The organism is Loktanella sp. F6476L, assembly GCF_023015725.1.
Classification (GTDB): domain Bacteria; phylum Pseudomonadota; class Alphaproteobacteria; order Rhodobacterales; family Rhodobacteraceae; genus Yoonia.
The window spans coordinates 221,223-275,313 of sequence record NZ_JALKAR010000005.1 but is presented as its reverse complement, the minus strand read 5'-3'; the positions used below and the strand labels follow the sequence as shown (position 1 = coordinate 275,313).

Genomic DNA, 54,091 nt, shown 5'->3' with positions numbered 1-54,091 from the left:
ACTCGTCTTCCTGGGTGGGTCATTCTATTCGACGTCGATGCTGCCGCCAGTTTGGCAGACCATCACGCTGTTTAACCCGGTGCACTACTTGATTTCCGGTTTCCGCTGGTCGTTCTTTGGTGTGGCTGACGTGCCGGTTGGCATCAGTTTGATCGCGATTGCGGTTTTTACCGGGGCCTGTGTCGCCGCAATCTGGTGGATATTCCGCACAGGTTGGCGCATTCGGCAGTGACGCCCTTGCTGGACGGGCAGCCGCGGCCTATTTGAGGGGGATGAAACGCTTTATCCCCTTTATGAAGTCTGAACCCGTCGTGTCAGTTGTCCGCCTGCAAGGCGCGATCACCAATGGCGGGCGCGGTCTGGATGACGTCAGCCTCGCGCCTGTGTTGGAAAAGGCCTTCACCAGAGGCAAACCAAAAGCGGTCGCCTTGCAGATCAATTGCCCGGGCGGATCGCCTGCGCAATCGTCGTTGATCGCCGCACGTATTCGCAGGCTGGCTGACGAAAACGATTTGCCCGTCGTGGCCTTCGTCGAAGATGTGGCCGCCTCTGGTGGGTATTGGCTTGCCTGTGCGGCGGATGAAATCTTTGTCGATGAAAGTTCGATGACCGGATCTATCGGTGTTATCACTGCCGGGTTCGGATTGGATAAAGCCATCAGCAATTACGGGATCGAACGTCGGGTGCATACGGCTGGGAAATCCAAATCGATGCTGGACCCGTTCAAGCCTGAAAAAGAAGAAGATATCACGCGGTTGAAAGGCTGGCTGGAAGAATTGCATGGCATTTTCATCAGCTACGTTAAATCGCGGCGCGGCGACAAACTGTCCGACAATCCTGATCTGTTCACCGGTGAAGTCTACTTTGGCCGGAACGCGATCAAAGAAGGGCTGGTTGATGGACTTGGCCATCTGGTACCTGTGATGAAGGACCGTTTTGGCGAAAAAGTCCGGTTCCGCAAATACGGCGAAAAGAAATCGCTGTTGTCACGGTTTGGCATGTCGATGATGCAAGACGCCGTTTACTTGGCAGAGGATCGCGCAGCTTTTGCGCGATTTGGCCTCTGAGTGATTTTTAAGATTATTCTCCTCTTTCTTGCTTTCATGGCTGTGTTAGCCATGTTCGGAAAATGGCGGTTTCCGGGGCAGGAACAACTCGCAGCGGCAAAATGTAAAAGCTGCGGGCGTTACAGAATTGGTAAAGGCCGTTGTGCCTGTAAGAAAAGGTAGAACGGAATGGATTGGGTGTATGTCGTCGTAGGGCTGGTTATCCTACTCTTGGCGGGCGATAGCCTTGTCAAAGGTGCGGTCAACATGTCGCTACGTTTGGGCGTCCCTGCCTTGATCGTGTCGTTGACGATTGTTGCTTTCGGTACCTCTGCACCAGAGCTTTTGATCTCTATTCAGGCGATTTGGGACGGCGTGCCCGGCTTGGCGCTTGGCAACGTTGTCGGATCAAACACGGCCAACGTTTTGTTGGTGCTTGGTATTCCGGCGCTTTTGGCTGTCATGCACACCAGCGAATGCGACACGCGCAACAGCTACCTTCAGATGATCGCGGCGTCGGTTTTGTTCATCGTGCTTTGTGCGATGGGTCCTTTGACTTGGGTGTCTGGTATCATACTGCTGGCCGCACTGGCAGCGATGCTGACGTACGCCGCAATGTCCGCAAACAAGCACCGCAAACAATCCTCCGAAAGCGCAGCTGAAGAGGATGAGGAAGAGTTAGAAGGCGCTGACCCGAACCTTGGTTGGGGCAAAATCGTTGGTTTTCTGGTGTTAGGCCTCGTTGGTCTGCCGCTCGGCGCATCGCTTCTTGTTGATGGATCGGTGAACATCGCGCGTCAGTTCGGCATTTCCGAAACCGTCATTGGTCTGACATTGATCGCGATTGGGACGTCATTGCCCGAACTGGCTACGACTGTGATGGCTGCATTGCGCCGTCAGGCAGACGTGGCTTTGGGCAACGTTATCGGATCAAACATGTTCAACTTGCTTGGGATCATGGGCGTCGCGTCACTTGTCGGTACGATCCCTGTTGATCCGCAGTTCCTGTCGTTTGACTTGTGGGTCATGCTGGGCGCGTCGTTGCTGTTGATCCCGTTTGTCTTCATGAAAGTGGATATCAACCGCACGTGGGGCGTGATGTTGTCGGCTGCCTATGTGGCGTATCTGCTGTTTGTTCTCGCCTGATGCCGGGGGCGCTTGTCACAGGCGCTGGTGCCCGACTGGGCCGCGCGATGGCGCTGTATTTGGCGGGGCGTGGGTATGACGTCGCGGTACATTACGCGTCGTCTGAAAAAGGTGCGAACGCGGTCGTGGATGAGATTAAGGCCCTTGGTCAGAACGCGGTCGCCATCCAAGCGGATCTACTGGATGAAAACGCGACGCAGGGCCTGATCGGTCGTGCTGTCGATGCTATCGGCCCGCTGTCTGTTTTGATTAACAACGCGTCTATCTTCGAACATGATGACCTGAAAACGGGGACTCGTGACAGTTGGGATCGCCACATTGAAACGAACCTGCGTGCGCCATTCGTGTTGACCCAAGGATTTGCAGATCAAGCGCCGAAACCAGAGCTCGATGCGCGCGACGAACCTGTCGCACAGGCGCTGATCATCAATATGTTGGACCAACGCATTCACAAACTGACACCTGAATTCGCGTCATATACCATCGCGAAAATGGGGCTTTGGGCGTTGACCCAAACATCGGCACAGGGGCTTGCCCCTAAGGTACGCGTGAACGGGATCGGACCTGGTCCAACGTTGCAGGGCGCGAACCAATCGCAGGCGCAGTTTGATCGACAACGGGCTGCGACGGTTCTGCAGCGTGGCGCAAATCCCGATGACATTACAGCGGCTTTAGGTTACTTTCTGGATGCCAAAGCTGTGACTGGGCAGATGCTTAGCGTCGATGGCGGCCAGCATTTGGCGTGGGAGACGCCCGACGTGACGGGAGTTGAGTAACTGGATCGGCCCCAAAATTGAGACTTAACCCGCAAAGTTGTGCACTACGCGTTTGTTCCGTTCACCAATGTAAATATTTTATGAATAAAATCAATAATTTGCCAACAGGTAAATAAAATATTCATAGATAACAAGACGTTAAGAATGTGCTCAAAAATTAGGCAGATACATGAACACCCCTAAAAACAACGAAAAATCCGGTGTGTTAACGTTTTGCCCACTGAGTTATCCACAAGACTCGTGGATGCCTTTGCCCTTGTTCCCTTCGCGGCTGTATGCAGAGCAGCCCAGAATCACGGACCTGTGACCGATGAGTGATGAGATCGATAATCAGAACGACGCCGAGGTCGCAGAAACCGTGACCGGTTACGACCGTATCCACGGATATCTTAAGACGATCGACAGTTCTCCGGGTGTTTACCGTATGTTGGATGCGGACAGTCGGGTGCTTTACGTGGGCAAGGCGCGCAATCTGCGGAACCGTGTCAGTAATTATTCACGCCCGTCCGCCCAGCATTCGGCGCGGATCACCCGTATGATCCGTGAAACCGCGTCGATGATGTTCTTAACGACGCGCACGGAAACCGAAGCGCTTCTGCTTGAACAGAACCTGATCAAGCAGCTTAAGCCACGGTACAATGTGCTGTTGCGTGACGATAAATCGTTCCCGAATATCCTCGTGTCCAAGAACCACGCTTTCCCACAGCTTAAGAAGCACCGTGGCGCGAAGAAGGAAGAAGGCAACTACTACGGCCCCTTCGCTAGTGCTGGCGCCGTGAACCGGACGCTGAACCAGTTGCAACGCGTGTTCCTGATCCGCAATTGCACCGACAGCGACTTTGAAACGCGCACGCGGCCCTGTTTGCAGTATCAGATCAAACGCTGTTCGGGTCCCTGTTGCGGTCTGATTTCCGAAAATGACTATGCACAGACTGTGGCGGATGCGGAAAAGTTTCTGTCTGGCCGTACAAAGGGCATCCAAGAAGCGCTCGCCGCGCAGATGAACAAAGCCTCTGAAGAAATGGAATTCGAACGGGCCGCTGCGTTGCGCGACCGGATCAAGGCGTTGACGCAAGTGCAGACCGCGCAAGGCATCAATCCGCAAAACACCGAAGAGGCGGATGTGATCGCGCTTCATGTGGATGGCGGGCAGGCCTGTGTACAGGTGTTCTTTATCCGCGCGAACCAGAACTGGGGGAACCACGACTACTACCCCCGGATCAGCGGTGACGAAGATCTTGCAGAAGTGATGGAAGCCTTTGTTGGCCAGTTCTATGCAAACCGCGAACCGCCCAAGGTTCTGCTGTTATCGCATGGTTTGGACAACGACGACCTGATGGCGCAGGCCTTGGGGGATAAGGCGGGGCGCAAGGTCGAAATCATCGTGCCACAACGCGGCGAGAAGGCTGAACTCGTGTCCAGTGCACTGCGCAATGCGCGCGAAAGTCTGGCGCGCAAAATGGCAGAGACGGCGACGCAGAGCAAATTGCTTAAGGGGCTGGCCGAGGCGTTCGCACTCGACGCGCCGCCCAAGCGGATCGAGGTTTACGATAACTCGCACATCCAAGGGGCCCATGCCGTCGGTGCGATGGTGGTGGCCGGACCTGAAGGGTTCGAGAAAAGCAATTATCGCAAGTTCAACATTCGCGGGGATGATCTGACACCGGGCGATGACTTTGGCATGATGAAAGAAGTCATGACACGGCGGTTCGGTCGTTTGCTGAAAGAAGACCCCGAACGCAAAAGCGGTGCTTGGCCTGACCTGCTGCTGATCGACGGCGGTGCCGGACAGGTGTCGTCGGTCCGCGAAATCATGGATCAGATGGGGGTCAGCGATATCGCGATGGTCGGTGTGGCCAAAGGCGAAGAACGTGATGCCGGTAAAGAGGTGTTTCACCGGACGGGCAAACCCGTGATGGCGCTGCGCCACAATGATCCGGTGCTGTATTTCATCCAGCGGATGCGGGATGAGGTCCACCGTTTCGCCATCGGAACCCACCGCGCGAAACGCGCCAAAGCGATGTCAGCGAACCCCTTGGATGATGTGCCGGGCGTCGGCGCGGCTCGCAAACGAGCGTTGTTGGCGCATTTCGGGTCAGCCAAGGCCGTGGCGCGCGCGAACCTTGCTGATCTAAAAGCCGTGGAAGGCGTGTCCGGCAACATGGCGCAGACCATCTACGACTATTTCCACGAGAACGGCTGAAAGATATGATGCCTTCGGCGGAGATATTTCTGGCCGAAAGAGAGGCAGCGTTGCGTATGGCAACTTTGCCGTGGTTTGGGTAAGTAAGTGACATGCAGTGGAACATCCCAAATATCCTGACGCTTTTGCGTCTTCTTGCAGCCCCCGGTGTGGTGCTGATGTTTCTTTATTTCTCGCGCCCATACGCGGATTGGTTTGCACTGATCCTGTTTGTCGTGGCGGCCGTGACCGACTTTGTTGACGGTTATCTGGCCCGTGCGTGGAAGCAGGAAAGCAAATTTGGTGCGATGCTGGACCCGATTGCAGACAAGGCCATGGTGGTGATCGCATTGGTCGTCATCACTGGATTTTCCGGTATGAACCCTTGGATTTTGCTGCCTGCAACGATCATCATTTTCCGCGAAGTGTTTGTGTCCGGTTTGCGCGAATTTTTGGGCGATACGGCTGGTACGCTAAAGGTGACGAACCTCGCCAAATGGAAGACGACAGCTCAAATGGTCGCTATCGCATTTCTGTTCGCGAAAGGTGCGTTCGAACACTTCATCATCGAACAGACGATCGGGATGGATCAGGCGACGGTTGATGGCATTCTGGATGGCACGATTGAAGACGTTGTTGGGCTCGGCTGGAAAAACTTTGGATGGGATTTCAGCTGGTATGGCGGGATCATCCTGTTGTGGATCGCCGCGGTTTTGACGTTCATCACTGGGCTTGATTACCTCCGAAAAGCGATGCCTTACCTAAAAGGGGCCAAGTAATGGATGTCATGTATTTCGCTTGGGTCCGAGAACGGATCGGATTGCCAAAAGAAAAGATCGAAACGCAGGCCGTGACCGTGTCTGATCTGGTGGCTGAACTGGTTGCTCGTGAAGAACGGTATGCTGCAGCCTTTGCCGACGTCAGCGCATTGCGCGTGGCGTTGGATCAAGAATTATCCGATTTTGACGCGCCATTGGCCGGTGTCCGCGAGGTCGCATTCTTTCCGCCGATGACAGGTGGTTAAGGTGATTGTTCGGGTGCAAGACGCTGTGTTTGACGCGGGCGCCGAACTGAACGCCTTTGCGACCGCACGGCCAGAGGTCGGCGCGATTGTGACGTTTACGGGTCTTGTCCGCGATGTTGCGGGCGGTCTTCAGGGGATGGAAATCGAACATTACCCCGGCATGACGGCGAAAGCGATTGAGGCGATTGCAGTAGAGGCGCAGAACCGTTGGTCCTTGGCCGATGTGCTTGTCATTCATCGCTATGGTGTTTTGCAAGCGACGGACCCGATCATGATGGTCGCTACTGCGTCAAAGCACCGTGCAGACGCCTTTGCTGCCGCTGATTTCTTGATGGATTACCTGAAATCCCGTGCTCCGTTCTGGAAAAAAGAAACGACAGGCGACGGCGCGTCTTGGGTCGCCGCCAAGGACGAAGACGAGGCGGCGCTGGATCGCTGGTCCTAGGCCCCGTGGCGGTGGCAGGTCACGATGTGATCGTTCACCAAACCACAGGCTTCCATAAAGGCGTAGACAATTGTCGGGCCGCAGAATTTGAATCCCGCTTTCTTCAAGTCCTTTGAAATTTGCACAGACAACGGTGTTTGGGTCGGTACATCCGCTTGGGTCGCGAAACTGTTGATCAGTGGCGTGCCGCCGACATAATCCCATAGGAACCGGTCAAAGCCTTGTTCCGCTTCGATCCTTTGCCATGCCTGTGCGTTCGTGATCGTGGCCGCGATCTTGCCCCGATGTCTGATGATACCTGCATTTCCCAACAAACGCGTGACATCGTCGTCACCCCATTCAGCGATGATATTGGGATCGAATCCTGCGAACGCTTCGCGGAAATTGTCTCGCTTCTTAAGAATTGTGATCCATGACAGCCCAGCCTGGAACCCGTCTAAGACCAGTTTTTCCCATAACGCGCGGCTGTCGTATTCCGGAACGCCCCATTCGGTATCGTGGTAGGCTTGATAAATCGGGTCATCGCCGGGCCAGCCACATCTTTCTACCATGGTCGATCGTCCTGTCTTAACTGCATATTAGCTGATTTCTGGGCAGAATGACGCATCCCTGATGAGATGCCAACATGCTCGCACCTTCTAATGCTTCTGACGATGACCGTCCTCTTGATCCGTTTCAGGCTGCTATGGCCAGTAGGGATAGCGATGTTCTGACGCTTGTCAGTGATGCGCTGGCGGCCGGACGAACGCGGATGGCGTATCAACCGATCATGCTGGCAGGGCAAAAGCCCGGTATCGCGTTCTACGAAGGTTTGGTGCGGGTTTTGGACGAAGCCGGACGGGTCATCCCTGCCGCGCATTTCATGTCGGTCATCGGGGAAAATGATTTGGGACGCGAAGTGGATTGCACGACATTGCAGCATGCCTTTGCACTGCTTCGCCAGCGGCCGGATTTACGTATTTCGATCAATGTGTCTGCGCGGTCGTTGGCGGACGGCAAATGGCGCGACATTCTGCGCGACGGTTTGGATACCGATCAGAACGTAGGTGATCGGCTGATCTTCGAAATATCCGAAACGTCCGCGATGGAACTGCACGAAATCATGATTCGCTTCATGGTTGAGATGCAGCCAAAAGGCGTTGCTTTTGCCTTGGACGGCTTCGGCGCGGGTATGACAGCGTTCCGGCACCTGAAAGAATTCTTTTTTGATCTGGTCAAAATCGACAAGAGCTTCGTGCGCGGCATCCACGAAGATCCTGACAATCAGGTCCTGACCGAAGCCTTGATCATGGTTGCCCATCAATTCGAAATGTTCGTTGTGGCAGATGGGGTTGAGACCGCAAAAGAAGCAGAATTTATGACCCAGCTTGGCGCAGATTGTTTGCAGGGATACCACTATGGAGTCCCGAAATTCGACATCTAAGACACGACATGCAAATGCTGCAATGCAGCAATGCAGCTGCAGAAACTTATTGCCCTAACGTAAACTAAGCCTTAAAGAAGCCCCAATTCGCAGGTTGGGGCCTGTACTTATATGCACGTTGTGCTCCAGTCTGATCACAGAATAAATCTGAGAGGACTCACTATGACCAACGTCGTTATCGCTTCTGCTGCCCGTACTGCCGTCGGCAGCTTTGGAGGCGCTTTTGCAAATACTCCTGCCCATGATCTTGGTGCTGCCATTCTTGAGGCCGTCGTTGAACGTGCTGGAATTGACAAAGCTGAAGTATCCGAAACGATCCTCGGTCAAGTTCTGACTGCCGCCCAAGGGCAGAACCCTGCGCGTCAGGCGCACATCAATGCGGGCCTGCCAAAAGAAGCATCTGCTTGGGGCATTAACCAAGTATGTGGTTCCGGTTTGCGCGCCGTCGCACTTGGTGCGCAGCACATCCAGTTGGGCGACGCGTCTATCGTTGCCGCTGGTGGTCAAGAAAACATGACGCTGTCACCGCATGCCGCACACCTGCGCGCCGGTCACAAAATGGGCGATCTGAAATACATCGACACAATGATCCGCGACGGTCTGTGGGATGCGTTCAACGGTTACCACATGGGCCAAACTGCTGAAAACGTTGCTGATCAATGGCAAATTTCCCGCGACATGCAGGACGAATTTGCGGTCGCGTCACAGAACAAAGCCGAAGCTGCGCAGAAAGCTGGCAAATTCGCAGACGAAATCGCCGCCTTCACCGTGAAAACACGCAAGGGCGACATCATCGTCGACCAAGACGAATACATCCGTCACGGCGCAAACCTTGAAGCGATGGCAAAGATGCGTCCTGCTTTTGCGAAAGAAGGCTCCGTCACTGCTGCAAACGCGTCCGGTCTGAACGACGGCGCGGCGGCCACATTGCTGATGTCCGTTGATGACGCCGCCAAACGTGGGATCACGCCGCTGGGCCGTATCGCTTCTTATGCGACGGCTGGTCTCGATCCGTCCATCATGGGTGTCGGTCCGGTTATGGCATCCCGCAAAGCGCTGGAAAAAGCCGGTTGGTCCGTTGGTGATCTTGATCTTGTTGAAGCAAACGAAGCTTTCGCGGCTCAGGCCTGTGCTGTGAACAAAGACATGGGTTGGGATCCGGCAATCGTGAACGTCAACGGCGGTGCAATTGCGATTGGTCACCCAATCGGTGCGTCAGGTTGCCGCGTACTAAACACCCTGTTGTTCGAAATGCAGCGCCGCGACGCCAAAAAAGGCCTTGCGACACTGTGCATCGGTGGCGGCATGGGCGTCGCGCTGTGTGTCGAGCGCGACTAAAAAATCGAGGGGTGGCGTAAAGTTACCCCTCATCCGTCGCGTAACAATATTGCGCAGAAATTCATATCTGTATAATTTGGTTACAACATTAATCTCTTGGAGGAGAATCCTATGTCCCGTGTTGCACTTGTTACCGGCGGTTCCCGCGGTATTGGCGCTGCCATTTCTACAGCACTCAAAGACGCAGGTTACACCGTTGCCGCGACTTATGCTGGTAACGACGAAAAAGCCGCAGCATTCACAGCTGAAACAGGCATCAAGACTTACAAGTGGGACGTTGGGTCTTATGAAGCTTGTGCCGAAGGTATCGCAAAGGTTGAAGTCGAAGTTGGTCCAATCGAAGTATTGGTGAACAACGCTGGCATCACCCGCGACGCGCCGTTCCACAAAATGTCACCGACCCAGTGGAAAGAAGTCATGGACACGAACCTGTCCGGCGTCTTCAACATGACCCACCCGATCTGGCCAGGTATGCGCGAACGCAAATTCGGCCGTATTGTTACCATTTCTTCAATCAACGGCCAAAAAGGTCAGTTTGCTCAGGTGAACTATGCGGCTGCGAAAGCGGGCGATATCGGCTTTACAAAGGCGCTCGCACAAGAAGGCGCACGCGCTGGCATCACCGTGAACGTCGTGGCACCGGGTTACATCAACACCGAAATGATGAGCACGATCCCGGAAAAAGTCATGGATTCAATCGTTGGAGCGATCCCAGTGGGGCGCTTGGGCGAAGCTGCAGAAATCGCACGCGCTGTTGTGTTCCTTGCATCCGACGATGCGGGCTTCATCACAGGGTCCACAATTTCCGCAAACGGCGGTCAGTACATGTCGTAAGGACGCGGTCCTTACCTGAAATACAAGAAGGGCCGGTCGCAATGACCGGCCCTTTTTTGTGATCCGATCGACTGGGAGGAAGATCGTGGATCATATTGCAACGCGTGGGAGGAACGCGTTGGTAATGTCTTAGGCCGCCTGTGGTGCAACGCCTGCTGCAGTGTTTGGCTTACGTGTGAACATCGCGACAAAGAAGGCGCGGATCGCTGCGTTCCGCTCTGCGTGGGCGCGTTCGATGATTTTGCGTGTCGCTTCGTTTGTTGTGATCGCGTGCATTTCGTTTACTCCTGATGAAACAAGTTCATTTGATCTGTGTCTATTATGGGGCCCAGCAATAAAACTGACAAACGAGTCTTTTCATAGCTTCAGTTAAGATATACTAATGTGAAATGCCTGATCGTTTACCCCCTTTGACAGCCTTCCGTGCGTTTGACGCTGCGGCACGCCACATGTCGTTCGCGAAAGCAGCGGACGAATTGAATGTGACGCCTGCTGCTTTATCTTTTCAAATCAAATCGTTAGAAGAACATCTTGGCCATGCGCTGTTCCGGCGACTGAACCGCGCTGTCGAATTGACTGAATCTGGAAAGATTTTGGCGCCCGGTGCAGCAGATGGTTTTGAAACTTTGACAAAGGCGTGGTCTGCTACAAAACGCTTACATGATAACAGAACCTTAACTGTAACGGCTGGCCCCAGCTTTACGTCCAAGTGGTTGGCGCCGCGCCTGTTTCAGTTTGTGCAAAACAATCCAGATATCGACCTACGCTTTTCTGCCAGCCTCAAGATGATGGATTTCACGCGGGACGAGGTCGATGTCGCAATCCGGTTTAGCCAGCATGATGACGAAGGGTTCTATAGCGAACCTATTATCGAAGAATGGCTGTGCCCAATGGTGGCGCCTGCCTTGGCGGACAAGATCAAAACAGCGTCCGATATCTTGGATTTGCCGTTGCTGCACCAAGACGACATCACGTTTCTACATCCACCGGCTGATTGGGACACATGGTTTCAGGCCGCCGGGCTAAAGCCGCCGACGACCGCAGGCACGCATTTCAGCCAAAGTGACCATGCCGTGAATGCAGCATTGTCAGGGGCAGGCGTTGTTTTGGGGCGAATTTCGGTATCGGAAAAACATTTGACCGACGGCAGGCTGGTCATGCCGCTTGATCTCGCGATTTCTGGTCACGCAAGTTATCGGATTGTCTGCGCAAAAGGAGCAGAGAATCGCCCGCAGGTTGCACGGCTCATGTCATGGATCAGGGAAGAAGTTGCGGCAATTGATGCTTTGACAAAAACACGGACATTCGCCTGACTTCTGTTTGCCAAGATGGGTCGGCGCAACCCGCGCCAACCCGAAGTCGTCAAGATTAACTGGCGCTTAGGCGCGTAATCTCTTCTTTGAGGTGGAGTTTTTGTTTCTTGAGACGCGCGATCTCAAGGTCGTCGGTCCCAGCGCTGCGCTGCATGACCTCGACATTGTCCGAGAGGTGTTGGTGCTTCTTTTTGAGTTCCTGCAGGTGTGAACTTAAGCTCATTATTATCCTCCAATATGTGTGAACACGACCACTGCACCACAGATTTGACCACCTGTCACGCCGCAGAGCAGCAAAACGCGATCTAAGCAACGTGCCGCCAAAAGGTTGCTGAAGCGTTAATCAGTGCGGGTCACGAATGGGGAAAGAAGCGCCATCGCGCAAAACCGCCTTCACTTGCGGTGTGTAGCTTTCAGCATCGCCCTTTTTTATAAGGTCCCCGTGCATAATCAGTGGGGCAGACATATGAAATGGTGCGCGGCCGCTGTGGATCGCTTGCAGCAAAAATAGGCCCGGCGCAGCGCGCGAATGGGCGGCAATTGGACGCACAATAACCGACCCTAACCTTCCGGTTAAGGCTGCCAATACCTCTGGTAGGCGGGTGATATGCTGGATGATGGTTAGTGTACCCTTCGGTGCAAGGCGACGTACACCAATATCAAGCCAATCAGACAGCGGCGTATCCCCCGCCAGCGCCACATCACGGCCAGCGTTCTGCGATGCGTGTCCTTGGGCCCGATCATAATAGGGGGGGTTCATCATCACATGATTGAACTGCTGTTGGCGCAAGTTCGCGGGCAGATTCCGTAAATCAGCGCAAACAACCTGCATCGCAGCACCAGCCGTCGCCGCGTTCTGCTTAGCAAGGTCAGCATATTCGGGTTGCAGTTCGACGCCGGTCATCTGCAATCCGGTCACGCGTGCATCAAGACATAGTGATGCCACCCCAACCCCGCAGCCAATTTCCAGAACCGTTTCACCCGTTTTTGCAGGCACACTTGCCGCCATCAGGACGGCATCAATACCGGATCGAAATCCCTTCTTTGGTTGTAAGGCGTGGACCTTACCCCCCAGAAATGTATCATTTGTCGTGTTTTCGGTCACTGGCCCAAATCGATCTCTGCGTCGCGCATGATCGCCTGTGCCATAAACAAATCACGGTCTGCGACCATCAGACGGCGCGGCATTATGCCTATGCTACCTTCCATGACGCTCATGTTTACGTCGAACTGGAATGCGGTTATATCCTCGCTATCCAGAAGGGCCGTAGCGAGGGCGATGACTGTAGGGTCGTTGGTGCGCAAAAGTTCTTTCATAGTCCTGACGTAAGATGCGAGAGTATCTTTGTCCATAAACCGCCGGATACCGTGATGAGCCTTGATATCGCCGCCACCAAACCACACGAACGCTTGGCAGCGGCGCTGTCGGATGATCTGACTGCGGTCAACGATATGATCCGTGCGCGGATGGCGTCTGAACATGCCCCGCGAATCCCCGAAGTGACAGCACATTTGGTAGAGGCAGGCGGTAAACGTCTGCGCCCGATGCTGACGTTGGCGGCGGCGCGGATGTGCGGCTACGATGGTCCGTTTCATGTGCATTTGGCTGCGACGGTCGAATTTATTCATACCGCGACGTTGCTGCATGATGACGTTGTCGACGAAAGCAACCAACGGCGCGGGCGTCCAACGGCAAACCTGCTGTGGGATAACACGTCGTCTGTTTTGGTCGGCGACTATCTATTCGCGCGATCGTTCCAGTTGATGGTCGAAACCGGATCAATGCGGGTCCTTGATATCCTTGCCAATGCTTCTGCGACGATTGCGGAAGGTGAAGTTTTGCAGCTGACTGCCGCTGCTGATCTGGCAACCACCGAAGAGATTTATTTCAAAGTCGTGCGCGGCAAAACCGCTGCGTTGTTCTCTGCCGCGATGGAAGTCGGCGGCGTGATCGCTGATCAGGATGATGCGACTGTGAAGGCGTTGTTCGATTACGGCGACACATTGGGCATCGCGTTCCAGATTGTTGATGACCTGCTGGACTACGGCGGAACAACTGCGACTGGTAAAAACGTCGGCGATGATTTCCGTGAACGCAAATTGACCCTTCCCGTTATTCGCGCGATTGCAGCGGCTGACGATGTGGAACGGGACTTTTGGACGCGAACCATAGGCAAAGGCCGTCAAGAAGACGGTGATCTTGAACACGCGATTGCGTTACTGGCGAAACACGGCACGATGGAAACAACGCGTCAAACAGCGCTGGATTATGTGGCGCAGGCGAAAAACGTTTTGGCCCTGCTGCCGGATACGGATATCCGCGAAATGTTGATTGATCTGGCTGATTACGTCGTGGCGCGTATCACATAAGCCCTTTAGGCGCTTAGGATCTGCGCGGGTGTCACCCACCACCCCATTTCAGCGACTTGGATAATGCGTGCGGCGTGCCGTGCATCGGCCATGTTCTTGGTAATGCCAAAACACGTAGCGCCCGATCCGGACATGCCAGCAAATGCGACCTGCGGAATTTTGTTCAGGCGATCAAGGGCTGATTGGATGACAGGTGCTGCCTTGATGGCGGCAGGCTGCAGGTCATTGCGTTGGCGGGCAAGCCAATCGGTGAATGTGTCAAAATCCATCTTATCAGGAATATCTGCCATCGAAGGATTTTGTTTGCTGGCCAGACCGTCAAACACTGCTTTGGTCGGTACAGCAATCTTCGGGTTGATCAGAACCATCGCACAGCTAGGCAAATGTGGGGCAGGGGTCAGGTCCTGCCCGATGCCCTGCATACGGATGGGTTTAGGTGCTGCGAGGCAGACGGGCACGTCTGCGCCCAACATAACGATTTCGGGTGCAGACATAGGTAGCGGTTCGACGTCCCACATATCCGCGAGCAACTTTAGCGTCGCAGCCGCGTCAGATGACCCGCCGCCAAGACCCGCCTCGTTCGGTAGGTGTTTTTCGACCGTGATGGCGGCCCCTTTGATCACGCCGCGCATCCGCCGCAATGTTTCAGCGGCCCGCAGGATCAGGTTTGTCCCGTCAGTGGGCACGCCTGCCGAAAAGGGTCCGGTGACGGTCAATGTCAGTCCATCCGCAGGTGTCGCCGTGATCAGATCGCCCGCGTCCGTGAAGACAACAAGACTATCAAGCAGGTGATAGCCGTCAGCCCGTTGCCCGGTCACATGAAGTGTCAGGTTCACCTTGGCAGGAGCGACCGTTTTCTTAATTGCCATCAGCTACTCTAATAGGGTCTGCGCCTTCTTCGATCAGAACGGCATCAAGGCCAATTTCAATTTTCCGTCTGATCCGCGCTGCATCTTCGCTCGTGTCATCCGAAAACGATAGGGCGCGGTGCCATTGAAACTGTGCTTCGGTGGCGCGACCAACGGCCCAATAGGCATCGCCCAAATGATCGTTGATCACCGGATCCACAGCTTCGAGCGCGGCTGCATTTTCAAGATGGCCAACGGCGTCTTCGTATTGGCCCGTTTGGAAGAGCACCCAACCTAGACTGTCCACAATCGCCCCGTTTTGCGGTTGAACGGCAACGGCACGTTCAATCATATCGAGGGCTTCGTCCAATTTTTCACCCCGTTCAACCAGCGAATAGCCAAGATAGTTCAAGACCTGTGGCTGGTCAGGGCGGAATTGCAGCGCAGACCGGAAATCGGATTCTGCCTGTTCCCATTGGTCAAGTTGATGATGGGTGATTGCACGTGTGTAGTAAACGAACCACCGTGCCGGATCATTGGCGTCAAACAGATCAAGCGCCATACTATATGCATCGTTCGCGTCCTGCGTCTGTTCGGATTGGCGCAGGGTATCGCCCAAGCTTACATAAATACCCGGCATGTCAGGGTAAGAGCGCGACATCGCGCGCAGCACTTCGATAGCACCTTCATAATTGCCATTCTTGCGCAGGGCTTCGGCACGTCCGATTTCTGCAACGGCATAGGCCGGATCATCGCGCGATACACGTGTATAGGCTTCGTTCGCGAGACCATATAAATTAAGGTCTTCCAGCAGATCGGCAACCAACAGCAACACTTCGGTGTTGTCAGGCGTCAGAAATTCGGCGGCACGCGCGTAGATAAGCGTGTAGTTCTCGGGGACATCGGCACGCAGGGCTTCGGCGACGGCCAGATAGACTTCGCTCATGCCTTCGGTCGGATTGGTCACGACGTCATATGGGGTGGGGGACCCATCAGCGATCCGGCTGCGTAGATCGGTCAATCCGGGGTCCAGATTGTCACCAAACACTGTATCAATTACAGCAAGCGCATCATCGCGGCGGTCAAGCTGGCTTAGAATTTGAGCGTGTGCCATCGCACTGCGGCGGTTGTGGCGCAGCCCGCTGTCGGTTGTTGTCAGATCAAAGATGCGCACAGCCGCGTCGAAATTCCCGACAGAGGCCAGAGCCAACGCTTTGTGATACGCACCGAAGGACTGCAATCCAGTGGATTCGCCCAGTTCGTCGAAGCTTTGCAGCGCTTCATCGACCTCACCCAGCGCCATATGCGCCCATCCTTGGGACAGGCCGTCCACCACGGGACCGACGGTGCGATTCATTTCAAGGGCTGTGAATAAATCGGCCCAATTGCCTGATTGCACGGATTGGACAGCGGTGACGATGTTGGAATGCTGACGATTGATCCCTAACGCGATCATCCCGTCCGCAATGGCAATTGCATCCTGAAACTTGCCGCGCGACATATTTGCGGTCAAAGCGTTTTCCAGCAAAACAGCGTTGTTTGGATCAGCGACAAGGGCCTGCGCATAAAAGCGGGCACTGTATTCAAAATCGGAAAATTGGGCGGCTTGTCGTGCTGCGAGATACGCACCAGCATTCGGAACTTCGGCCAAGGCTGGCGTGATCATAGTGCTGGTAAAGAGTGCAGCAATCAAAGTGCTGCGCAGTTTTTGTTTTAACAAGCTTATCGCCCCTGTTTTGCTGCCCAACTCAAAGCCTAGGGGACGAATCGGATCGACGCAAATGATTGATCCAAAATGGGCGGATCGTTGCGAATATGAAAAGGGCCCCGCAATTGCGAGGCCCTTTGATCGTGTCGTGCTGATCGTTACATGTTCGGGTAATTTGGCCCGTCGCCACCTTGCGGCGTGGTCCATGTGATGTTCTGGCTGGGGTCCTTGATGTCGCAGGTTTTGCAATGAACGCAGTTCTGGAAATTGATCTGGAACTTGGTCTCGGCACCTTCGCCGACGAATTCGTAAACACCCGCTGGGCAATACCGCGCTGATGGACCTGCAAAGTCACGCAGGTTTGTGTCTACCGGAATGCTGGCGTCTTCCAGTTTCAGGTGCGCAGGCTGGCTTTCCTCGTGATTGGTAAAGCTGAATGCGACGTTCGTCAGGCGATCAAACGACAGCTTGCCGTCCGGCTTTGGATAATCAATCGGCTTGTGGCGCAGCGCTTTTTCAGTGGCTTCCGCATCGGATTTGCCGTGCTTCAGCGTACCAAGCAATGAGAAACCGAATGTGTTCGTCCACATATCGAATCCACCCACGGCCAATGACGCAAGCAAACCATGCTTGGACCACATTGGTTTCACGTTGCGGACCTTTTTCAGGTCTTGACCGATCGGGCCTTCGCGCACTTCTGTGTCGTAGCTGTCCAGCGTGTCGCCGGATTGACCCGCACCGATGGCCGCAAACGCGGCTTCAGCGGCATGGATGCCCGACAGCATAGCGTTATGGTTCCCCTTGATGCGCGGTACGTTGACCATGCCCGCAGAACAACCCAACAGCATACCACCCGGGAATGCCGTCTTCGGCATCGACTGATATCCGCCTTCGGTAATGGCACGTGCGCCGTATGCAACGCGTTTGCCGCCTTCCAAAAGGTCCGCGATCATCGGGTGATGTTTGAAGCGCTGGAATTCCATGTAAGGGAACAGGTGCGGGTTCTTGTAGTTCAGGTGAACCACGAAACCCACGTACACTTGGTTATTCTCAAGGTGGTATATGAAAGAACCGCCGCCCGCTTCACTGCCCAAAGGCCAGCCCATCGTGTGGGTCACGGTGCCTTCTTTGTGCTTGGCCGGATCGATTTCCCAGATTTCTTTCATGCCAAGGCCGTACTTCTGTACGTCCGATTCAGCGGCAAGGTTGTATTTCGCGATCACTTGCTTGGACAACGATCCGCGGACACCTTCGGACAGGAACACGTATTTGCCGTGCAGCTCCATGCCCGGTTCGTAGTTCGGGCCGTGGGATCCGTCTGCTTCGATCCCGAATTCACCAGCGACGACGCCTTTGACTTCGCCGTTTTCGCCAAACACTAGTTCGGAACAGGCCATGCCTGGGAAAATCTCGACGCCCAGTTCTTCGGCTTGTTCTGCCATCCAGCGGCAGACGTTGCCCATCGATACGATGTAGTTGCCGTGGTTGTTCATCAACGGTGGCATCGCCATGTTTGGCACGCGGATTTTGCCCGCTTCGCCCAGCATGTAGAAGTTATCTTCTTTCACAGGGACATTGATCGGTGCGCCTTTGGCTTTCCAATCAGGGATCAGCTTGTCGATACCTGATGTGTCCAGAACGGCGCCGGACAGGATGTGCGCCCCAACTTCGGACCCTTTTTCCAACACGACGACGTTGATGTCAGCATCTAGCTGCTTCAGCCGAATTGCCGCAGACAGGCCCGCAGGACCGGCCCCGACGATAACGACGTCATATTCCATTGCTTCGCGTTCAGTATCGGCCATGTCGCACCTTTTTGTCCTTTGGGGGCGTACCCCCGCAATATTGTTGCGAACCGAGTTAACGCATCCGCAAAAACAGGGCAATCAAGACGCGACGGTAAAACGACCGACTGCGGCGATATCGCACAAAAAAGCGCCCCGTGCACCGAACGGGGCGCGCAATGTCTCGCCATGTCGGCAAATTAACCAGCCATCAGAACCTGCAAACCGGTGAAATCATCACCGTCGGATAAGATATTGATGTAGACGGTGACATTGCCGCGCATGATCCATTCGGCCACATCAGGGGCGATACCGCCGGCCGCACGGATCATCGCAGGAATATTCGCGCGGGCATCAGCGCTGCCGAACAAGGGATCGTTGCTGTCTTCACCATCGGCTAGGCCAAAACGATGATAGTTGGCACGGTCCTGCCGGATGACGGATGCCGCATCACCCAAACGGGCACCGGATGAATTTGTCAGATCATCAGCGCTAATATGGGCGGCATAGGTCGCAGCGACGAAATCTTGGGCAACCACAGGGGACGCAAAAAGGCTGACGGCAAGGGCGATGTATTTCATGAATCTCTCTAAGCTATCAAAATGTAAGCCGAACTTTATACGGGACATGCAGGTTCGAAAGTCAGGAATTCCACCAGTGAAGCAGGAATGTTTCGCCGATGGATGACGCTTGTACTTGACTTTGCTCTCCCCAAATAGGCTATGAACGTCCGATGTAGAATTTTGGCCAAAAGGGTCGCTGTTATGGAAAAAATCCCGCTCACACGTGCTGGCTTTGACAAGCTGGATGCTGAACTGAAGCACCTTAAGACAGTCGAACGTCCGACGATTATTCGGGCTATTGCAGAGGCGCGCGAGCATGGCGATTTGTCAGAGAACGCAGAATACCATTCGGCGAAGGAAAAGCAGTCCTTTATCGAAGGGCGCGTAAAGGAATTGGAAGGCGTTATTTCATTGGCTGACATCATTGATGTGGCCAAAATGAAGGGTGCCGTCAAATTTGGCGCGACTGTCACCATGGCAGACGAAGATACGGACGAAGAAAAGACCTATCAGATCGTTGGCGAATATGAGGCCAACATCGAAGAAGGTCGGTTGAACATGAAATCGCCAATCGCGCGTGCATTGATCGGTAAAGAAGTCGGCGATAGCGCCGAAGTGCGCACGCCCGGCGGTGTCAAAAGCTACGAAATTGTTGAAATCGCTTACAAATAGACCCGTTTGGGTTTGGTGAGACGAACATGGCGAAACGCCCTCAAATGACCACAGCGGCATTCACGCCGAGCCGTGCAGAAGTTATCGCGCTGATTCTTTCGGTGGGATGGATGCTGGCTGTGAGCATCTTTTTCTTGGTTGTGCCAAGCGAACCTGCGGAAACGGGCTTTGACAGCCTGCGGTTTGTGCTGACGTTGATCGCGCTGTTCCTGCCTGTGGCGATGATCTGGGTGGCGGCTGTGGCTGCGCGGTCTGCGAAAATTATGCGGGACGAGGCGCGAATGTTGCACAGCGCCATCGATGATCTGCGCGAAAACGTCATGACCGAAAAGCAGGGCAATCCGTTGACGTCAAAGGCGTCCGTCGAACGCAAACTGAACCAGATCGCTCAAGCGACAAAAAAGCCGGATGTGCCATTGGCTACTTTCACCAGTTCACGTGAAAGCGGCAGCAAGTTGGAAATCACGTCTGCGAAAACGATCCAGCCGGAACAGCCTGCATTGGGTCTAGAGGTCCAGCCAGAGGATAACACCCCGCCGCTGCCCCGCGTTGATCTGATCCGCGCGTTGAATTTCCCTGATACCGAAGGCGACGCTATTGGCTTTGCTGCCCTGCGCAAGGCGCTGAAGGATCGGTCGGCGCGGCAACTCGTGCAAGCCAGCCAAGACGTGCTGACGCTGTTGTCACAAGACGGCATCTACATGGATGATCTGGCACCTGATCGGTCACGTCCCGAACTGTGGCGGCGGTTTGCCCAAGGTGAACGGGGCCGTGCCATCGGTGCGCTGGGTGGTGTGCGGGATCGCACGTCGCTGGCGCTGACCACAGCGCGGATGCGCGAAGATCCGATTTTCCGTGACGCCTGCCATCATTTTCTGCGCCATTTCGACAAGATGCTCGTGTCATTCGAAGTTGTGGCAACAGACGCCGAACTGGTTGAAATGTCCGACACCCGCACAGCCCGCGCATTCATGTTACTCGGTCGGGTGACGGGGGCGTTCGATTGATCGCAGTCTTCTTACAGACTTTGCCGTTCTTCGGGCTTATCGCCCTAGGTTATGCTGCTGTAAGGACAGGATTTTTCAGCTCGGATGCAATCGGTCACCTGACCAAATTCGTGTTCTATTTCGCGCTGCCCGCGATGCTTTTGCTCTTCGCCGGATCGCTTGACCTCGCTGATGTGCTCGACTGGAACTTCGTCGCCGCCTACTTCGTCGGGTCGTTTGCAATATACGCTTTGGCGACGCTGGTGTCGGTCATCCGCGGCCTGAAAATCGCAGAAGCAGCGATTGAGGCGCAGTGCGCGATTATCGGGAATGTCGGATTTTTGGGCATCCCGATGCTGGCTTTGCTTTTGGGCGAAGGCGCAATCGGCCCGATCATGATGATCTTGGCCGTTGATCTGGTGTTCTTTGGATCATTGGTCGTGATCCTGATCACAGGGTCGCGTGACGGGCGGTTACGTTTGGGCACGCTGAAAACCGTGGCGGTCGGTGTCGCGAAAAACCCGATGGTTGTATCGATTGCGCTGGGACTTGTGATGTCGCGCCTCGAAATACGCCTGCCAGAACCCGCGATCAGTTTTTTGACGCTTCTTGGGGCCGCAGCAACACCGGGCGCATTGTTTGCCATCGGCGGGTCATTGGCTGGCAAATCAGCAGAACGGATGAGCGTCGCGGGCTGGCTGACTTTTTGCAAACTCGTCCTGCATCCAGTCGCCGTTGGCATCGCCGCTTTGTTCGTGTTCCATGTTGATCCAATTGCGGCGGGCATGATGATCGCAACAGCAGCACTGCCCGTTGCTGGCAACGTCTATATCATCGCGCAGCACTACGCAGTTGCCCCCGCGCGGGTGTCCGCCGCGATCCTTGTCTCAACGGTGCTCAGCATACTTACGATCCCGTTCGTCATCGGATGGGTGACAAGTCTTTAACGCTCAGATAGCCCTTAGCAAAACGAAAGGGTTGCGCGATGAAAACGATCTCTGAGAACAAGTGTTTTGGCGGGGCGCAAGGCGTCTATTCCCACGAATCGACGGCAACGGGTACGGACATGACCTTTGGTCTGTTTTTGCCTGCAGAGGCTTCGGACGGTCCAGTGCCAGTTCTGTGGTATTTGTCCGGTCTGACCTGCACCCACGCCAATGCGATGGAAAAGGCAGGTGCGCAGTCTTGGGCGGCGGAACACGGTATTGCGTTGATCTTCCCTGACACATCGCCACGCGGTGAGTGCGTGCCAGATGACGAAGCCTATGATCTGGGTCAAGGTGCCGGTTTCTACATCGACGCGACGCAGGCCCCTTGGGACAAACATTTCAAAATGTGGACTTACATCGCAGATGAACTGCCTGCGTTGGTTGGTGTAAACTTCCCGTTGGATATGGGGTCGCAGGCGATCACCGGCCATTCCATGGGTGGGCACGGTGCCCTGACGCTTGCTATGGCCCTACCGGGTCGGTTCCGGTCTGTGTCTGCGTTCGCCCCGATCTGTAACCCCACAAACAGCGATTGGGGTCGCAAACAATTCGGCGCCTATTGGGGGGACGAATCCAATTGGGGGCCGCACGATGCAACCCTGTTGATGCAAAGCGAAGGGTTCGACGGACCTGTTCTGATCGACACAGGCACCGACGACCAATTCGGCGATTTGCTGGGAACGGCAGCTTTGGCAGGCGCAATGGCTGAAAAACGCCAAGAGGGCCATTTGCGGATGCAAAAAGGCTACGACCATTCCTACTACTTCGTGTCCACCTTCATGGAAGATCACATCATCTTCCACGCAGAGGCACTATATAAATGATCTACGTCGATGCGGACGCATGCCCTGTCAAAGCCGAAGTTGAACGTGTCGGCACGCGTCACAAACTGAAAATGTTTGTTGTGTCGAATGGTGGCATTCGACCTTCAGCGAATCCGTTTGTCGAGAATGTCGTCGTGCCTGATGGGCCAGACGTCGCCGATATGTGGATCGCGGATCGTGCGACCAAAGGCGACGTGGTTATCACTGGCGATATCCCCTTGGCGGCAAAATGCGTGGAAAACGGTGCGCTGGTGCTCAAACATAATGGTGAACCGCTAACGACCGCCAACATTGGCAACGTGCTTGCGACCCGCGACCTGATGGCAGACATGCGCGCCGCTGATCCGTTCCGGCAAGGCGGCGGCAAACCGTTTTCAAAAGCGGATCGGGCGCGTTTTCTGGATGCGCTTGAACGCATGGTACGGGCAGCGGCCAAATTATGATGCGGCTATCATCGGGGCAGCTTGGGTCTGTTTGCGCATTCTTCGCGGTTTTCTTTTTCGTAACCAACGACACGACGATCAAATTCTTGTCGGGCGACTACGCGCTGCATCAGGTTGTGCTGATCCGGTCGCTGTTGGCGCTGGTTTTGACGATGTGCGCCATCGCGCCATTCAAAGGCGGTTTTGCGATTTTCAAAACAAAGCGGTTGCCGCAGCATTTTCTACGCGGCGGCTTCACGGTTATGGCGAATATGACGTTCTTTCTGGGATTGGCCGCGATGCCCTTGGCGGACGCAACCGCAATCTTCTTCATCAGCCCGATCCTGATCACGTTGTTTTCAATCATCTTTCTGGGCGAAAGCGTCGGTCCGTGGCGCTGGGCGGCGATCCTGATCGGGTTCGTGGGTGTCCTGATCATGATCAAGCCCGGCACCGGATCGTTCCAATACGCGTCGTTCTACCCCTTGGTTGCGGCCCTTTGTTACGCAAGTCTCAACACGATGACACGGCAGATGGGGTCCACCGAAAGTGCGGCGACCCTGTCGGTCTACATCCAAGTGACGTTCATCATCGTCACGCTTTTGATCGGCTTGGCGATCGGTGACGGAAGATACGGGGATCAAACCGACCCGGCGCTGAAATTCTTGCTGCGGGAATGGACGTGGCCCAACCTGTCCGATCTCAAATATTTCCTGATCGTCGGGATTGGCGTCGCCGGTGGCGGTTTCCTGATCAGTCAGGCGTATCGCGTGGCAGAGGCGGCATTCGTGGCACCATTCGAATACGTGGCCATGCCGCTCGCGGTTTTATACGGCATCTTCATCTTTGATGAATGGCCTGAACCTATGGCCTATCTCGGGATGACCTTCATCGTCGGCGCTGGGATCATTACGATCTGGCGCGAGGCGGTCAATCGCAAGGCCGCGCAACGTCCGCGGACACGTCGTTGAGCTAGACGAACGCGGCGATCTGGCTAATGTGTGGTTAACCCAAAGGAATGCCAAATGCCTACAATTAACGCCGTCATCTTCGACATTGGAAACGTCCTAATCGAATGGCAACCAGAACGCTTCTTTGACAGCGTGATCGGTGCCGAACGGCGACGGGCGATGTTCGCCGCGATTGATCTGCACGGCATCAACGACAAGGTGGATCGGGGCGAAAATTTCCGCGATACCATCGTGGCCGCAGCCCAAGCCAACCCCGATTGGCACGACGAAGTCATGATGTGGCACGACCGCTGGATCGAAATGGCGGCCCCTCCGATTGACCGTTCTGTGCGGGTCTTACGGGCATTGCGCGCTGCTGATGTTCCCGTGTTCGCGCTGTCGAATTTTGGCATCCAGACATTTGACATCGCAAAGCCGGTCTATCCGTTCCTGACCGAATTCGACCGCAGCTATATTTCGGGCCACATGGGCGTGATCAAACCCGACGCGGATATTTATCAACAGGTTGAAGACGACTGCGAGCTTGATCCAACGACGCTTTTGTTCACGGATGACCGGATCGACAATATCACAGCTGCACGGGCGCGCGGCTGGCAGACACATGTGTTCACGGGCGCAGATGGCTGGGCGGACCGACTGGTGTCTGACGGATTATTGACGGCCGAGGCTGCGCAATGACGCAAATGATCCCCTTCGCAGAAGCGGATGCGATCCTGAACTGGATCGACCTAACGGACGCATTGGCTGCAGGCCATGATTTGCCGCCTGCGCAGGTCGAAGATGTGTTCCTTTACCAAGGCGACAACACGCTTTTGAACCGCTCTGCCTGGATCAAGGGCCTCGGTCTCGCAGTCAAATGCGCCACGATCTTTCCGGGCAATCGCGCGGCAGACAAGCCAATGGTGAACGGCGGTGTCACGCTCTATTCCGATGAAGACGGATCCCTGTCTGCGATCCTTGATTTTCATCTAGTGACCAAATGGAAAACGGCAGGGGACAGCCTTCTTGCGGCGCGGCGCTTGGCGCGACCCGATAGCCGGAACATCCTGATTGTCGGTGCAGGGACCGTTGGTCGGTCGCTGAAACAGGCGTATAGCGCTGCGTTTCCAGACGCGACATTCACCATATGGAACAGGAGCAAAGCAGGGGCGGAAGACTTCGCCGTTGATTTTCCGGACGTTGCCATTGCTGCTGATCTGGAATCGGCGGTACGCGACGCGGACATTGTTACCTCGGCCACCATGTCGACTGATCCTTTGATCAAAGGCGATTGGCTGCAGCCCGGCCAGCACATCGACCTGATTGGCGCGTATCGACCCGATATGCGCGAAGTCGACGATGCGGCCCTGCAAAAATCGCGCATCTTTGTTGATAACAAAGGCACCACGATGGATCACATCGGCGAATTGAAAATCCCGTTGGCAGGTGGGGTTATTCAGTCAAGCGATATTAACGCCGACTACTACGACATCGACGCCTTTGAACGTCATAGTGATGACGAAATTACGCTGTTTAAGAACGGCGGCGGTGCGCATCTTGATTTGATGACAAGCAGTTATATTCAAGCGGTTTGGGCGCAGCGGCAGAATTAAACGGTATATCCGACGAAACATCTTTGGATGATCGCTGGTTTGGAATTGGAAGGCGGACAAATGGTCTGGTTAATTGTTGGCTTGGTTTTACTCGCGGTCGTCGCAGCACCGAAGGTTCTGGAATCGCGCCGTACACCCATGACGGCAAAAAGGCGTCAAAAAGCACCGGGCGCCTTTGCCGAACTGACTCAAGGCATCACGCATTACCAATGGATTGGTCCGGTCCGGGGCCCCGTCGCCGTCCTGATCCACGGCCTATCGACCCCTTCAACGGTTTGGGCGGACGTCGCACAGGTATTGGCCGATACCGGTTATCGCGTGCTTGTTTACGATCTGTATGGCCGTGGTTTTTCCGACGCGCCGAAGGGCAAGCAAGACGCAGCTTTCTTTTTGCAGCAGCTCAATGATGTGTTGGAACATGAAGGACTAGCCGAGGACCTGACGCTCGTGGGGTATTCGATGGGCGGCACAATTGCGACGGCATTTGCAGCGCGGCAGCCGCATCGCATGAAGCGGTTGATCTTGCTGGCGACTTGCGGAGTTGAAACACGGGAAAGCGATTTTTCCGCGTTCTGTCGCACGAAACCTGTCATCGGCGGCTGGCTGCACGGGCTATTCGCAGGCGCGCGGATGCGTCGCGCGCTTTTGGCTGATCCGGCAGGGCAAGCTGCGCCGACGGTGTTGGCATCACAGCTTTCCGAACTCAAACGGCAAGGGTTTTTACCTGCCGTTCTTTCAAGCCGCCGCAATATTCTAGAAATGACGCAAGAAAAAGAGCACCGCGCGATCAGCCGCGACGGTATTCCGGTGATTGCAATCTGGGGCGAACAGGATGCTATTATCCCCTTGTCCGCGGTTGGAACGTTTGCCCAATGGAACCGTACTGCCCACCAAGAAGTCGTGCCAGGCGCAGGTCATGCCGTGCCATATAGCCACGGCGAAGAGCTTTCGGTGTTTTTGCGGACGATGCTCCGCGAACAACGCTGACGTTACGCGATCCGTTCTTGGGGCTTGCTTACAAGGGCCTGTGCGACGTTCGCAGTATTTTCCCACGCAAAGGCGACGCAGTTGCGACCCAGTTTTTTCGCCTGATACAGCGCCTCGTCAGCGCGGGCGACAAATGTCAGGAAATCCGGTCGATCGGATAACCATTCTGCGCCGATACTTATCGTGACGGACATCGCCCCGCCGTTGTCTACAATTGCTGTTTGCGCAATGATTTGGCGACACCGTTCCGCGATGCGGCAGGTTTCTTCTTCGGTCACAGATGGCAGGATTATCAGGAATTCATCGCCGCCCAAGCGTGAAAAGACGTCTGAAGGCCGTAGTATTTTCCCGATACGCGTCGAGATTTCAGCAAGAACCTTGTCCCCCAAAACATGACCGAATGTATCGTTCACTGCTTTGAAGTTATCGACATCAAAACACAGCATCGCGGTGCCGTGGTCATTTTCGATTGGTGGGGGCATTGCATCGTAGGCGGCGACAGCACTACGGCGATTGTGAAGTCGGGTCAGCGGATCCGTTGTCGCAGCGTTAAATAGGGCAATATTCTCTGCGGCAAGCCCCTCTTCTCTGCTCATCAATGACCCGATCAGCACCGCGCCAACCAGATTGAATGCCAGCAATACTGGAACAATTTCGTAGATCAGTTTCCACATCATTTCGGTCGGCAACACGGTAACAGCGATCAGGTGACTTGATATAACAAGGCCAAGCACGACATAGCTCAGCGCCGATTTCGACATCTTGCCTCGAATTTTATACGCCCATATCGGTCCCGAAATCGCAGCGATTGCGATGCCAAGCATGCCAGAGGCTGCACCGGTGCCGCCAAGATAAAAACGGGTGGCAAGTCCCATGGCACCCGCAATAACTGCCCCGGGAATTCCGAAAAAAGCGCCGGACAGACCGACAAGAAGGCTGCGCATATCTATGATGATACCTTCCGCGAAAACGATCGGGGTAAACATGGCAAGCACAGCACCAATCCCGAAGGTAAACCCCATCGTTGCCTGATGGACCCAAGTCTTAGAGGTCAGTCGAACAATGAAGCCGTAGATATAAATCACGGCAATCGCGAGCAGCATGGGATCGATAAGGATAACGGCAGTCTTGAGCAATGAAGTCATGGGGGCCTCGGCTTATGATGCCGCGACGCTACCGTTGGACGGTGTGAAGAATCTTAAGAGAACGCAGAAAGTTCCCCGCGGTCTGACGAAATTTCTACATAATTCTCTACAATTTTAGCTAGCTGCGACCATCGCCGATCGGTTCTCTTTGATCGGCAGGTGGACGATTGCACTAAACGCTCCGACAGCTACACCGACCCACCAGACATAGGTGTAGGTCCCGTAGGCGTCATAAAGCGCCCCGCCAAGCCAGACGCCCATGAACGATCCCAGCTGGTGCGAAAAGAAAACGATCCCGTACAGCGTGCCCATATACCGCAGACCATATAGGTGCGCGACGAGCCCAGACGTCAACGGCACGGTCGCCAGCCACAGCGACCCCATGCCAACTGAAAACAGGATGACTGTCGTGGGTGTCATGGGCGTCATGATAAAAGCAGCCGCAATGATAGTCCGCCCCAGATAGATGCCAGCCAGCAGATACTTTTTCGAATACCGCTTCCCAAGGTAGCCTGCGAATAGTGTGCCGCCGATGTTGGCCAGACCGATCAGTGATATCGCAACCGCGCCCAACGCGCTGGTGGTTGTGATGCCCATGCTGGCAAGCGCGCCACCGGGTGCAATAGGTCCACACATTTCAGTCACGAATGCTGGAAAGTGGGCGGTGACAAAGGCCAGTTGGTAGCCGCAGGAAAAGAAGCCTAGAAAGATGAACGTATAGGACGGGTCTTTGAACGCACGTATCAGGATTGCGCCCATGCTTTCTTCCAGTTCCGCTTTGGTTGCGACCTTTTCAGATCGCATCATCGGCAAAACCAGCAACACAGCCAAAATCAAGCCCGCGAAGGTCACGAAGGTCATCTGCCATGTCATGAAGGTCAAAAAGTATTCGGCAAGCGGCGCGCCAAAAACCTGTCCCGCAGAACCAGCCGCCGTCGCAATGGCCAAGGCCATGGACCTATTGTCATCTGACGCGGCCCGTCCAACCACGGCAAGAATGACACCAAACCCAGTGCCCGCGATCCCGAATCCCACCAGCACTTCGTACATTTGGTGCGCAATCGGGGTCGTGGCGCCTGACGACAGCAACAGTCCGGCAGCATAAAACAATGCGCCAAGTATGATTGCTTTGCGGTCCCCAATCTTTTCAGCAATGGCCCCGAAGATGGGCTGACTGATGCCCCAAGCAAGGTTCTGAATCGCAATGGCAAGTGAAAAGTCGGTGCGCAGCCAGCCGAATTCAGTCGCGATCGGGATTTGGAACACACCAAATGATGCACGGATTGCAAAGCCGGTCATGATGATGACGCAGCCTGCAATCAGGACTGGATTGATCAGGGCGGATTTCGATTGGGTCATGGCAGCACTTGATTGGCGCAAGTGCCACGTGTCAACGCCGCAATTGTATCGGTACAGACCAGCCATAGATGTGGTCCGTGCAACCGTCAGCGTCTGTTTCGTCTTTCAAATGGATGCCGCCGGCGTTGATGTAGAAATCAATTGCGCGGGTATTTCCTTTCAACACGGCGGCGGTGAACGCGACTCCTTCGGTGACATGGCCCAGTAGGGCAATGCCCGCGCCTGTGCCATGATGGGGCCGCAGGACGTAAAGCGATTGTAGGGCGAAGGGGTACGTATCGCGCAGGTCTTGGTCCTGTTGTGGTCTGAGCAATGCAAAACCGATACTGGGAATGATGCTTGTGACGTTATCCGGGTTGGCCAGAACCTGCGTCCAAAGATTTGTCCTATTGATCAGGTCACGGGACGCAATTTCTGACGCAGGCAAAAGACCGGGATAGGTTTCCTGCCAGCTTTGCACGTGCATTTGCGCGATATCCAAGACGTCGTCAGGAGTTGCTTGGCGTGGTGTCATCTGATCGCGTCCGATGTGTTGTTCGGTTGGAAAGCTAGTCGAATTTTCGCGAAAATGCGATGCCTCCGGCGGGGATCTAGAAGACGTCAAGGAAACGAAGGGTAGTTTTCAATTCTCGACTGACGGGCTATGCCGAAGACGATGACAATGCACGAGATATATCAAGCAAAAGTTGCTGCAGGTGAACTGACGTCGGATGCCGCACAGGTTGCGGTGATGGACCAGTTGGAACGGGTGCGCGCGGCGATGGCGGCCCCTGCACCCAAGCGCGGTTTCTTTCGCAAAGCCCCTGATCCAGAACCGGGTCTTTATATGTGGGGCGGTGTCGGGCGCGGGAAATCCATGTTGATGGATCTGCTATACGATGCGGTCGACGCTCCTAAGCAACGCAGCCATTTTCACGCCTTCATGCAATGGGTACACGCCCAGATGACCGAAGCCCGTAAATCGGGTGTCGACGATGCGATCGCGCCCGTGGCCGCTGATCTGGCTGGCCGTGTCCGATTTCTGGCGTTTGACGAGATGCAAATCACCGACATCACCGATGCGATGATCGTTGGGCGTCTGTTCGAGGCGTTGTTTGCAGCGGGCGTCACGATTGTGACAACGTCGAACCGCCCACCTGATGATCTGTATAAAGACGGTTTGAACCGACAGCTGTTCACACCATTCATCGCGCTGATCAAAGACCGTTTGGTCGTGCATGAACTTGTCAGCGAAACGGACTACCGTCAGGGACGTCTGGCGGGAACGCCGACCTATTTCACGCCGTTAACGTCCGAAGCGCGCGCGCAAATTGATCGGGTTTGGGATGACCTGACACAAGGCGACGCCGCCCCGTTGGTGCTGCACGTCAAAAAACGCGAAGTCACATTGCCCGGATTTCATAATGGTGCCGCGCGGGCGTCGTTTTATGATTTGTGCGGGAAACCACTGGGTGCTGCCGATTACTTGGCTTTGGTGGATGCCGTCCGCGTGCTTATTCTGGAAGATATCCCGCAGCTGGGGCGGTCTAATTTTAACGAAGCCAAACGTTTTGTGACCCTGATCGACACGCTTTACGAAGGGCGCGTGCGGTTGATTTGTTCCGCTGCGGGACCCCCCGAGATGTTGTATCTTGAAGGCGAAGGGACGTTTGAATTTGAACGGACTGCCAGCCGGTTGCGCGAAATGCAGGCGGCAGACTGGGCGGTTTGATCAGAAGGCGGGAACGCTGATCGTTGTGCCTGCGACCATCTGTTCGGGGCGGGCCAAGGCCATCGGGTTCGCCTGAATAAGGCGGCTTGTTTGGGTCACATCGCCGTAGAATTTTACCGCAATTGCCGCAAGGCTGTCTGTCGCGGTGATCACGTAGTCATAACCATCAACTGAAATAATCGCCGCCGGATCATTGGACAGGTCAGGTACGACAGGTTCCGTGCCTTCGGTCACCAAGACCGCCGTTGTCACAACTGCACGCAAAAATGTCGCCAGATCAATCTCGCCGTCCGATGTGACCAATCCAACGGGGATCGCCAGATCCCCTGCGCGCGCACGGTCCGCGACCGTCTGTGTGATTTCCGTATCTGGTACCCCAGCCCGTAAAGATTCGCCGATCAGCGTTGCAAACCTCTTGTCCGGAACAGCGGTTTGGACATCGGGCACTTCAAGACCAAGTACGGCAAGCGTGTCGCGGACCGCCGCTCCTACTGGAATGGATGCTGTCGGGTAGCCAAGATCGCGTGCCACGATAGCGTTTATAATCTGGGCTGCGGTTTCTTCGGTCGCTGCGATGTCGTCTTCGCTTGCGGGTGCTTCGACGATCGGATCAGGCGCGGTTACGGCCGCATCGCGTTGCGGTAAGATGCCACCGTGTTGCGCATTGATAATATACGCGCACAACGCGACAGCGAATATAAACAAACCAATGACAAAGCGGATCATGTTGCGGCCTTCGTGGGCATGATGGGTGGGCTTGCATGGCAAATACACCAGAACGGTTTAAAAGACATGCCCTTCTCGCGATGTCGTATCGTCAAGGCTGGATGCGTGATTTGCTGAGTGCCGCAACGGACCGGCAGTCAGGCGTGACCGGATCGTAGGTTGCAAAGAACGTGGTTTCGGGGTCAATGCTGCTTGGTTCGATGTATTGACCGTTAATGCAGACATCTTGCGCGAAATTACCTGCGTTGAACCCAAATCCGGGATTGCCGCAATCATCGACGTTGCCGTTCGCGTTCCATTCTTGGGACACTTGGCGGTTCAGGTCGATTGCGGTCGGGAAGGTAAATGTCGCCGGATCAAAGTAAAGCGACCAGGATGTTTCTGGTGTCTTTTCGATCAGGTTCCACGACCCCACGCGGGTCCCATTGAAATAGCCGGTGATCTTGAACGCGGTGATGTCAGTTTCGCGCACCAACGTTTTACGCATGGCACTGTCGGGCAACTCCATCCGGCCCGTCATGGTGTAGCCGTTACCGCCGGTCCAGCACATGTTCAACGTGGCAGCGGTTGCGGTCTGTGCAAACGCAAACATGCAGGCTACAAGGACCTGCATGCTGCGGACTGCTCGACGGGTTGGTCCCATCTGTCGTCTATCTCTTTTGCGTCTGGACCTTACGCATTTGGAATGCGCAGGCGTTGACCGATCTGCACTTTGTCAGGTGACGAAAGCTGATCGCGGTTTGCTTCAAAAATACGGCCGTATTCACCGGTCGCGCCGTAAAACTGCAGCGCGATATAGGCAAGGCTGTCGCCGCTTTCGACTGTGTAGAACCGTTCGCCGCCAACCGTTTCGGTTTCGGCTGTAGAGGCTGCGAATGCGCGCAATTGCAGTTCGCGGGCCGCTTCAACTTCGTCAGCGTTCCCGTTTTCCAGCGACCGTTGCACCAGATCAAATAAAAGCGTTTGTGGATCGACATCACCATCACTGGTGCTGATCGCATCAGGCACTTCGATTTCGCCACTGGCGGCAGCGGCGGCCAAAATACCTTCCAACGACTCTGCTGTCGTCGCCGCGTTGCGGGGCTGCAGGGCAATACGCGTTCCGGTGCCGTCAGCGTTTTCGGTCGTTACGTCGTACAAACCAGCGACAACGCCTTCGGTCAGCATCCGTAACTGGTTGCGGTTGGCGATTGCGATGGCTTCGGCGATTTTATCTTCTTTACTGCGAACGTCCTCAGCTGTCGGTTCAGATGCTGCAAGCGCTGCGGTCGCGGTGGGGATTGATGGCGCTACAGCAGCAGGTGCGGAAACTGCGACGACGTCTGGTTCAGGCGCTGGTGCGACTGGTGTTGCGGCAATTGGCGCTGGGGCTGGAATTGCCAGCAAATCAGCGGTCTGCGCACGGCTGACTTGGACATCGGACAGCTGTGCTACGATAGATGACAGCGCTTCGGCCTGCGCACGTTGTTGGTTCTGGGTCATGTAAAGCGTGCCCATCACGCCAACGGCGAACGTCACAGCGCCAACAGTGATCGCCCACGGCAATACGTTAGAACGCGGCTTTGGGCCTACTGGTCCGACTTGTCTCATGATGATGTCCCCTCGGTCGTCAAACCGAGCGATGACCAAACCTGCATCCCGCCTCGGTAATATTTGATTTTGTCAGCAGGATATCCTGCATCGATAAGTGCGTTGACCAAACGGTGGGCATCCATTGTCGTCGGGCCCGCATCAAACACAACAAGGGTCATTGCATCGGAAAAGTTAAAAGCACCCAACATGCTACGTGCGCCAAGTGCCTTCAGAATATCGGGCAAGAGCGGATTGTCGGGTGTCACAAGTGTATGTGGAATACTGGCCGAGGCAGGCAAAAAGCCAATTGCGCGATCAGATGGCAGGCGGCTGTCGATCAGCAAGCCCTGCCCATTGGCCAATTCGTTGGCCATGAAATCAATCACACGGTTTTCAGTGATCGTTTCGACGTCGTCAGCTGCGGCATCCGGTGCAATACAAAGACCGTCACAGCCGCCGTGCAGATCGTAAAAGCGGGCGGCAGAAATCGCATCCGCACGGGGTGCTTGTGCGATGATCTTGTCTTGGCCTTGATACGTAAAAGTGGCGTCGGTGGCCCCTGCGGTGGTTTGCGCAGTCGCCTCAGAGGCGAAAATTGCCCCAGCCAACGCGACAGCCATAACTGTTCGCGACATAATGCCGATCCCCCAATAAGAAGCACCATATCTTGAACAGATGGCTGGCAGGCCCGGTGCTTTTCGTAATTACGACTAGATATAGACGCAGAGTGATTCGGTCGTCAAAGAGAAAACGAATCATCAGGGAAATTATCGAAAAGGGGAAAGTTTAGATGTTTTCCCGCATAACGGCGCCAGCCAGATACAATGACCCGCAAATCAGGATACGCGCATGAGGTGAGACTGCGGTGATATCCCTGATTGCATGGGCAACATCGGGTGCTGCCTTTGCATCAAGTCCCACGGTTGCGGCGATCCTTGCGGTTTCTTCTGCGGGGATCGTGTTTGCTTCGTTCGGGATCGAAACGGCGGTCAAACTTGTCGCAACTTCGGCGAGTGGCGCAAGATATCCACTGATGTCTTTGGTATTCAGCATGCCGCAAATCAGATGCGTCGGGCGCGGTGGCTGTTGTTTCAGCGTCGCAGCAAGCGCACGACCCGCTGCCGGATTATGCCCCCCATCGAGCCACAGTTCAGCAGGTGCTGCCAGATCAACCAGCGCACCCTTGGTCAGTTTTTCCATCCGTGCGGGCCAATAGGCTTGGGTCATCGCCGCTTCGCAAGCGGTTTCATCTTTGTCCAGCGCACGCAGCGCGGCAATCGCAGCACCTGCGTTCATAATCTGGTGTGGGCCGGGCAAGGCAGGAAGGGGAAGATCAAGCAATCCGCGTTCGTCCTGATACACCAACCGCCCGCGTTCTTCGGACACATGCCAGTGCTGACAATGGGCCAACAGCGGTGCACCCAAACGGGCAGCCTTCGCTTCGATCACGTCCATCGCTTCGTCATGTTGCGGACCCACGACGCAGGGCACGCCGCGTTTGATGATACCCGCTTTTTCGCCTGCGATGGCTGTCAGCGTATCACCAAGGAACGCCTGATGGTCCAAATCAATTGGTGTGATGATCGTCAGGGCAGGGGTATCGATGACGTTTGTGGCATCCAGTCGTCCACCTAGACCAACCTCAAGCAGTGTGTAATCCGCAGGGGTTTCCGCGAACGCCAGTAGACCCGCGACAGTCGTGATCTCGAAGTAGGTGATCGGGTCCGGCCCATTGGCGTGGTAACAGCGGTCCAGCACTTCGGTCAGCGCATCTTCGGTGATCAGTTCACCAGCGAGCCTGATCCGTTCATGAAAATGGGCAAGATGCGGGGACGTATAGGCATGAACGGCAGCGCCCGATTGTTCCAAACCCGCACGGATCATGGCTTGGGTCGATCCTTTGCCATTTGTGCCTGCGACGTGGATGACGGGCGGCAGTTTCTTTTGCGGATTATCCAAGGTTTCCAGCAACCGCCAAACACGGTCTAGCGTCAGGTCGATGACCTTCGGGTGCAGCGCCATCATGCGGGCAAGGATCGCGTCGGAATTGGTCGTCATGTTGTAGCTTTTCCAGTTTGAACAAGGCGGACAAGCGATACGCCAGCGGCAATATCAAATGCACCACACATCGCAGGCCACCAAACGGGGCCGGGTGCGCCAATCACGTGCAGGCCGAAGTCGAGAATACCATGCCCGATCAGCCCACCCGCCAGCAAATGTGTGCCACGCTGAAACCCGAAGCGGGCCAATGTCGCGAAGCCAATGAAAATAATCAGATGCAGGGCAAGATTGCCGGTGTCCGCTTCTTGTGCCGCGAAGATGGGGTAAAATAATGCGATAGCGCAAAGGAACACGGCTGTGCCTGAACGTTCCGCAAGCATCCCTGCGTGGAACATCATCAGCATTGCCAATCCACCCAATCCCGCGCCCACAAGCGCGGCGATGAGGATCACGCTTTTGCTTCCTCAGCTTCCGGTGTCTCGGCGTCTGGCGCAGGCAAGTCGCCTTTGATTGCAGGTGGCTGTTTCATCAAAAGACGCATGATCGTGATCAATTCGTCTTTCAATTCGGTCCGCTTTGTCACGCGGTCCAGCATACCGTGATCCAACAGGTATTCGGCGCGCTGGAACCCTTCGGGCAGTTTTTCACCGATTGTTTGTTCGATCACACGGGCACCGGCAAAACCGATCAACGCGTTCGGTTCCGCAATCTGAACGTCGCCCAGCATTGCATAAGATGCGGTCACACCACCCGTTGTCGGGTGTGTCAAAACAACGATGTAAGGCAGGCCCGCTTCTTTCAGCATCTGCACAGCAATTGTCGTGCGCGGCATCTGCATCAGGCCAAGAATACCTTCCTGCATCCGCGCGCCACCAGCGGCAGAAAACAGGATCAACGGGCATTTCAGTTCAATCGCACGTTCGGCAGCCGCAATGATCGCGTTGCCCACATACATCGACATAGACCCACCCATGAAGGAAAAGTCTTGAACGGCCACAACGGCTTTCGTGCGGCCAATGTCACCTTCTGCAACCAGCATCGCGTCGCGTTCGCCGGTCTTTTTGCGGGCGTCCTTGATACGGTCGGTGTATTTCTTTTGGTCTTTGAAATGCAGCGGATCAGCGACGGGTTCTGGAACCTCGACTTCTTTAAACATACCGAGATCGAAAAGCGCTGTCAGACGATCACGGGCGCCAATCGCCATGTGATGATCGCAGTTCGTGCAGACGTTCAGGTTGTCCGACAATTCGCGGTGGAACAGCATCGTGCCACATTCGTCGCACTTCTGCCAAAGGTTCTCTGGAACCTCGCGCCGCGAAAACAGCGAGTTAATCGTGGGTCGGACGTAGTTCGTGATCCAGTTCATAGCAAAATGCCCCTGCGTTGTTGACGCAGAGATATGCGCGGGCGACACGAAATGCAATCAACGGCGTGCCGCCCGTGATCGTGTTATTCGGGTAGGGGCGCTACGGGCGCGGTCTCTTCCGATATCGCAGGCTCTGTTGTGCTGATCGGTGCTGTCTCAACCTGATCACCACTGTAGACGTAAATCCCGCCGACAATGGCAACAATCACCACAACGGCAAGGAACCAAGGGGCCGCACTTCCTTCGTTACCCTGACTTATGCCATTGCGGATGTCGCGTTCCGCACGGGGTAAATTTTCTTCGTCAATCGAGGACATGGTCGTCTCCTTTTCACATGTGAAAGTTAAACGCTGTCAGCATAGCCTTGCGACATGGTCTCGCACCCTGCTGATCGATTGCTGCGTAAGACTGGCCTGAACTCGCCGTTTTTGCGAAAGCGCAGGCCGTAATTAGCCGAAACCAACCGCCAAAGGCTGGCTTAAACCGCTTGTCACGCCTGCGCCCCTTATTTAGACCCGTTTCAAATGATATTTCGGGAGGCCGACCCATGACCAAAGTAGACAAAACCCACCTGCCTAGCCGCCATGTGACCGAAGGGCCATCACGCGCCCCGCATCGGTCCTATTTTTATGCGATGGGTTTGGACGAAGAAGCGATTGCGCAGCCTTGGGTTGGTGTCGCAACCTGCTGGAACGAAGCGGCCCCTTGTAACATCGCCTTGAACCGTCAGGCGCAGTCTGTGAAGCTCGGCGTGAAAAAGGGTCTTGGCACGCCACGCGAATTCACCACAATCACCGTGACCGACGGCATCGCGATGGGCCACGAAGGCATGCGGTCTTCGCTCGCGTCCCGCGAAGCAATTGCTGACACGGTTGAATTGACCATGCGCGGCCATTGCTATGACGCGCTTGTTGGTCTGGCTGGCTGTGACAAATCCCTGCCGGGTATGATGATGGCGATGGTGCGTTTGAACACGCCGTCTGTCTTTATCTACGGTGGTTCCATCCTTCCGGGCCGGTTGCACGGCAAGGACGTGACCGTTCAAGACGTATTCGAAGCTGTTGGTCAGCACCAAGCTGGCAACATGTCCGACGCTGAGTTGGAAGTTCTGGAACGTGTGGCCTGTCCATCTGCCGGTGCATGTGGTGGCCAGTTCACTGCGAACACTATGGCCTGTGTGTCAGAGGCAATCGGTCTTGCGCTAATGAATTCGTCCGGTGCGCCTGCCCCTTACGAATCCCGCGATCAATATGGCGTGGCTTCCGGTGAAGCAGTCATGAACCTGATCGCGAAAAACATCCGTGCGCGTGACGTTGTGACTCGCAAATCTCTTGAGAACGCAGCGCGTGTTGTTGCTTGTACCGGTGGTTCCACCAACGCTGGTCTGCACCTGCCTGCGATTGCGCATGAAGCTGGCATCGATTTCGATCTCTTCGACGTTTGCGACATCTTCAAAGACACGCCTTACTTCGTCGACCTGAAACCAGGTGGTCAGTATGTCGCGAAAGACCTTTACGAGGCGGGCGGTGTTCCAGTCGTGATGAAGGAACTGCGCAAAGCGGGCCTGATCCACGAAGACTGCATGACAGCATCCGGTCGTGAAATGGGTGAAGAGCTCGACATGATCATGGGCGAAGCTGATGATCGCGTGATCTACCACATCGACAGCCCGCTAACGAAAACCGGTGGTGTTGTTGGCCTGAAGGGCAACCTTGCTCCTGAAGGCGCGATCGTAAAGGTCGCTGGCATGGCAGAAGCAGAACAAGTCTTCTCAGGTCCTGCGCGCTGCTTCGAGAACGAAGAAGAAGCGTTCGCCGCTGTGAAAGCACGCAAATACGAAGAAGGCGAAGTTCTGGTCATCCGCAACGAAGGTCCAGCAGGTGGTCCGGGCATGCGCGAAATGCTGTCCACGACGGCTGCACTTTCTGGTCAGGGCATGGGCAAGAAGGTCGCATTGATCACTGACGGTCGTTTCTCCGGTGCGACACGCGGGTTCTGCGTGGGTCACGTTGGACCAGAAGCGGCACACGGCGGTCCAATCGCGTTGCTGAAAGACGGCGACATGATCACCATGAACGCTGTGACGGGTGAACTGTCCGTTGATCTGACCGACGAAGAACTTGCAGCACGTAAAGATGCGTGGGCGGGTCCAAAGGAAACGATCTACGCGTCTGGTGCGCTTTGGAAGTTCTCGCAACTCGTCGGGGCAACGCGTTTCGGGGCGACGACCCATCCGGGTGCGAAGGCTGAAAAACACATCTACATGGATCTCTGATCGCTGTGTTTTCGTTTGCAGGTAAGTATATTGTATTCGGCGCGGCCCTGCTGGTTGCGGGCTGCGCTGAAATTGGGTCACTGGGGGCGCCGACGCCTCCGACACCAGCATTGGCACTGTATGGCGGCGACGTAATCGCAGCCGTGCCTGAAGGATATTGCATCGAAACCAAAGCCAGCAAACCGCGTAGCGGTTTTGCGGTGATGGTGGGCTGCGGCGTGATCGCGGGCACCAACGACAGGCCGCGCCTAAACGGCTTTGCGACAGTTCAAGTCGGGCCTGCGGGATCAGCAATCGTGGCAGAAGACCCCGATGGGTTCGAGGCGTTTTTGTCCACGACCGCAGGTGAAACCCTGCTCAGCGTCAATGGCAATGCAAGCACAGTGTCCGTAGGCGGGGTCAAACAAACCTCGGGTGCTGTGACTGTGCGGTTTGCGGATCAAGCGGCGCCACCTGTTGCGGGATTGCAGACGACCGAATGGCGTGCATTCGTTGACATCAAAGGACGGCTGACCACAATCGCCGTGCGGGGTATGGCCGAAACACCGTTGACCGCGTCACAAGGTCAAGCGCTTCTGGAAAGTGTGCTTGCGTCGATGCTTGCAAACAACCAGATCGCAGAAACGGTCGTGGAAACCTGACAACGGTTTGCTTTTTGGAAACGGTTCGGCAGATAAAGAGTAAGACACCATCTGAAAAGGTCACAGTGTGGCGCGTCAGCGATCAGGATTGTTAGATAAAATTGTTCACCGTCGTGCCTTGGCGCGCTGGAAAGCTGCTGCGCGTAATGCGGAACGGGCTGACCTGTCGACATTGCGTGAACAACGCAGCCGTGCGCGTCAATTGCGTGGCGCGGTTGATCAGGTCGTACATGTGGCGGAAAGCCGATTGGCCCTGCCGCGTGTCGGGTCCAACAACTTTGCCAAACCACCCAGTACCAAATGGTCGTGGCGACCTGCACTTTGGCGCGGTCCGATTTCACCCAGAGGGGCGACAGGGCTGCGCAACGGGGACCACATCAGCGACGACATCAAGGTGTTCCACGATTGCAAGGTGTCCGAAATGACATTGCGCCAGATCCGGAACACGCGCGAAGGGGATTTAGCCCCCTTCGGCTTGGAAATGGATGTATTGGGTTTTGACGGCAGTTTCCTGTCGGTGGTCATTGATTTACCTGCGGACGCGGCTGACGGCCTGCGCAAGCGTGACATCGTTCGGGTCCAAGGGTTGATCCGTACCGAACGCCCTGCAACTGTCTTTGCACGGCTCAACATCAAATGCGGGCCGAATACGGAAAACCTCGTCCAAGAACTGCCGCTTCTTGATCGCGAGGTATCTGTCGATTTCGATCTGGCCTACGCTGATCTGAATGAAAACCGGATCGACGGCATGTGGCTAGACCTGATCATCGAAGATCCGGCGATGAACCAACTGCGTATTCGGGATTTGACTTTCTGCCGCTATCCGCGCGCTGATCTATAAGGGAACGGTGGTATGACTGATTACACACTGCTGAAAAACCGACTGCACGCGGGCGTCTGGGAAGGAACCCTGACCGGACCAAAGGACGCATCGCCGGTGCTGGTCTTGCGCCATGACGACGAAATCGTGCCAGGATTGACGACCGAATTTTCCAGTGATGGCACATGGGTTGTACGCGCACCTGTGCCTGCTGACCGGATCAACGACGACGTCCAGACCTACGTGATTGTCGAAGAAAACAGCAACACGATCCTCAGCAGCTTTACCATTTTCGCGGGCGACCAAATGGCTGATGCCCTGCAGGTCGAAGTTGATTTGTTGCGCGCCGAGCTAGATCTTCTCAAGCGGGCGTTCCGCAAGCACTGCGTCGAAACGGCCTAAAACCTTTCAACGCGGTTTTGCGAAGACGGCGCCGCGCGAAAAGACGCAGGTGACGCGGCGTTTAGGGTGACGTGCGCGTCAACTTTGCACAATGTATGCGAAGTTTTGGGAGAGAACACATGACCACCACCTATTCGCACCTGCTGGCCCCGCTTGATCTTGGCTTTACGACGTTGAAAAATCGCGTGCTGATGGGGTCAATGCACACCGGTCTGGAAGAAACCAAAGACTGGAACCGTGTCGCCGAATTCTACGCGACCCGTGCACGGGGTGGCGTGGCGTTAATGGTCACAGGTGGCATGGCCCCTAATAAAGAAGGCGGCGTATTTCCCGGTGCCGCTGGCCTTTTCAATCAAGATGACATTGCGAACCATAAAATTGTGACAGACCGCGTCCACGACGCAGGCGGCAAAATCGCGATGCAAATCCTGCACGCAGGTCGTTACGCTTATTCGCCCGAATGTGTGTCCGCCTCTGCCGTGAAATCCCCGATCTCTCCGTTCCCGCCGAAGGAATTGGATGCAGAAGGTATTGAAAAACAAATCAGCGATATGGTCACTGCCGCCGTGCGTGCCCAAGAAGCCGGGTATGACGGTGTCGAAGTGATGGGCTCCGAAGGGTATTTTCTGAACCAGTTCCTTGTCACCCACACCAACAAACGCGACGACGAATGGGGCGGATCCTACGAAAACCGGATGCGCCTACCGGTCGAGGTCGTGCGCCGTGTCCGCGAAGCAGTCGGCACTGATTTCATCGTCATCTACCGCCTTTCTATGATCGACTTGATCCCGAACGGGTCCACATGGGAAGAAGTCGTGCAATTGGCCAAAGCGATTGAAGCTGCAGGTGCTACGATCATCAACACCGGCATTGGCTGGCACGAGGCCCGCATTCCGACGATTGCGACATCTGTCCCGCGTCGCGCGTTCAGCTGGGTCACAAAGAAACTGATGGGTGAGGTGTCGATCCCGGTCATCACATCGAACCGGATCAACACGCCCGAAGTTGGTGAAGATGTGCTCGCAGACGGTTGCGCCGATATGGTCAGCATGGCCCGCCCGTTCCTTGCCGATCCCGATTTTGTGGCCAAAGCCGCCGCTGGCGACGCCGCAAAGATCGCGCCGTGTATTGCCTGTAACCAAGCCTGCCTTGACCACACGTTCAGCGGCAAGATGTCGTCGTGCCTTGTAAACCCGCGTGCGTGTTTCGAAACCGAACTGGTGGTCACGAAAGCAGAAACACCAAAAACTGTAGCAGTCGTCGGCGCAGGCCCTGCAGGTCTGTCCGCAGCGCTCACCGCCGCAGAGGCCGGTCACAGCGTCACGATCTTCGACAAAGCGGCAGAGATTGGCGGCCAGCTGAACATGGCCAAACAGGTACCTGGCAAAGAAGAGTTTTGGGGGCTGGTGGATTATTACCGGACGGCGGTTGCCGACGCGCGCATCACGCTCCAGTTGGAAACCACCGCTAACGCAGACGCGTTGGACGGTTTCGACGAAGTGATCATCGCGACTGGTGTTGTCCCGCGTGATCCGCAGATTCCGGGTCAGGACGGGCCGAACGTGCTGTCCTATATTGATGTGTTGCGCGGTAAGGCCCCTGTGGGCAGCCGCGTTGCCGTGATCGGGGCAGGGGGCATCGGTTTCGACATTGCCGAATATCTCGTGACTGATGACAGCCCGACTGAAGATCTGGATGCGTGGCTGGAAGAATGGGGCGTCGGGGATCCGGAAAATGTCCGTGGTGGTTTGCGGCCCGAAGGCCCGCAGCCTGATGCGCCGACCCGCGAAGTCACGTTGTTGCAACGCAAAGCGCAGAAGCTGGGCAAAGGCCTTGGTAAAACGACAGGTTGGATTCACCGCGCTGGGCTTCAGATGAAGAACGTCCAAATGGTCGGCGGCGTGAATTACGAAAAGATTGACGCAGACGGCCTACACGTCAGCGACGGCGAAGCGCGGGAAAATCCACGTGTCATCGCGGTCGACACCATTGTTTTGTGCGCTGGGCAATTGCCGGAACGCACGCTTGCAGATGATCTGATGGCGAAAGGGCGGTCCGTTCATATCATCGGCGGTGCCGATGTGGCGGCAGAACTGGATGCGAAACGTGCGATTGATCAGGGCACACGATTGGCCGCGAGCCTTTAACGCATGGCCAAAGTACCGGACCTTGATGAAGCAACCAAAAGCGAAGTGATCGAGATGGCTTTGTCCGATCATATCGCGTTTGCGGACATCAAGGCCCAGCACGGTTTATCCGAAAAAGAGGTCAAGGCGGTGATGCGATCCGCCTTGAAAACCGGCAGTTATAAAGCGTGGCGCAAACGTGTGCGGACCTTCGGGGACCGCCGCGAAAGCTATAAATAGTATAAAAATATACGGAATCTGCGTTTCCGATCTTGCTACAAAACTATGCAATACCCCGTTATTGTCAGGCCATCGTCCCATTCCTGCCCGATTTCAGGGGCAAAAGGTTGCTTGTAAGTAGCCAGAATGAGGATCGCGTATGGATCGCCTGACAGAAATGGAAGCCTTTGCCACGGTCGTAGACCAGGGTGGTTTCACAGACGCGGCCAAAAAGATGGGGATTTCCAAATCCGCTGTCTCTAAGCACGTATCTTCTTTGGAAGCCCGCCTTGGTGCGCGGCTTTTGAACCGGACGACACGCAGGGTTAGCCCGACAGAGATCGGTCTGGCCTACTACGACCGCGCCCGCCGCGTTCTGAACGATGCAGGCGAAGCCGATGCGCTTGTCACATCCATGCAATCCGCGCCCTCTGGCTTGTTGCGGATTTCCGTGGCCACAGACTTTGGCGTGAACCATCTGTCCCCCGTCTTGGGTGAATTCCTGTCTGAATTTTCAGACATTACGGTCAACATGGTGCTGAACAACCGCTATGTTGAACTGATCTCTGAAGGCTTCGACATGGCCGTTCGGATCGGTGAACTGGAAGACAGCACACTGCGTGCCCGCAAGTTGACTGAAACGTCCAAACGGATGATTGCGTCACCGGCTTACTTTGAACAATACGGTCGTCCTGAAAAGATCGACGATCTGAACGAACACAAATTGCTGCATTATTCCAACCAAGCCAATTCGGCCGTTTGGAAACTAACAGCGCCGTCCGGCGAAAAACGCCAAGTCCGCACTGCAGGCTGGCTGACAGTGAACGACGGTCAATCCCTGCTGAACGCCTGTATCGGTGGGCTGGGTATCGCTTACCTGCCAAGCTTCCTTTACGCTGATGCGATGGCGCAAGGTCTGGTCGAAGTCGCGATCCCTGATCTGCCCGTCGAAACTCAAGGTGTCTACGCTGTTTACCCGCCAGGCCGTTTCACACAGCCGAAAGTGCGCGCTTTCATCGACTTCCTTGTCCATTCGTTTGCGGACAAAGGCCCAGACAACTGGAAGTAAACCAAATTTCCCCCCGGTGTTAAACACCATACCTAGGCGCTATTTCCCCTCCCGAAGTAGCGCCTTTTTTCTGTTTAAAGTTGCTTGGTTAGCGGCCATTCGGGAATTGACGGGCTCAGGTTCCGTTTCTATGGTGGTATGCACGTTATGATTGTGGTCTCGCAATTCTGGACGCGCATAAAGTAGACCGATGATGGAAAGGGCTTTGATGAAGTCTAGTGAAGCCTACCGCAGACGCCGAGACCCGTGGATCGTGGCGTTTGTTTTCGCGATATCAATGGCCGCAACTTTGGCGCTGACGCTGTATGAAAAACAGCGAAACTATCAAACTGGCTTGGTCCGGTTCGAGCAGGAAGCAGGCGTAATCGAAACCAGCCTGCGCACAACTTTTGATGCCTATGCACAGGTCCTACGCAGCGGCGTGGCGCTGTTTGAAGCGACCGAAAACGTTGATCGAACCGTTTGGCAGGATTACGTTTCAAACCTCAAGCTCGAAGAAAATTATCCCGGTATTCAGGGTCTTAGCTTCAACGCCATTTTGCATGACCGTGCAGAGGTGGACGCATTGGTTGCTGATGTTCAGGCGAATGACTGGGCTGAATTCGATCTCAGGCCCGATGGCGAACGTCCTATTTATGCGCCGGTTTTGTATCTGGAACCTTTTATCGGACGCAATCGGCCCGCGTTGGGGTTTGATATTTATTCGGAAACGAACCGACGAGCAGCCGTCGATCGGGCGCTGCTGCTGGGTGAACCTAGCATGACGTCAAAAATCACGTTGGTGCAGGACGACGAAAGCCTGAACGACGAAACGAAAGCCGGCGTTTTGGTCGTTTTGCCGATCTTTGATCGCACAACCACAGCGATGGCAACGCAACGCGAAAAAGCCAAAGGTTTGATCGTCAGCGTCTTCCGCATCAAGGATTTGATGGAAACCATCCTGAAGGCCAATTTCGATGGCGAAGGGCTTTACCGCAAAGATGTCAGCCTGTTCGAAGTGACTCCCGAAGGTGAACTGCTTTCAATGTATCAGGACATGCCTGAACCGGATCACACACCGGTCTTTGAATCTGAAAACACCTTTTCAATGTATGGCAAAACGTGGCGGCTAATGGCGACATCCACCAGCGTGTTTGAAAAGGCCACCGCACTGAACAGCCACATTATTGTTCTGCTGACGGGCGTATTGATGTCGATGCTTCTGACATTTCTGGTGTGGGGGCAGGCGGTGCGTAACCGTGAAAGCCAGCGGGCAGCGGATGCATTGGCGAAGGGGAATGCGCAAATTGCCTTGTTGATGAAAGAGGTGAACCACCGCTCCAAGAACCTGCTCAGCTTGATCCAAGCCATTGCGCGTCAAACCAGCGCCAGCAACCCGCAAGATTTTTCCAAATCGTTTTCCCGTCGGCTGACGTCGTTGTCAGCAAGTCAGGATTTGCTGGTGCGCAATAATTGGGAAGACGTCGATCTACAGGATTTGATCACGTCGCAGCTTGGGCACTTCAAGGATTTAATCGGATCGCGGATCGTGTTGACCGGACCGAAAACTCTGCTGAACGCTGCGAACGCGCAAACGATCAGTATGGCGATCCACGAATTGGCGACCAACGCGACCAAATATGGTGCCTTGTCGAATGATGTCGGGGTGGTGAATGTTGACTGGACCACCACGGGAACCGGCCCCCAAGCCATGTTTGAACTACACTGGGTCGAAAGCGGTGGACCGCCGGTCGTGGCGCCCGAAACGAAAGGGTTCGGTTCCAAAGTCACCGGAACAATGGTTAAACTGTCGTTAGAAGGCGAAATCGAAACAAGATTTCAGCCCGAAGGGTTTGAATGGCACCTCGCGTGTCCGGCATCCAGTTTAGCTAAGTTGGATTAGAAATGGCTCTATCGGTATTTGGGTTGGTGTTTTGACGAAACGTATCTTGATTGTCGAAGACGATGTCCTTTTGGGACTCGATTTGGCTGAACAGCTTGAAGCATCCGGTTTCGAAGTCATCGGCCCCTGTATTTCTGCCGCTCAGGCATTGGTAGCCTTCGAAAAAGAAGGATGCGATGCGGCGGTTCTGGACATTAATTTGGGGCACGGGACGTCAGAACCGGTCGCACAACGCCTTCAATCGCTCTCGATCCCCTTTGTGGTGGCGTCGGGGTATTCCGATGATCAATGGCCGCAGGTGTTTCGGGGGCAAGCATCCGTCACAAAACCATTTCAGGCGGAAGATCTCGTTGATCTGTTGACCGCCGTTTAGGGGATCAATTGGCCTCTGTGCTGGTCACAATCGCTTCGACCCTGCGGTTCGCATCGCGGCCAGCTTCGGTCAGATTGCTGCCAACCGGTGACAGATACCCCATTCCCTCTGCCGCTAATTGGCGACCCGGAATGTCGTAGCTGTCGATCAGGCGTTGCCTGACCGCGCGGGCGCGCCGTTTGGATAGGCTGATATTACCTTCCAACGATCCCGCGGAATCGGTGTGGCCTACCAAGGCAATCTGCAAATCAGGGTGCGCGCGCAGGTAAGCAGCAAGCGTTTCAAGCGATGCATAAGGCCCATCCGCCAAATCGGACGACCCGGGAACAAAGCTAAGATCGGTCAGCACCGCGCGGCCAATCTGGGTCAGCGCCGTGGCCATATCCGTGGGTGGTGCGTTGTTGGCGGGACTGGATGATGGCGTGGTGGCGGCCACAACGGAACTGCCCCGACTGGAAACGCGCCCCAGATCGCCGTCGTTCGAAACACGGTCAATCTGGACATAGGCCGCTCGCGCGATTTGGCTGATCAGCAGGACGGTATGTTCCGACCCTTTGTCACCATCTTTGACACCCGCCCAGTATCTGAAATCACCTAAGTTCACCTGCATGTCAGGTGGCGGCAGCACGTCCAGCGCAAAGCGAAAATCGAACCCGCCACAAGCGTCACCCTCGCAGGTGAAAATTTCTGTATACCCGTCGGCCAACAATTGATCGCGAAGCGGCTGCAAGATTTGCAACGTGGTCAGTCCCGCCACCGAGATTTTCCAAGCGCCCTGCGCAACTGTGCCTTCTGCAATGGCATTGGGGACCGCCCCATCTGTCCATGGCCCCGTCGCAATCATCAACGTGTTCGGCGCACCTGCTTCCTGATAGGTGGCAACGGCGTTCCCCGGTAGCCGCAAATCTTGCGCTGCCGCGAGGCAAGGCAAGCATAACGCAGCAAGAAGGGGAACAGCAGGGATCATCGTGACTGGCTGTGATACCCGTCATTCGGGCGCATATCGGTGGCCGACGCCACGCGGTTGGTCATGTTGAAAAAGCCAGCGACATTGGCAATGTCCCAAATGTCACGATCCGTAAAACCGACATTGCGCAACGCGTCGCGGTCTTCTTCGACGATCGTCGCGCTCGCCATAGTGATCTTTTCCGCAAACAGGCACATGGCCGTTTGGCGGGCGTCCAGATCAGCAACGCGCCAGTTCATCACCAGCATCTCGCCCAATTTGGGATCACCGGACAATTCGCGCACAGCGGCCCCATGGGCGGTCAGGCAATAGAAACACTTGTTGATCGACGACACGACCACGGCGATCATCTCGCGTTCCAGCTTGGTCAATCCGCTGTCTGCAAGCATCAGGTCATTATAAAGCGTCGTAAAGGCGTTCAGTTTGTCGATGTCGAACGCATAGGCCTGCAACACATTCGGGATCATGCCCAGTTTGTCTTGGCAGATGTCGAAATATTTCTGGGTGTCTGCGGGCAACGGGTCAACCATCGGAAGATCAAGGGCAGTCACTTTGTCGGTCATGTATTCAGTCCGGTTTGATACGATAGTGGTACTGTCCCACAACCTGCATCCCGAGGGAAGTGTAGAGCGCATTTGCACCGGCGTTCGCCGCCACAGCGGCCAAAGTGAACCACTTTGCACCCTGCGATTGTCCCCAAATGGCACTGGCACGGGTCAAATTCGCGGCAAGCCCCTGTCGACGGTCGTTTTGCAGCACCTCAAGCGAATGCAGCATCGTGCAATCATTCGCGACACCCGCAAAGGCGGTGCCTGCGGGGCGATCATTCACGCGCCCAAGAAACGTCGCCTTCGGACAATCCGCGCGGTCCATCACGGCTAATCTGGCTGGACCCGTCCCGCCTTCCGCCCAAATCTCGCGTTGGGTGGCAAGCGGCGGCCAGACCTGAAAACTGGTCACGGGCGGGGGCTTCACATCCGTGATGTCGGCCGATGGAATCGCGTACAAAAGCGTGGTGTCTTTTTCGACGTAGCCCGCGTTATCCAGATGGACCGACAAAGCATCATCACCGGATCTGATCATGAACAACGGGACCTGACCAAGCGCACGCATCGCGTCCTCTGCACCCGCGATCTGTGTGGGATCGAATGCACCAACCGTTGTCGCAGCACTGACCCGTTGGCCGCCGCCCTTGCCTTCGCGAATGGTGAAGCCCGGCACAGCGGATTTCGCAGCAGCTGGCCATGTTACATCAAGTGCATCGCAAACGGTCTGGGCATCGGGCAGGTTCATGCGGGAAATATCTTCGCCAGCTCTGCCATCGCGCCATCTAAACGCGTTGCATCAGCGCCACGAACAACAACGTTTGACCCGTATTTCCCGTCTTTCTGGAACGGATAGGACCCGACAGAAAGATCAATATAGGTCTGTGCAAATTGCCCCAACGGGCCTGCAATATCGCCTTCACCACGATCAACGCGCAACGTGCGGGACAATAGTGGCGCACCGCCAGTCAGGGTCGGCAAAACGCTCGCCACCATGGCCTGAAAGACCGACGGCACGCCCGCCATGACATGCACGTTCTGGACGGTAAAACCGGGCGCGGTACTGACAGGGTTGTCGATCAGCGTAGCGCTGTCGGGGATGCGGGCCATACGCAGGCGGGCATCATTCAATTCCTGTCCGCTGCGGTCATAGTGTGCTTGTAGCAAAGCACGAGCATCGTCGCGAACGTCGATGTGATCGTCAAACGCAGCGGCGATGCAATCCGCCGTAATATCGTCATGGGTCGGGCCGATCCCGCCACTGGTAAAGACGGTATCATAGGCGGCAGACAACGCCTTCAGAGCCGCGACAATTGCAGGGGCATCGTCGCTGACCACGCGGACTTCTTTCAGGTCGATACCTGCCTCGGTCAGCTGACCTGCCAGATAATGCATATTGGCGTCGCGTGTGCGGCCCGACAGGATTTCGTCACCAATGACGAGCATTGCGGCTGTGGGATTGGGCATTGGTGGTCTCCTTGGTTACGACCATGTTATAGGGCTGTCCATGCAGTTTGCCACACCCCTTATCCCCGCCCGATTGATCAAACGTTACAAACGGTTCCTGTCCGATATGACATTGGAGGACGGAACGCAGGTTGTGGCGCATTGTGCGAACCCCGGATCCATGATGGGGCTGGCGGAACCGGGGATGAAAGTGTGGCTGGAACCAAACGACGACCCTAAGAAAAAGCTGAAATACGGCTGGCGGCTGGTGGATCACGAAAACGGGCATTTCACTGGCGTGGACACGTCCGTGCCAAACCGTGCGCTGAAAGCCGCGTTTATGGCGCATGAGGTGCCGGGGTTCGACTACGATCTTGTGCGACCCGAAGTGAAATACGGTGAAAATTCGCGGATCGATTTTCTGCTAACGGGGCAGGGGCCGGATACGTACGTCGAGGTGAAAAGCGTGACGCTTTCGCGGACCAAAGGGCTCGCTGAGTTTCCAGATTCGGTGACCAAACGCGGTGCGAAACATCTGGCCGAATTGTCTGAAATGGTCCGGCAGAGCCACCGCGCTGTGATGTTGTATTTGGTGCAACGTACGGATTGCGCGGGCTTCACCCTCGCCGCAGACATCGACGCCGCCTATGCGCGGGCCTTTCGCGAAGCGCAGGCCGCAGGTGTTGAGGTGATGGTGTTTGATTGCGCGATTTCGCAGGATGGTGTGGACATTCGCAATCCGTTGGATTTTGTTGATCTGTAAGGATGCCTCCGGCGGGGATATTTAAGACCAAAAGAATTGGGGCGGTTGCCCTACTGGTTTTGTTGGGCATGATCGCTTATGTCGCGGGAAACGTGTTGAGGACGAGATGATGACGAATAACGGCCGCGTGACCAAAGATGGTATTCGGATTTACGAGCCAAGCGATTTTGCGGGCATGAACAAGGCTGGCCGCTTGGCTGCCCAAATTCTGGATGATGTGGCGGCTTTGGTCGCCCCCGGTGTGTCGACCGCTGCTTTGGATCAGTTTATCACGGACCAGGTTGAGCTGGCTGGCGCGACATCGGCGACGATTGGCTACAAGGGCTATCAGCACGCAAGCTGCATTTCCGTGAACCACGTCGTGTGTCACGGAATTCCCGGTGAAAAGACGCTGAAAGACGGTGATATTCTCAACATCGACGTCACGGTCATCGTTGACGGATGGTTCGGCGATACGTCGCGGATGTATGTCGCCGGTAAAATGTCGCGCAAGGCGGAACGTCTGGTGCAGGTCACGCATGATGCGCTGATGAAGGGCATTGAGGCTGCGAAGCCCGGCAATACGTTTGGCGATATTGGTCATGCCATTCAGGTTTACGCCGAAAGCAATCGCATGTCTGTGGTCCGCGATTTTTGCGGTCATGGCCTGGGCCGCGTATTCCACGCCCCGCCAAATGTGCTGCATTATGGTCGCGCGGGCACCGGTCCTGTGCTGGAAGAAGGCATGTTCTTTACCATCGAGCCGATGATCAATCTGGGCCGTCCAGAAACCAAGGTTCTCGCTGATGACTGGACCGCCGTGACCCGCGACAAAAGCCTGTCTGCGCAGTTCGAGCATTCCATCGGGATCACCGCACAGGGCGCCGAGATTTTCACGTTGTCCCCTGCCGGTAAATTTCACCCGACCTACGAGATCTAAGCAGGCGGCATCGTGACGCCGATCAAGCCAGCGATGTCGCGCATCGATCTGACCTTTTCGACATCCACACGTGCGAGGTGGGCAAAACTGCCGCTTGGGTCAAATCCGAAGGTGCGCACACCTGCGGCGATGCCTGCACTCGCCCCCGTAGGGCTGTCGTCGATGAACACCGTTTCTGCAGGCGTTACACCCGCAATCTTCATCGCATGATGGATCATCGCCGGATCGGGTTTCGGAACATAGTCATGGCCGGAATAAATCCGGTCCCCGAAACGGTCAATCAACCCTGACGGCGTCAACGATATCGCCATTTTCTTGGGCGGGCCGTTCGATGCGATTGCGGTGGCGATGCCTGCAGCCTCTAACTGATTGAGGAACACATGCACGTCATCGAAAACCTCCACGCCTTTCGAAAGGGCCGCGAACATTTCGCTGTAGATTTCGTCTAGCCATCTGTCCGGCAACGCTGCCCCCATGCCGCGCGCCGTTGTCATGACACCCGCCATGGTGCCGCCGACAAACAGAGTATCCACGTCTTTAACTGAAATCTCCAATCCGTAGCGCGACAGGTTTTCCGCGATCACGATATTCGTCGTCGGTTCGGTATCCACCAAGACGCCATCGCAATCGAAGATTACAAGTTTTACGGTCATCAGTTCAGCTCCAGCAGGGTGATCCACGTGTCGCCATAGCGCCGTTGGTCCAGTTTCCGAAACCCCGGTGGGGCAGGCAGGGCGGTGTTGTCTTCCAGTACAATCAGCGCGTCATCGGCGATCCAGCCTGATGCGCGCGCGGATCGGAGTGCAGCCGGACCAAGGCCCTGACCGTAAGGGGGGTCCGCAAAGATCAGGTCGCAGGGTTCATCCGCGTCTGGCAATTGGGTCACGTCACATGCCAGCATCTTGGTGTCTGCGGCCCGTCTACATTTGTCGATGTTTGTCGCGATCAGTTTTTGTGCCACGCGCCCGCTGTCCACAAAGGTCGTGAACGCGGCCCCGCGCGACAACGCTTCAAGCCCTAGCGCACCTGTCCCCGCGAATAGGTCCAGCACACGTGCCCCGTCTATCGGGTTGCCGTATTTGCCGCCCTGCAACACGTTGAACAGGCTTTCGCGCACGCGGTCCGATGTGGGGCGCAAGTGGGCCGCAGCATCACCTTTCCCGACATCTGCAAGGGTCAATCCGCGATGCTGCCCGCCGATGATCCTCATGCTTTCAGCAACGCTTTCATATCCGTATCGGGGTCAATGATCAGGTCAGGCGCGGGACTTTTGCCCGCTTCAATCAGGCGCTTGCCGATCATGTAGTTGCGCGGATCGTTCATCGCATCCACGGCAATCAATTGGTCACCCTTGTAGTACCAATGCGACTGGGCATCGCCGGTTTTACGCACGTAAACGGCGTCATAGCCGATATTCAAACCCGCAATCTGAAGTTTGCAATTGTATTGATCGGACCAGAACCAAGGCTTCGGCACATAGGGCGTTTCGATCCCGGCGATATTCTTTGCCACGACTTCGGCCTGGTCAATCGCGTTGCCGACACTTTCGATGCGGATCTGATGACCGTCCAGCGGGGCAGAGGCACAGTCGCCAGCAGCCCAAATCGCAGGGTCGGATGTTTGCCCAAAGCTATTCGTCGCGATCCCGTTGTCGATGGTTAGACCAGCACCTTCAGCAAGGATTGTGGCGGGCGCAATGCCGACGCCGACAACTGCAAAATCAATATCAAGCGTCGTGCCGTCGGTCAGGACAGCGCCGGTCACCACGTCATCGCCGATCAAACGCTCTAGGCCGACGCCTTCAACGATGTTCACGCCATGCGACGCATGCAGGTCGCGGAAGTAGTCAGCGGTTTCAGGGGCCGCGACACGTTGCAGAATTCGGTCTGCCATCTCGACCAAGGTCACGGAAACCCCGCGTTTGGCCGCCACGGCTGCCGCTTCCAGCCCGATATACCCACCGCCGATGATCAGGGCCTTTTTCCCGTCAGAAAACGCAGGCGCCATTGCATCAGCATCCGCCAGATCGCGGACGCTGAATACATTCCCCAGATCGCCGCCAATCGCGCTGGGCAATGTGCGGGGATGCGATCCGGTCGTTAGAACAAGATGATCGTAGGTCAAAACGTCGGTATTCTCCAACGTCACAGTTTTACCCACCGGATCAATCGCCGTCGCGCGCGTAGACAAACGCAGATCGATGGTGTTGTCGGCATAGAAACTGGCAGGGCGCAGGTACAAACGTTCTTCGGCCATATCGCCGAGCAGATACGCCTTGGACAAGGGTGGGCGTTGATAGGGGGGCACTGGTTCACCACCGACAAGCGTGATGTCGCCATCGAATCCTTCCGCGCGCAGCTTTGCCACACATGATGATCCGGCTTGGCCCGCACCGATAACGACGACATGTGGCATATGTTTGGTCCTTGAACTGGTCTTGATTACCCCTCAAACCTATATTGTTGGCAACAACAGGTGCAATCGAAACAAGGATACAAACATGACGATTTCAATTGGGGCCACTTTGCCCGACGCGACTTTGCTTTACATGGGCGACGAAGGCCCGACTGGCGTACAAATGGCTGACAAATTGAAAGACCGGAAGGTCGTCATTTTTGGTCTTCCGGGTGCCTACACCGGCGTTTGCACCACGTCGCACGTGCCTAGCTTTATGCGGACCAAAGACGATTTCGCAGCCAAAGGTGTGGACGAAATCATCTGCGTATCTGTCAACGATCCGTTTGTCATGGACGCGTGGGGCAAAAGCACGGGTGCGGCCGACGCTGGTATCACGATGCTAGGCGACGCCGAAGGCGCGTTCACCAAGGCCATCGGCATGGATTTCACAGCACCACCTGCGGGCCTGATCGGACGATCCAAACGGTATGCGATGGTTGTCGAAAACGGCGTCGTCACAGCGCTGGGCGAAGAAGCAAGCCCCGGCGAATGCGATATCTCAGGTGGGGAAGCGCTGCTCGCCAGCATCTAACTGGTTGCTCAGAAACGATTCTAACGGCCCCTTGCGACATTGTCGCAGGGGGCCTTTTTTGTGTGTCTAGCGCTACTGGTCAATTTAACCGGCGTACCGTCGAAGACATGTGACGTGACGTATCGTCCGGTGTGCCAATACGCCTTTCGCATATGTTTTTACCTGAAATAGCAAAACGTTATACGTTCAGCGCCTAGATAATCGGGGCAAATTAAGGGGAAATAGGAGGTGCAGTTCCCATCGAACTCCATCCTCAGGGAAACGATTGAACGCGGTAAGCGAAACAAGGCAACGCCATGAATGATTTTATCAGTTCTTCGATCGATCCTCAGGCAAGAAACATCTTCGCGGGTACAGTCCCGGCCTCAGAACAACAACGACTGATCCGCGAAGAGCTTCGCAAGCAATTTGAAGACGACCTAGATGTTTTTACCAAAGGGTCGCCTGTTAGAATACATAAACGGAGCATCGATCATGACACCGATGATGATTAAGATATTAAACCAGTCAATCGAAGCCGTCGCTCAGGGCA

The 54,091-nt window shown here is 55.4% G+C and carries 64 protein-coding genes (2 of these 64 only partly in view); 37 read left to right on the top strand and 27 right to left on the bottom strand.

The window, feature by feature from the left end:
* The 8 genes from MWU61_RS12545 to MWU61_RS12510 all read left to right on the top strand — a co-directional run.
* Positions 1-232, top strand: partial view of an ABC transporter permease gene (locus tag MWU61_RS12545; RefSeq protein WP_247128719.1) — the final stretch only. 530 nt of this gene lie to the left of the window's left edge; only the last 232 of its 762 coding nucleotides appear in the window; its start codon lies beyond the left edge, outside the window; its stop codon occupies positions 230-232.
* A 40-nt stretch (positions 233-272) separates the two neighbouring features.
* Positions 273-1,067, top strand: a complete 795-nt coding sequence (locus MWU61_RS12540; protein ID WP_247128718.1) for a S49 family peptidase — start codon at positions 273-275, stop codon at positions 1,065-1,067.
* 168 nt (positions 1,068-1,235) lie between these two features.
* Complete coding sequence (locus MWU61_RS12535) at positions 1,236-2,192, top strand: calcium/sodium antiporter (RefSeq protein ID WP_247128717.1); 957 nt, start codon at positions 1,236-1,238, stop codon at positions 2,190-2,192.
* Entirely contained in the window at positions 2,192-2,968 is a 777-nt protein-coding gene (locus tag MWU61_RS12530) for an SDR family oxidoreductase (RefSeq protein ID WP_247128716.1), read from the top strand. Before MWU61_RS12535 ends, MWU61_RS12530 begins: the two co-directional genes overlap by 1 nt.
* A 310-nt stretch (positions 2,969-3,278) precedes the next feature.
* Positions 3,279-5,171 carry an excinuclease ABC subunit UvrC gene (uvrC, locus tag MWU61_RS12525; RefSeq protein ID WP_247128715.1) on the top strand — a complete coding sequence of 631 codons (1,893 nt, stop codon included), beginning with the start codon at positions 3,279-3,281 and terminating at the stop codon, positions 5,169-5,171.
* A 92-nt stretch (positions 5,172-5,263) separates the two neighbouring features.
* Entirely contained in the window at positions 5,264-5,929 is a 666-nt protein-coding gene (pgsA, locus tag MWU61_RS12520; protein ID WP_247128714.1) for a CDP-diacylglycerol--glycerol-3-phosphate 3-phosphatidyltransferase, read from the top strand.
* Positions 5,929-6,174 (top strand): molybdopterin converting factor subunit 1, encoded by a 246-nt coding sequence (moaD, locus tag MWU61_RS12515; RefSeq protein ID WP_247128713.1) that lies wholly within the window; start codon positions 5,929-5,931, stop codon positions 6,172-6,174. The genes pgsA and moaD overlap by 1 nt, the downstream gene beginning before the upstream one ends.
* Before the next feature lies 1 nt (position 6,175).
* Entirely contained in the window at positions 6,176-6,619 is a 444-nt protein-coding gene (locus MWU61_RS12510; protein ID WP_247128712.1) for a molybdenum cofactor biosynthesis protein MoaE, read from the top strand.
* On the opposite strand, the gene MWU61_RS12505 is transcribed toward MWU61_RS12510, so the two are convergent.
* Complete coding sequence (locus MWU61_RS12505) at positions 6,616-7,170, bottom strand: DNA-3-methyladenine glycosylase I (protein WP_247128711.1); 555 nt, start codon at positions 7,168-7,170, stop codon at positions 6,616-6,618. The two genes, MWU61_RS12510 and MWU61_RS12505, sit on opposite strands and share 4 nt — an antisense overlap.
* 74 nt (positions 7,171-7,244) lie before the next feature.
* Here MWU61_RS12505 and MWU61_RS12500 point away from each other — a divergent pair, with 74 nt between their 5' ends.
* From MWU61_RS12500 to phbB, 3 genes are all read left to right on the top strand, one after another.
* The gene (locus MWU61_RS12500; protein ID WP_247128710.1) at positions 7,245-8,042 is read left to right on the top strand and encodes an EAL domain-containing protein; all 798 of its coding nucleotides are present in this window, start codon (positions 7,245-7,247) and stop codon (positions 8,040-8,042) included.
* Between the two features lie 162 nt (positions 8,043-8,204).
* The gene (locus MWU61_RS12495; RefSeq protein ID WP_247128709.1) at positions 8,205-9,380 is read left to right on the top strand and encodes an acetyl-CoA C-acetyltransferase; all 1,176 of its coding nucleotides are present in this window, start codon (positions 8,205-8,207) and stop codon (positions 9,378-9,380) included.
* A gap of 111 nt (positions 9,381-9,491) precedes the next feature.
* On the top strand, positions 9,492-10,214 hold the full coding sequence (gene phbB, locus MWU61_RS12490; protein ID WP_247128708.1) for an acetoacetyl-CoA reductase: 723 nt from the start codon (positions 9,492-9,494) through the stop codon (positions 10,212-10,214).
* A 129-nt stretch (positions 10,215-10,343) separates the two neighbouring features.
* Here phbB and MWU61_RS12485 read toward each other — a convergent pair whose 3' ends face one another.
* Positions 10,344-10,490, bottom strand: coding sequence for a hypothetical protein (locus tag MWU61_RS12485; protein ID WP_247128707.1), 147 nt, complete (start codon positions 10,488-10,490; stop codon positions 10,344-10,346).
* Positions 10,491-10,603: 113 nt separating this feature from the next.
* Between MWU61_RS12485 and gcvA the strand changes: the two genes are divergently transcribed.
* Positions 10,604-11,527, top strand: coding sequence for a transcriptional regulator GcvA (gene gcvA, locus MWU61_RS12480; protein ID WP_247128706.1), 924 nt, complete (start codon positions 10,604-10,606; stop codon positions 11,525-11,527).
* 55 nt (positions 11,528-11,582) lie between these two features.
* Here the strand turns inward: gcvA and MWU61_RS12475 are convergent, their stop codons facing one another.
* The 3 genes from MWU61_RS12475 to MWU61_RS12465 form a co-directional block, all read right to left on the bottom strand.
* Positions 11,583-11,750 carry a YdcH family protein gene (locus MWU61_RS12475; protein ID WP_247128705.1) on the bottom strand — a complete coding sequence of 56 codons (168 nt, stop codon included), beginning with the start codon at positions 11,748-11,750 and terminating at the stop codon, positions 11,583-11,585.
* Positions 11,751-11,870: 120 nt separating this feature from the next.
* Positions 11,871-12,632: a methyltransferase domain-containing protein gene (locus MWU61_RS12470; RefSeq protein ID WP_247128704.1), complete on the bottom strand. Its 762-nt coding sequence runs from the start codon at positions 12,630-12,632 to the stop codon at positions 11,871-11,873.
* Positions 12,629-12,844: a DUF2007 domain-containing protein gene (locus MWU61_RS12465; protein WP_247128703.1), complete on the bottom strand. Its 216-nt coding sequence runs from the start codon at positions 12,842-12,844 to the stop codon at positions 12,629-12,631. The genes MWU61_RS12470 and MWU61_RS12465 overlap by 4 nt, the downstream gene beginning before the upstream one ends.
* A 54-nt stretch (positions 12,845-12,898) precedes the next feature.
* Between MWU61_RS12465 and MWU61_RS12460 the strand changes: the two genes are divergently transcribed.
* Positions 12,899-13,897, top strand: coding sequence for a polyprenyl synthetase family protein (locus tag MWU61_RS12460; RefSeq protein ID WP_247128702.1), 999 nt, complete (start codon positions 12,899-12,901; stop codon positions 13,895-13,897).
* A gap of 5 nt (positions 13,898-13,902) precedes the next feature.
* On the opposite strand, the gene MWU61_RS12455 is transcribed toward MWU61_RS12460, so the two are convergent.
* The 4 genes from MWU61_RS12455 to MWU61_RS12440 form a co-directional block, all read right to left on the bottom strand.
* Complete coding sequence (locus MWU61_RS12455; RefSeq protein WP_247128701.1) at positions 13,903-14,766, bottom strand: 4-(cytidine 5'-diphospho)-2-C-methyl-D-erythritol kinase; 864 nt, start codon at positions 14,764-14,766, stop codon at positions 13,903-13,905.
* Complete coding sequence (locus tag MWU61_RS12450; RefSeq protein ID WP_247128700.1) at positions 14,756-16,465, bottom strand: tetratricopeptide repeat protein; 1,710 nt, start codon at positions 16,463-16,465, stop codon at positions 14,756-14,758. Before MWU61_RS12450 ends, MWU61_RS12455 begins: the two co-directional genes overlap by 11 nt.
* A gap of 146 nt (positions 16,466-16,611) precedes the next feature.
* Positions 16,612-18,258, bottom strand: a complete 1,647-nt coding sequence (locus MWU61_RS12445) for an electron transfer flavoprotein-ubiquinone oxidoreductase (RefSeq protein WP_247128699.1) — start codon at positions 18,256-18,258, stop codon at positions 16,612-16,614.
* 179 nt (positions 18,259-18,437) lie between these two features.
* A complete protein-coding gene (locus tag MWU61_RS12440) occupies positions 18,438-18,818 on the bottom strand; it encodes a hypothetical protein (RefSeq protein WP_247128698.1) in 381 nt (126 codons plus the stop codon).
* 183 nt (positions 18,819-19,001) lie between these two features.
* Between MWU61_RS12440 and greA the strand changes: the two genes are divergently transcribed.
* Genes greA through MWU61_RS12395 form a run of 9 tightly spaced genes read left to right on the top strand, consistent with a single transcriptional unit; the run spans position 19,002 to position 26,243 of the window.
* Positions 19,002-19,472, top strand: coding sequence for a transcription elongation factor GreA (gene greA, locus MWU61_RS12435; protein ID WP_247128697.1), 471 nt, complete (start codon positions 19,002-19,004; stop codon positions 19,470-19,472).
* Between the two features lie 26 nt (positions 19,473-19,498).
* Positions 19,499-20,479, top strand: coding sequence for a hypothetical protein (locus MWU61_RS12430; protein ID WP_247128696.1), 981 nt, complete (start codon positions 19,499-19,501; stop codon positions 20,477-20,479).
* Entirely contained in the window at positions 20,476-21,405 is a 930-nt protein-coding gene (locus MWU61_RS12425) for an AEC family transporter (protein WP_247128695.1), read from the top strand. Before MWU61_RS12430 ends, MWU61_RS12425 begins: the two co-directional genes overlap by 4 nt.
* A gap of 38 nt (positions 21,406-21,443) precedes the next feature.
* Positions 21,444-22,271, top strand: a complete 828-nt coding sequence (gene fghA / locus MWU61_RS12420) for an S-formylglutathione hydrolase (protein WP_247128694.1) — start codon at positions 21,444-21,446, stop codon at positions 22,269-22,271.
* On the top strand, positions 22,268-22,714 hold the full coding sequence (locus tag MWU61_RS12415) for a YaiI/YqxD family protein (protein WP_247128693.1): 447 nt from the start codon (positions 22,268-22,270) through the stop codon (positions 22,712-22,714). Before fghA ends, MWU61_RS12415 begins: the two co-directional genes overlap by 4 nt.
* Positions 22,711-23,664, top strand: coding sequence for a DMT family transporter (locus tag MWU61_RS12410; protein WP_247128692.1), 954 nt, complete (start codon positions 22,711-22,713; stop codon positions 23,662-23,664). Before MWU61_RS12415 ends, MWU61_RS12410 begins: the two co-directional genes overlap by 4 nt.
* A gap of 54 nt (positions 23,665-23,718) precedes the next feature.
* A complete protein-coding gene (locus MWU61_RS12405) occupies positions 23,719-24,342 on the top strand; it encodes an HAD family phosphatase (protein ID WP_247128691.1) in 624 nt (207 codons plus the stop codon).
* On the top strand, positions 24,339-25,256 hold the full coding sequence (locus tag MWU61_RS12400) for an ornithine cyclodeaminase (RefSeq protein ID WP_247128690.1): 918 nt from the start codon (positions 24,339-24,341) through the stop codon (positions 25,254-25,256). The genes MWU61_RS12405 and MWU61_RS12400 overlap by 4 nt, the downstream gene beginning before the upstream one ends.
* 27 nt (positions 25,257-25,283) lie before the next feature.
* Positions 25,284-26,243, top strand: a complete 960-nt coding sequence (locus MWU61_RS12395) for an alpha/beta hydrolase (RefSeq protein ID WP_247128689.1) — start codon at positions 25,284-25,286, stop codon at positions 26,241-26,243.
* Between the two features lie 2 nt (positions 26,244-26,245).
* Here MWU61_RS12395 and MWU61_RS12390 read toward each other — a convergent pair whose 3' ends face one another.
* The 3 genes from MWU61_RS12390 to MWU61_RS12380 form a co-directional block, all read right to left on the bottom strand.
* On the bottom strand, positions 26,246-27,388 hold the full coding sequence (locus MWU61_RS12390) for a diguanylate cyclase (protein ID WP_247128688.1): 1,143 nt from the start codon (positions 27,386-27,388) through the stop codon (positions 26,246-26,248).
* A gap of 114 nt (positions 27,389-27,502) precedes the next feature.
* Entirely contained in the window at positions 27,503-28,747 is a 1,245-nt protein-coding gene (locus MWU61_RS12385; protein ID WP_247128687.1) for an MFS transporter, read from the bottom strand.
* Positions 28,748-28,778: 31 nt separating this feature from the next.
* Positions 28,779-29,261 carry a GNAT family N-acetyltransferase gene (locus MWU61_RS12380; protein ID WP_247128686.1) on the bottom strand — a complete coding sequence of 161 codons (483 nt, stop codon included), beginning with the start codon at positions 29,259-29,261 and terminating at the stop codon, positions 28,779-28,781.
* 141 nt (positions 29,262-29,402) lie between these two features.
* On the opposite strand from MWU61_RS12380, the gene zapE reads away from it, so the two are divergent.
* On the top strand, positions 29,403-30,458 hold the full coding sequence (gene zapE / locus MWU61_RS12375) for a cell division protein ZapE (protein ID WP_247128736.1): 1,056 nt from the start codon (positions 29,403-29,405) through the stop codon (positions 30,456-30,458).
* Here zapE and MWU61_RS12370 read toward each other — a convergent pair whose 3' ends face one another.
* The 8 genes from MWU61_RS12370 to MWU61_RS12335 form a co-directional block, all read right to left on the bottom strand.
* Positions 30,459-31,184 carry a hypothetical protein gene (locus MWU61_RS12370; protein ID WP_247128685.1) on the bottom strand — a complete coding sequence of 242 codons (726 nt, stop codon included), beginning with the start codon at positions 31,182-31,184 and terminating at the stop codon, positions 30,459-30,461.
* 91 nt (positions 31,185-31,275) lie between these two features.
* Positions 31,276-31,797 carry a hypothetical protein gene (locus MWU61_RS12365; protein WP_247128684.1) on the bottom strand — a complete coding sequence of 174 codons (522 nt, stop codon included), beginning with the start codon at positions 31,795-31,797 and terminating at the stop codon, positions 31,276-31,278.
* A gap of 59 nt (positions 31,798-31,856) precedes the next feature.
* The gene (locus MWU61_RS12360; RefSeq protein ID WP_247128683.1) at positions 31,857-32,774 is read right to left on the bottom strand and encodes a LysM peptidoglycan-binding domain-containing protein; all 918 of its coding nucleotides are present in this window, start codon (positions 32,772-32,774) and stop codon (positions 31,857-31,859) included.
* Positions 32,771-33,391, bottom strand: a complete 621-nt coding sequence (locus MWU61_RS12355) for a rhodanese-like domain-containing protein (RefSeq protein WP_247128682.1) — start codon at positions 33,389-33,391, stop codon at positions 32,771-32,773. The genes MWU61_RS12360 and MWU61_RS12355 overlap by 4 nt, the downstream gene beginning before the upstream one ends.
* Before the next feature lie 151 nt (positions 33,392-33,542).
* Positions 33,543-34,814, bottom strand: a complete 1,272-nt coding sequence (locus MWU61_RS12350; protein ID WP_247128681.1) for a folylpolyglutamate synthase/dihydrofolate synthase family protein — start codon at positions 34,812-34,814, stop codon at positions 33,543-33,545.
* Positions 34,811-35,209 carry a hypothetical protein gene (locus MWU61_RS12345; RefSeq protein WP_247128680.1) on the bottom strand — a complete coding sequence of 133 codons (399 nt, stop codon included), beginning with the start codon at positions 35,207-35,209 and terminating at the stop codon, positions 34,811-34,813. The genes MWU61_RS12350 and MWU61_RS12345 overlap by 4 nt, the downstream gene beginning before the upstream one ends.
* Positions 35,206-36,123, bottom strand: a complete 918-nt coding sequence (accD, locus tag MWU61_RS12340) for an acetyl-CoA carboxylase, carboxyltransferase subunit beta (RefSeq protein ID WP_247128679.1) — start codon at positions 36,121-36,123, stop codon at positions 35,206-35,208. The genes MWU61_RS12345 and accD overlap by 4 nt, the downstream gene beginning before the upstream one ends.
* Before the next feature lie 83 nt (positions 36,124-36,206).
* A complete protein-coding gene (locus MWU61_RS12335) occupies positions 36,207-36,440 on the bottom strand; it encodes a hypothetical protein (protein ID WP_247128678.1) in 234 nt (77 codons plus the stop codon).
* 230 nt (positions 36,441-36,670) lie between these two features.
* Here MWU61_RS12335 and ilvD point away from each other — a divergent pair, with 230 nt between their 5' ends.
* From ilvD to MWU61_RS12290, 9 genes are all read left to right on the top strand, one after another.
* Positions 36,671-38,398, top strand: coding sequence for a dihydroxy-acid dehydratase (gene ilvD, locus MWU61_RS12330; RefSeq protein ID WP_247128677.1), 1,728 nt, complete (start codon positions 36,671-36,673; stop codon positions 38,396-38,398).
* A gap of 5 nt (positions 38,399-38,403) precedes the next feature.
* Positions 38,404-39,039, top strand: a complete 636-nt coding sequence (locus MWU61_RS12325; RefSeq protein ID WP_247128676.1) for a hypothetical protein — start codon at positions 38,404-38,406, stop codon at positions 39,037-39,039.
* A gap of 67 nt (positions 39,040-39,106) precedes the next feature.
* Positions 39,107-39,880, top strand: coding sequence for a DUF6478 family protein (locus MWU61_RS12320; protein ID WP_348645582.1), 774 nt, complete (start codon positions 39,107-39,109; stop codon positions 39,878-39,880).
* Positions 39,881-39,892: 12 nt separating this feature from the next.
* Positions 39,893-40,261, top strand: a complete 369-nt coding sequence (locus tag MWU61_RS12315; protein ID WP_247128674.1) for a hypothetical protein — start codon at positions 39,893-39,895, stop codon at positions 40,259-40,261.
* 119 nt (positions 40,262-40,380) lie between these two features.
* Positions 40,381-42,408 carry an NADPH-dependent 2,4-dienoyl-CoA reductase gene (locus tag MWU61_RS12310; protein ID WP_247128673.1) on the top strand — a complete coding sequence of 676 codons (2,028 nt, stop codon included), beginning with the start codon at positions 40,381-40,383 and terminating at the stop codon, positions 42,406-42,408.
* A gap of 3 nt (positions 42,409-42,411) precedes the next feature.
* Positions 42,412-42,627 carry a DUF2805 domain-containing protein gene (locus tag MWU61_RS12305; RefSeq protein WP_247128672.1) on the top strand — a complete coding sequence of 72 codons (216 nt, stop codon included), beginning with the start codon at positions 42,412-42,414 and terminating at the stop codon, positions 42,625-42,627.
* A gap of 139 nt (positions 42,628-42,766) precedes the next feature.
* Positions 42,767-43,675 carry a LysR family transcriptional regulator gene (locus MWU61_RS12300; protein ID WP_247128671.1) on the top strand — a complete coding sequence of 303 codons (909 nt, stop codon included), beginning with the start codon at positions 42,767-42,769 and terminating at the stop codon, positions 43,673-43,675.
* 208 nt (positions 43,676-43,883) lie between these two features.
* Positions 43,884-45,557, top strand: a complete 1,674-nt coding sequence (locus MWU61_RS12295; RefSeq protein ID WP_247128670.1) for a CHASE domain-containing protein — start codon at positions 43,884-43,886, stop codon at positions 45,555-45,557.
* A gap of 31 nt (positions 45,558-45,588) precedes the next feature.
* Positions 45,589-45,930 carry a response regulator gene (locus MWU61_RS12290; protein WP_247128669.1) on the top strand — a complete coding sequence of 114 codons (342 nt, stop codon included), beginning with the start codon at positions 45,589-45,591 and terminating at the stop codon, positions 45,928-45,930.
* A 4-nt stretch (positions 45,931-45,934) separates the two neighbouring features.
* Here the strand turns inward: MWU61_RS12290 and MWU61_RS12285 are convergent, their stop codons facing one another.
* From MWU61_RS12285 to MWU61_RS12270, 4 genes are read right to left on the bottom strand one after another with little or no spacing between them, the layout of a single operon-like run.
* The gene (locus MWU61_RS12285) at positions 45,935-46,897 is read right to left on the bottom strand and encodes an OmpA family protein (protein WP_247128668.1); all 963 of its coding nucleotides are present in this window, start codon (positions 46,895-46,897) and stop codon (positions 45,935-45,937) included.
* A complete protein-coding gene (locus MWU61_RS12280) occupies positions 46,894-47,460 on the bottom strand; it encodes a peroxidase-related enzyme (RefSeq protein ID WP_247128667.1) in 567 nt (188 codons plus the stop codon). Before MWU61_RS12280 ends, MWU61_RS12285 begins: the two co-directional genes overlap by 4 nt.
* Positions 47,461-47,464: 4 nt before the next feature.
* Positions 47,465-48,190: a GNAT family N-acetyltransferase gene (locus MWU61_RS12275; RefSeq protein ID WP_247128666.1), complete on the bottom strand. Its 726-nt coding sequence runs from the start codon at positions 48,188-48,190 to the stop codon at positions 47,465-47,467.
* Positions 48,187-48,909 carry a molybdopterin-binding protein gene (locus MWU61_RS12270; RefSeq protein ID WP_247128665.1) on the bottom strand — a complete coding sequence of 241 codons (723 nt, stop codon included), beginning with the start codon at positions 48,907-48,909 and terminating at the stop codon, positions 48,187-48,189. The genes MWU61_RS12275 and MWU61_RS12270 overlap by 4 nt, the downstream gene beginning before the upstream one ends.
* A gap of 40 nt (positions 48,910-48,949) precedes the next feature.
* Here MWU61_RS12270 and sfsA point away from each other — a divergent pair, with 40 nt between their 5' ends.
* Both sfsA and map read left to right on the top strand, forming a co-directional pair.
* Positions 48,950-49,651, top strand: a complete 702-nt coding sequence (gene sfsA, locus MWU61_RS12265; protein WP_247128664.1) for a DNA/RNA nuclease SfsA — start codon at positions 48,950-48,952, stop codon at positions 49,649-49,651.
* Positions 49,652-49,757: 106 nt separating this feature from the next.
* Entirely contained in the window at positions 49,758-50,570 is an 813-nt protein-coding gene (gene map, locus MWU61_RS12260) for a type I methionyl aminopeptidase (protein ID WP_247128663.1), read from the top strand.
* On the opposite strand, the gene MWU61_RS12255 is transcribed toward map, so the two are convergent.
* From MWU61_RS12255 to MWU61_RS12245, 3 genes are read right to left on the bottom strand one after another with little or no spacing between them, the layout of a single operon-like run.
* A complete protein-coding gene (locus MWU61_RS12255; RefSeq protein ID WP_247128662.1) occupies positions 50,567-51,223 on the bottom strand; it encodes an HAD family phosphatase in 657 nt (218 codons plus the stop codon). The genes map and MWU61_RS12255 overlap by 4 nt on opposite strands.
* A complete protein-coding gene (gene rsmD / locus MWU61_RS12250) occupies positions 51,223-51,780 on the bottom strand; it encodes a 16S rRNA (guanine(966)-N(2))-methyltransferase RsmD (protein WP_247128661.1) in 558 nt (185 codons plus the stop codon). Before rsmD ends, MWU61_RS12255 begins: the two co-directional genes overlap by 1 nt.
* Positions 51,777-52,985, bottom strand: coding sequence for an FAD-dependent oxidoreductase (locus MWU61_RS12245; RefSeq protein ID WP_247128660.1), 1,209 nt, complete (start codon positions 52,983-52,985; stop codon positions 51,777-51,779). Before MWU61_RS12245 ends, rsmD begins: the two co-directional genes overlap by 4 nt.
* An 85-nt stretch (positions 52,986-53,070) precedes the next feature.
* Between MWU61_RS12245 and MWU61_RS12240 the strand changes: the two genes are divergently transcribed.
* The 3 genes from MWU61_RS12240 to MWU61_RS12230 form a co-directional block, all read left to right on the top strand.
* Positions 53,071-53,559 (top strand): peroxiredoxin, encoded by a 489-nt coding sequence (locus tag MWU61_RS12240; protein ID WP_247128659.1) that lies wholly within the window; start codon positions 53,071-53,073, stop codon positions 53,557-53,559.
* A 296-nt stretch (positions 53,560-53,855) separates the two neighbouring features.
* Positions 53,856-54,053, top strand: coding sequence for a hypothetical protein (locus MWU61_RS12235; RefSeq protein WP_247128658.1), 198 nt, complete (start codon positions 53,856-53,858; stop codon positions 54,051-54,053).
* Positions 54,034-54,091 carry the start of a hypothetical protein gene (locus tag MWU61_RS12230; protein ID WP_247128657.1) on the top strand. 200 nt of this gene lie beyond the right edge of the window, so only the first 58 of its 258 coding nucleotides appear in the window; the start codon lies at positions 54,034-54,036; the stop codon falls past the right edge of the window. Before MWU61_RS12235 ends, MWU61_RS12230 begins: the two co-directional genes overlap by 20 nt.

What these genes read in the sequence shown, in the direction of transcription:
- MWU61_RS12540 (WP_247128718.1), top strand. Translation starts at nt 273, where the DNA reads ATGAAACGCTTTATCCCCTTTATGAAGTCTGAACCCGTCGTGTCAGTT.
- MWU61_RS12535 (WP_247128717.1), top strand. Translation starts at nt 1,236, where the DNA reads ATGGATTGGGTGTATGTCGTCGTAGGGCTGGTTATCCTACTCTTGGCG.
- MWU61_RS12530 (WP_247128716.1), top strand. Translation starts at nt 2,192, where the DNA reads ATGCCGGGGGCGCTTGTCACAGGCGCTGGTGCCCGACTGGGCCGCGCG.
- uvrC (WP_247128715.1), top strand. Translation starts at nt 3,279, where the DNA reads ATGAGTGATGAGATCGATAATCAGAACGACGCCGAGGTCGCAGAAACC.
- pgsA (WP_247128714.1), top strand. Translation starts at nt 5,264, where the DNA reads ATGCAGTGGAACATCCCAAATATCCTGACGCTTTTGCGTCTTCTTGCA.
- moaD (WP_247128713.1), top strand. Translation starts at nt 5,929, where the DNA reads ATGGATGTCATGTATTTCGCTTGGGTCCGAGAACGGATCGGATTGCCA.
- MWU61_RS12505 (WP_247128711.1), bottom strand. Translation starts at nt 7,170, where the DNA reads ATGGTAGAAAGATGTGGCTGGCCCGGCGATGACCCGATTTATCAAGCC.
- MWU61_RS12500 (WP_247128710.1), top strand. Translation starts at nt 7,245, where the DNA reads ATGCTCGCACCTTCTAATGCTTCTGACGATGACCGTCCTCTTGATCCG.
- MWU61_RS12495 (WP_247128709.1), top strand. Translation starts at nt 8,205, where the DNA reads ATGACCAACGTCGTTATCGCTTCTGCTGCCCGTACTGCCGTCGGCAGC.
- phbB (WP_247128708.1), top strand. Translation starts at nt 9,492, where the DNA reads ATGTCCCGTGTTGCACTTGTTACCGGCGGTTCCCGCGGTATTGGCGCT.
- MWU61_RS12485 (WP_247128707.1), bottom strand. Translation starts at nt 10,490, where the DNA reads ATGCACGCGATCACAACAAACGAAGCGACACGCAAAATCATCGAACGC.
- gcvA (WP_247128706.1), top strand. Translation starts at nt 10,604, where the DNA reads ATGCCTGATCGTTTACCCCCTTTGACAGCCTTCCGTGCGTTTGACGCT.
- MWU61_RS12475 (WP_247128705.1), bottom strand. Translation starts at nt 11,750, where the DNA reads ATGAGCTTAAGTTCACACCTGCAGGAACTCAAAAAGAAGCACCAACAC.
- MWU61_RS12465 (WP_247128703.1), bottom strand. Translation starts at nt 12,844, where the DNA reads ATGAAAGAACTTTTGCGCACCAACGACCCTACAGTCATCGCCCTCGCT.
- MWU61_RS12460 (WP_247128702.1), top strand. Translation starts at nt 12,899, where the DNA reads ATGAGCCTTGATATCGCCGCCACCAAACCACACGAACGCTTGGCAGCG.
- MWU61_RS12455 (WP_247128701.1), bottom strand. Translation starts at nt 14,766, where the DNA reads ATGGCAATTAAGAAAACGGTCGCTCCTGCCAAGGTGAACCTGACACTT.
- MWU61_RS12445 (WP_247128699.1), bottom strand. Translation starts at nt 18,258, where the DNA reads ATGGCCGATACTGAACGCGAAGCAATGGAATATGACGTCGTTATCGTC.
- MWU61_RS12440 (WP_247128698.1), bottom strand. Translation starts at nt 18,818, where the DNA reads ATGAAATACATCGCCCTTGCCGTCAGCCTTTTTGCGTCCCCTGTGGTT.
- greA (WP_247128697.1), top strand. Translation starts at nt 19,002, where the DNA reads ATGGAAAAAATCCCGCTCACACGTGCTGGCTTTGACAAGCTGGATGCT.
- MWU61_RS12430 (WP_247128696.1), top strand. Translation starts at nt 19,499, where the DNA reads ATGGCGAAACGCCCTCAAATGACCACAGCGGCATTCACGCCGAGCCGT.
- fghA (WP_247128694.1), top strand. Translation starts at nt 21,444, where the DNA reads ATGAAAACGATCTCTGAGAACAAGTGTTTTGGCGGGGCGCAAGGCGTC.
- MWU61_RS12415 (WP_247128693.1), top strand. Translation starts at nt 22,268, where the DNA reads ATGATCTACGTCGATGCGGACGCATGCCCTGTCAAAGCCGAAGTTGAA.
- MWU61_RS12410 (WP_247128692.1), top strand. Translation starts at nt 22,711, where the DNA reads ATGATGCGGCTATCATCGGGGCAGCTTGGGTCTGTTTGCGCATTCTTC.
- MWU61_RS12405 (WP_247128691.1), top strand. Translation starts at nt 23,719, where the DNA reads ATGCCTACAATTAACGCCGTCATCTTCGACATTGGAAACGTCCTAATC.
- MWU61_RS12400 (WP_247128690.1), top strand. Translation starts at nt 24,339, where the DNA reads ATGACGCAAATGATCCCCTTCGCAGAAGCGGATGCGATCCTGAACTGG.
- MWU61_RS12395 (WP_247128689.1), top strand. Translation starts at nt 25,284, where the DNA reads ATGATCGCTGGTTTGGAATTGGAAGGCGGACAAATGGTCTGGTTAATT.
- MWU61_RS12390 (WP_247128688.1), bottom strand. Translation starts at nt 27,388, where the DNA reads ATGACTTCATTGCTCAAGACTGCCGTTATCCTTATCGATCCCATGCTG.
- MWU61_RS12385 (WP_247128687.1), bottom strand. Translation starts at nt 28,747, where the DNA reads ATGACCCAATCGAAATCCGCCCTGATCAATCCAGTCCTGATTGCAGGC.
- MWU61_RS12380 (WP_247128686.1), bottom strand. Translation starts at nt 29,261, where the DNA reads ATGACACCACGCCAAGCAACTCCTGACGACGTCTTGGATATCGCGCAA.
- zapE (WP_247128736.1), top strand. Translation starts at nt 29,403, where the DNA reads ATGACAATGCACGAGATATATCAAGCAAAAGTTGCTGCAGGTGAACTG.
- MWU61_RS12370 (WP_247128685.1), bottom strand. Translation starts at nt 31,184, where the DNA reads ATGATCCGCTTTGTCATTGGTTTGTTTATATTCGCTGTCGCGTTGTGC.
- MWU61_RS12365 (WP_247128684.1), bottom strand. Translation starts at nt 31,797, where the DNA reads ATGCAGGTCCTTGTAGCCTGCATGTTTGCGTTTGCACAGACCGCAACC.
- MWU61_RS12360 (WP_247128683.1), bottom strand. Translation starts at nt 32,774, where the DNA reads ATGAGACAAGTCGGACCAGTAGGCCCAAAGCCGCGTTCTAACGTATTG.
- MWU61_RS12355 (WP_247128682.1), bottom strand. Translation starts at nt 33,391, where the DNA reads ATGTCGCGAACAGTTATGGCTGTCGCGTTGGCTGGGGCAATTTTCGCC.
- MWU61_RS12350 (WP_247128681.1), bottom strand. Translation starts at nt 34,814, where the DNA reads ATGACGACCAATTCCGACGCGATCCTTGCCCGCATGATGGCGCTGCAC.
- accD (WP_247128679.1), bottom strand. Translation starts at nt 36,123, where the DNA reads ATGAACTGGATCACGAACTACGTCCGACCCACGATTAACTCGCTGTTT.
- MWU61_RS12335 (WP_247128678.1), bottom strand. Translation starts at nt 36,440, where the DNA reads ATGTCCTCGATTGACGAAGAAAATTTACCCCGTGCGGAACGCGACATC.
- ilvD (WP_247128677.1), top strand. Translation starts at nt 36,671, where the DNA reads ATGACCAAAGTAGACAAAACCCACCTGCCTAGCCGCCATGTGACCGAA.
- MWU61_RS12315 (WP_247128674.1), top strand. Translation starts at nt 39,893, where the DNA reads ATGACTGATTACACACTGCTGAAAAACCGACTGCACGCGGGCGTCTGG.
- MWU61_RS12310 (WP_247128673.1), top strand. Translation starts at nt 40,381, where the DNA reads ATGACCACCACCTATTCGCACCTGCTGGCCCCGCTTGATCTTGGCTTT.
- MWU61_RS12305 (WP_247128672.1), top strand. Translation starts at nt 42,412, where the DNA reads ATGGCCAAAGTACCGGACCTTGATGAAGCAACCAAAAGCGAAGTGATC.
- MWU61_RS12300 (WP_247128671.1), top strand. Translation starts at nt 42,767, where the DNA reads ATGGATCGCCTGACAGAAATGGAAGCCTTTGCCACGGTCGTAGACCAG.
- MWU61_RS12295 (WP_247128670.1), top strand. Translation starts at nt 43,884, where the DNA reads ATGAAGTCTAGTGAAGCCTACCGCAGACGCCGAGACCCGTGGATCGTG.
- MWU61_RS12285 (WP_247128668.1), bottom strand. Translation starts at nt 46,897, where the DNA reads ATGATCCCTGCTGTTCCCCTTCTTGCTGCGTTATGCTTGCCTTGCCTC.
- MWU61_RS12280 (WP_247128667.1), bottom strand. Translation starts at nt 47,460, where the DNA reads ATGACCGACAAAGTGACTGCCCTTGATCTTCCGATGGTTGACCCGTTG.
- MWU61_RS12275 (WP_247128666.1), bottom strand. Translation starts at nt 48,190, where the DNA reads ATGAACCTGCCCGATGCCCAGACCGTTTGCGATGCACTTGATGTAACA.
- MWU61_RS12270 (WP_247128665.1), bottom strand. Translation starts at nt 48,909, where the DNA reads ATGCCCAATCCCACAGCCGCAATGCTCGTCATTGGTGACGAAATCCTG.
- sfsA (WP_247128664.1), top strand. Translation starts at nt 48,950, where the DNA reads ATGCAGTTTGCCACACCCCTTATCCCCGCCCGATTGATCAAACGTTAC.
- map (WP_247128663.1), top strand. Translation starts at nt 49,758, where the DNA reads ATGATGACGAATAACGGCCGCGTGACCAAAGATGGTATTCGGATTTAC.
- MWU61_RS12255 (WP_247128662.1), bottom strand. Translation starts at nt 51,223, where the DNA reads ATGACCGTAAAACTTGTAATCTTCGATTGCGATGGCGTCTTGGTGGAT.
- rsmD (WP_247128661.1), bottom strand. Translation starts at nt 51,780, where the DNA reads ATGAGGATCATCGGCGGGCAGCATCGCGGATTGACCCTTGCAGATGTC.
- MWU61_RS12245 (WP_247128660.1), bottom strand. Translation starts at nt 52,985, where the DNA reads ATGCCACATGTCGTCGTTATCGGTGCGGGCCAAGCCGGATCATCATGT.
- MWU61_RS12240 (WP_247128659.1), top strand. Translation starts at nt 53,071, where the DNA reads ATGACGATTTCAATTGGGGCCACTTTGCCCGACGCGACTTTGCTTTAC.
- MWU61_RS12235 (WP_247128658.1), top strand. Translation starts at nt 53,856, where the DNA reads ATGAATGATTTTATCAGTTCTTCGATCGATCCTCAGGCAAGAAACATC.